Annotated in this window: 56 protein-coding genes, 1 pseudogene and 1 riboswitch (2 of these 58 cut by a window edge); of the genes and pseudogenes, 36 read left to right on the top strand and 21 right to left on the bottom strand. The window is 64.9% G+C overall.

Annotation, left to right across the window (positions count from 1 at the left end; translation table 11 throughout):
* Both LPJ38_RS10715 and LPJ38_RS10710 read left to right on the top strand, forming a co-directional pair.
* Positions 1-277, top strand: partial view of a putative zinc-binding metallopeptidase gene (locus LPJ38_RS10715; protein ID WP_145641443.1) — the 3' end only. The gene continues 752 nt to the left of window position 1, outside the view; only the last 277 of its 1,029 coding nucleotides appear in the window; its start codon lies off the left edge, out of view; its stop codon occupies positions 275-277.
* Positions 274-1,308 carry a D-alanine--D-alanine ligase family protein gene (locus tag LPJ38_RS10710; RefSeq protein WP_167520735.1) on the top strand — a complete coding sequence of 345 codons (1,035 nt, stop codon included), beginning with the start codon at positions 274-276 and terminating at the stop codon, positions 1,306-1,308. Before LPJ38_RS10715 ends, LPJ38_RS10710 begins: the two co-directional genes overlap by 4 nt.
* Before the next feature lie 146 nt (positions 1,309-1,454).
* Here the strand turns inward: LPJ38_RS10710 and LPJ38_RS10705 are convergent, their stop codons facing one another.
* Positions 1,455-2,042 (bottom strand): 6,7-dimethyl-8-ribityllumazine synthase, encoded by a 588-nt coding sequence (locus LPJ38_RS10705; protein ID WP_145641439.1) that lies wholly within the window; start codon positions 2,040-2,042, stop codon positions 1,455-1,457.
* 77 nt (positions 2,043-2,119) lie between these two features.
* A riboswitch (FMN riboswitch) is annotated at positions 2,120-2,278 on the bottom strand.
* A 453-nt stretch (positions 2,279-2,731) separates the two neighbouring features.
* On the opposite strand from LPJ38_RS10705, the gene LPJ38_RS10700 reads away from it, so the two are divergent.
* The 3 genes from LPJ38_RS10700 to LPJ38_RS10690 all read left to right on the top strand — a co-directional run bounded on the left by LPJ38_RS10700 (position 2,732) and on the right by LPJ38_RS10690 (position 5,726).
* Positions 2,732-3,232, top strand: a complete 501-nt coding sequence (locus tag LPJ38_RS10700; RefSeq protein WP_061846638.1) for a type III secretion system chaperone family protein — start codon at positions 2,732-2,734, stop codon at positions 3,230-3,232.
* 189 nt (positions 3,233-3,421) lie between these two features.
* Positions 3,422-4,249, top strand: coding sequence for a pyrroline-5-carboxylate reductase (gene proC, locus LPJ38_RS10695; RefSeq protein ID WP_231088605.1), 828 nt, complete (start codon positions 3,422-3,424; stop codon positions 4,247-4,249).
* A 67-nt stretch (positions 4,250-4,316) separates the two neighbouring features.
* Complete coding sequence (locus tag LPJ38_RS10690) at positions 4,317-5,726, top strand: NAD(P)H-dependent oxidoreductase (protein WP_145641434.1); 1,410 nt, start codon at positions 4,317-4,319, stop codon at positions 5,724-5,726.
* On the opposite strand, the gene LPJ38_RS10685 is transcribed toward LPJ38_RS10690, so the two are convergent.
* The 5 genes from LPJ38_RS10685 to LPJ38_RS10665 all read right to left on the bottom strand — a co-directional run bounded on the left by LPJ38_RS10685 (position 5,704) and on the right by LPJ38_RS10665 (position 9,946).
* The gene (locus tag LPJ38_RS10685; protein ID WP_145641432.1) at positions 5,704-6,096 is read right to left on the bottom strand and encodes a thioesterase family protein; all 393 of its coding nucleotides are present in this window, start codon (positions 6,094-6,096) and stop codon (positions 5,704-5,706) included. The genes LPJ38_RS10690 and LPJ38_RS10685 overlap by 23 nt on opposite strands.
* Before the next feature lie 133 nt (positions 6,097-6,229).
* On the bottom strand, positions 6,230-6,433 hold the full coding sequence (locus tag LPJ38_RS10680) for a tautomerase family protein (RefSeq protein WP_145641430.1): 204 nt from the start codon (positions 6,431-6,433) through the stop codon (positions 6,230-6,232).
* A 100-nt stretch (positions 6,434-6,533) separates the two neighbouring features.
* On the bottom strand, positions 6,534-8,054 hold the full coding sequence (gene hisS / locus LPJ38_RS10675) for a histidine--tRNA ligase (protein ID WP_145641427.1): 1,521 nt from the start codon (positions 8,052-8,054) through the stop codon (positions 6,534-6,536).
* Positions 8,055-8,209: 155 nt separating this feature from the next.
* The gene (locus LPJ38_RS10670) at positions 8,210-8,734 is read right to left on the bottom strand and encodes a YegJ family protein (protein WP_145641424.1); all 525 of its coding nucleotides are present in this window, start codon (positions 8,732-8,734) and stop codon (positions 8,210-8,212) included.
* Between the two features lie 129 nt (positions 8,735-8,863).
* The gene (locus LPJ38_RS10665) at positions 8,864-9,946 is read right to left on the bottom strand and encodes a branched-chain amino acid aminotransferase (RefSeq protein ID WP_145641422.1); all 1,083 of its coding nucleotides are present in this window, start codon (positions 9,944-9,946) and stop codon (positions 8,864-8,866) included.
* Positions 9,947-10,285: 339 nt separating this feature from the next.
* Between LPJ38_RS10665 and LPJ38_RS10660 the strand changes: the two genes are divergently transcribed.
* Genes LPJ38_RS10660 through LPJ38_RS10650 form a run of 3 tightly spaced genes read left to right on the top strand, consistent with a single transcriptional unit; the run spans position 10,286 to position 12,965 of the window.
* On the top strand, positions 10,286-10,828 hold the full coding sequence (locus LPJ38_RS10660) for a MarR family winged helix-turn-helix transcriptional regulator (RefSeq protein ID WP_208750630.1): 543 nt from the start codon (positions 10,286-10,288) through the stop codon (positions 10,826-10,828).
* Positions 10,825-11,556, top strand: a complete 732-nt coding sequence (locus LPJ38_RS10655) for a response regulator (protein WP_008544428.1) — start codon at positions 10,825-10,827, stop codon at positions 11,554-11,556. The genes LPJ38_RS10660 and LPJ38_RS10655 overlap by 4 nt, the downstream gene beginning before the upstream one ends.
* 20 nt (positions 11,557-11,576) lie before the next feature.
* Positions 11,577-12,965: an ATP-binding protein gene (locus LPJ38_RS10650; protein ID WP_145641417.1), complete on the top strand. Its 1,389-nt coding sequence runs from the start codon at positions 11,577-11,579 to the stop codon at positions 12,963-12,965.
* Between the two features lie 12 nt (positions 12,966-12,977).
* Here LPJ38_RS10650 and LPJ38_RS10645 read toward each other — a convergent pair whose 3' ends face one another.
* Entirely contained in the window at positions 12,978-13,508 is a 531-nt protein-coding gene (locus LPJ38_RS10645) for a DUF3617 domain-containing protein (protein WP_145641414.1), read from the bottom strand.
* 44 nt (positions 13,509-13,552) lie between these two features.
* Positions 13,553-13,852 carry a hypothetical protein gene (locus tag LPJ38_RS10640; RefSeq protein WP_060734888.1) on the bottom strand — a complete coding sequence of 100 codons (300 nt, stop codon included), beginning with the start codon at positions 13,850-13,852 and terminating at the stop codon, positions 13,553-13,555.
* A gap of 185 nt (positions 13,853-14,037) precedes the next feature.
* On the opposite strand from LPJ38_RS10640, the gene LPJ38_RS10635 reads away from it, so the two are divergent.
* The 4 genes from LPJ38_RS10635 (at position 14,038) to LPJ38_RS10620 (ending at position 16,821) form a co-directional block, all read left to right on the top strand.
* Positions 14,038-14,499, top strand: a complete 462-nt coding sequence (locus LPJ38_RS10635; RefSeq protein WP_167520734.1) for a hypothetical protein — start codon at positions 14,038-14,040, stop codon at positions 14,497-14,499.
* 105 nt (positions 14,500-14,604) lie between these two features.
* Positions 14,605-15,309: a ribonuclease T2 family protein gene (locus LPJ38_RS10630; protein ID WP_145641409.1), complete on the top strand. Its 705-nt coding sequence runs from the start codon at positions 14,605-14,607 to the stop codon at positions 15,307-15,309.
* 154 nt (positions 15,310-15,463) lie between these two features.
* Positions 15,464-16,324, top strand: coding sequence for a 23S rRNA (adenine(2030)-N(6))-methyltransferase RlmJ (locus tag LPJ38_RS10625; protein ID WP_145641406.1), 861 nt, complete (start codon positions 15,464-15,466; stop codon positions 16,322-16,324).
* 281 nt (positions 16,325-16,605) lie between these two features.
* Positions 16,606-16,821 carry a cold-shock protein gene (locus LPJ38_RS10620; RefSeq protein ID WP_008544396.1) on the top strand — a complete coding sequence of 72 codons (216 nt, stop codon included), beginning with the start codon at positions 16,606-16,608 and terminating at the stop codon, positions 16,819-16,821.
* 65 nt (positions 16,822-16,886) lie between these two features.
* Here the strand turns inward: LPJ38_RS10620 and LPJ38_RS10615 are convergent, their stop codons facing one another.
* Positions 16,887-17,507: an outer membrane protein gene (locus LPJ38_RS10615; protein ID WP_060734880.1), complete on the bottom strand. Its 621-nt coding sequence runs from the start codon at positions 17,505-17,507 to the stop codon at positions 16,887-16,889.
* A gap of 252 nt (positions 17,508-17,759) precedes the next feature.
* On the opposite strand from LPJ38_RS10615, the gene uvrC reads away from it, so the two are divergent.
* The 7 genes from uvrC (at position 17,760) to LPJ38_RS10580 (ending at position 24,029) form a co-directional block, all read left to right on the top strand.
* Positions 17,760-19,814 (top strand): excinuclease ABC subunit UvrC, encoded by a 2,055-nt coding sequence (uvrC, locus tag LPJ38_RS10610; RefSeq protein WP_145641404.1) that lies wholly within the window; start codon positions 17,760-17,762, stop codon positions 19,812-19,814.
* A gap of 97 nt (positions 19,815-19,911) precedes the next feature.
* Positions 19,912-20,529, top strand: coding sequence for a CDP-diacylglycerol--glycerol-3-phosphate 3-phosphatidyltransferase (gene pgsA / locus LPJ38_RS10605; protein WP_060734879.1), 618 nt, complete (start codon positions 19,912-19,914; stop codon positions 20,527-20,529).
* Positions 20,526-20,777, top strand: a complete 252-nt coding sequence (gene moaD / locus LPJ38_RS10600) for a molybdopterin converting factor subunit 1 (protein WP_145641401.1) — start codon at positions 20,526-20,528, stop codon at positions 20,775-20,777. Before pgsA ends, moaD begins: the two co-directional genes overlap by 4 nt.
* A 3-nt stretch (positions 20,778-20,780) precedes the next feature.
* On the top strand, positions 20,781-21,263 hold the full coding sequence (locus tag LPJ38_RS10595; RefSeq protein ID WP_145641399.1) for a molybdenum cofactor biosynthesis protein MoaE: 483 nt from the start codon (positions 20,781-20,783) through the stop codon (positions 21,261-21,263).
* Entirely contained in the window at positions 21,263-22,222 is a 960-nt protein-coding gene (prmB, locus tag LPJ38_RS10590; protein WP_145641396.1) for a 50S ribosomal protein L3 N(5)-glutamine methyltransferase, read from the top strand. Before LPJ38_RS10595 ends, prmB begins: the two co-directional genes overlap by 1 nt.
* Before the next feature lie 88 nt (positions 22,223-22,310).
* Complete coding sequence (locus LPJ38_RS10585) at positions 22,311-22,898, top strand: phage holin family protein (protein ID WP_145641394.1); 588 nt, start codon at positions 22,311-22,313, stop codon at positions 22,896-22,898.
* Positions 22,899-24,029, top strand: a complete 1,131-nt coding sequence (locus tag LPJ38_RS10580) for a YihY/virulence factor BrkB family protein (protein ID WP_145641391.1) — start codon at positions 22,899-22,901, stop codon at positions 24,027-24,029.
* A 43-nt stretch (positions 24,030-24,072) separates the two neighbouring features.
* On the opposite strand, the gene LPJ38_RS10575 is transcribed toward LPJ38_RS10580, so the two are convergent.
* A complete protein-coding gene (locus tag LPJ38_RS10575) occupies positions 24,073-24,912 on the bottom strand; it encodes a class I SAM-dependent methyltransferase (RefSeq protein ID WP_145641389.1) in 840 nt (279 codons plus the stop codon).
* 330 nt (positions 24,913-25,242) lie between these two features.
* Between LPJ38_RS10575 and LPJ38_RS10570 the strand changes: the two genes are divergently transcribed.
* Both LPJ38_RS10570 and LPJ38_RS10565 read left to right on the top strand, forming a co-directional pair.
* A complete protein-coding gene (locus LPJ38_RS10570) occupies positions 25,243-26,730 on the top strand; it encodes an EAL domain-containing protein (protein ID WP_145641386.1) in 1,488 nt (495 codons plus the stop codon).
* Positions 26,731-26,745: 15 nt separating this feature from the next.
* The gene (locus LPJ38_RS10565) at positions 26,746-27,600 is read left to right on the top strand and encodes a TIGR01459 family HAD-type hydrolase (RefSeq protein ID WP_145641383.1); all 855 of its coding nucleotides are present in this window, start codon (positions 26,746-26,748) and stop codon (positions 27,598-27,600) included.
* Positions 27,601-27,770: 170 nt separating this feature from the next.
* Here LPJ38_RS10565 and LPJ38_RS10560 read toward each other — a convergent pair whose 3' ends face one another.
* Entirely contained in the window at positions 27,771-28,166 is a 396-nt protein-coding gene (locus LPJ38_RS10560; RefSeq protein WP_008567674.1) for a response regulator, read from the bottom strand.
* 227 nt (positions 28,167-28,393) lie between these two features.
* Between LPJ38_RS10560 and LPJ38_RS10555 the strand changes: the two genes are divergently transcribed.
* The 7 genes from LPJ38_RS10555 to arfB all read left to right on the top strand — a co-directional run bounded on the left by LPJ38_RS10555 (position 28,394) and on the right by arfB (position 37,390).
* Positions 28,394-29,365, top strand: a complete 972-nt coding sequence (locus LPJ38_RS10555) for a bifunctional riboflavin kinase/FAD synthetase (protein WP_145641380.1) — start codon at positions 28,394-28,396, stop codon at positions 29,363-29,365.
* Positions 29,366-29,569: 204 nt separating this feature from the next.
* Positions 29,570-32,569, top strand: coding sequence for an isoleucine--tRNA ligase (gene ileS, locus LPJ38_RS10550; RefSeq protein ID WP_145641378.1), 3,000 nt, complete (start codon positions 29,570-29,572; stop codon positions 32,567-32,569).
* 7 nt (positions 32,570-32,576) lie between these two features.
* The gene (gene lspA / locus LPJ38_RS10545) at positions 32,577-33,071 is read left to right on the top strand and encodes a signal peptidase II (RefSeq protein WP_145641376.1); all 495 of its coding nucleotides are present in this window, start codon (positions 32,577-32,579) and stop codon (positions 33,069-33,071) included.
* A 93-nt stretch (positions 33,072-33,164) separates the two neighbouring features.
* Entirely contained in the window at positions 33,165-33,890 is a 726-nt protein-coding gene (locus tag LPJ38_RS10540) for a hypothetical protein (protein ID WP_145641373.1), read from the top strand.
* 202 nt (positions 33,891-34,092) lie between these two features.
* Entirely contained in the window at positions 34,093-35,484 is a 1,392-nt protein-coding gene (locus tag LPJ38_RS10535; RefSeq protein ID WP_404438559.1) for a M16 family metallopeptidase, read from the top strand.
* Entirely contained in the window at positions 35,481-36,848 is a 1,368-nt protein-coding gene (locus tag LPJ38_RS10530; protein ID WP_167520733.1) for a M16 family metallopeptidase, read from the top strand. The genes LPJ38_RS10535 and LPJ38_RS10530 overlap by 4 nt, the downstream gene beginning before the upstream one ends.
* Positions 36,849-36,973: 125 nt before the next feature.
* On the top strand, positions 36,974-37,390 hold the full coding sequence (gene arfB / locus LPJ38_RS10525; protein WP_061846616.1) for an alternative ribosome rescue aminoacyl-tRNA hydrolase ArfB: 417 nt from the start codon (positions 36,974-36,976) through the stop codon (positions 37,388-37,390).
* 61 nt (positions 37,391-37,451) lie between these two features.
* On the opposite strand, the gene LPJ38_RS10520 is transcribed toward arfB, so the two are convergent.
* The gene (locus LPJ38_RS10520) at positions 37,452-37,757 is read right to left on the bottom strand and encodes a hypothetical protein (RefSeq protein ID WP_145641366.1); all 306 of its coding nucleotides are present in this window, start codon (positions 37,755-37,757) and stop codon (positions 37,452-37,454) included.
* A 315-nt stretch (positions 37,758-38,072) separates the two neighbouring features.
* Here LPJ38_RS10520 and mutL point away from each other — a divergent pair, with 315 nt between their 5' ends.
* A complete protein-coding gene (gene mutL, locus LPJ38_RS10515) occupies positions 38,073-39,887 on the top strand; it encodes a DNA mismatch repair endonuclease MutL (RefSeq protein ID WP_145641363.1) in 1,815 nt (604 codons plus the stop codon).
* A gap of 78 nt (positions 39,888-39,965) precedes the next feature.
* Here the strand turns inward: mutL and rsmD are convergent, their stop codons facing one another.
* Both rsmD and LPJ38_RS10505 read right to left on the bottom strand, forming a co-directional pair.
* Complete coding sequence (gene rsmD / locus LPJ38_RS10510; protein ID WP_145641361.1) at positions 39,966-40,523, bottom strand: 16S rRNA (guanine(966)-N(2))-methyltransferase RsmD; 558 nt, start codon at positions 40,521-40,523, stop codon at positions 39,966-39,968.
* A gap of 1 nt (position 40,524) precedes the next feature.
* Positions 40,525-42,588: a pseudouridine synthase gene (locus LPJ38_RS10505; RefSeq protein WP_167520732.1), complete on the bottom strand. Its 2,064-nt coding sequence runs from the start codon at positions 42,586-42,588 to the stop codon at positions 40,525-40,527.
* Between the two features lie 121 nt (positions 42,589-42,709).
* On the opposite strand from LPJ38_RS10505, the gene LPJ38_RS10500 reads away from it, so the two are divergent.
* Positions 42,710-43,168, top strand: a complete 459-nt coding sequence (locus LPJ38_RS10500; protein ID WP_145641534.1) for a nucleoside deaminase — start codon at positions 42,710-42,712, stop codon at positions 43,166-43,168.
* On the opposite strand, the gene LPJ38_RS10495 is transcribed toward LPJ38_RS10500, so the two are convergent.
* Together LPJ38_RS10495 and purD are read right to left on the bottom strand one after the other, a co-directional pair.
* Entirely contained in the window at positions 43,165-44,070 is a 906-nt protein-coding gene (locus tag LPJ38_RS10495; protein ID WP_145641356.1) for an alpha/beta fold hydrolase, read from the bottom strand. The two genes, LPJ38_RS10500 and LPJ38_RS10495, sit on opposite strands and share 4 nt — an antisense overlap.
* A gap of 206 nt (positions 44,071-44,276) precedes the next feature.
* Positions 44,277-45,560, bottom strand: a complete 1,284-nt coding sequence (gene purD, locus LPJ38_RS10490) for a phosphoribosylamine--glycine ligase (protein WP_145641354.1) — start codon at positions 45,558-45,560, stop codon at positions 44,277-44,279.
* Between the two features lie 346 nt (positions 45,561-45,906).
* On the opposite strand from purD, the pseudogene LPJ38_RS38280 reads away from it, so the two are divergent.
* The 4 genes and pseudogenes from LPJ38_RS38280 (at position 45,907) to LPJ38_RS10475 (ending at position 48,548) form a co-directional block, all read left to right on the top strand.
* A pseudogene (locus LPJ38_RS38280) lies at positions 45,907-46,538 on the top strand (DUF5343 domain-containing protein).
* Positions 46,535-47,050 (top strand): hypothetical protein, encoded by a 516-nt coding sequence (locus tag LPJ38_RS10485; protein WP_208750629.1) that lies wholly within the window; start codon positions 46,535-46,537, stop codon positions 47,048-47,050. Before LPJ38_RS38280 ends, LPJ38_RS10485 begins: the two are co-directional and overlap by 4 nt.
* Before the next feature lie 118 nt (positions 47,051-47,168).
* Positions 47,169-47,705: an REP-associated tyrosine transposase gene (locus LPJ38_RS10480; RefSeq protein ID WP_145641350.1), complete on the top strand. Its 537-nt coding sequence runs from the start codon at positions 47,169-47,171 to the stop codon at positions 47,703-47,705.
* Positions 47,706-47,783: 78 nt separating this feature from the next.
* Complete coding sequence (locus LPJ38_RS10475; protein ID WP_145641347.1) at positions 47,784-48,548, top strand: IclR family transcriptional regulator; 765 nt, start codon at positions 47,784-47,786, stop codon at positions 48,546-48,548.
* A gap of 325 nt (positions 48,549-48,873) precedes the next feature.
* Here LPJ38_RS10475 and LPJ38_RS10470 read toward each other — a convergent pair whose 3' ends face one another.
* Together LPJ38_RS10470 and LPJ38_RS10465 are read right to left on the bottom strand one after the other, a co-directional pair.
* Entirely contained in the window at positions 48,874-49,062 is a 189-nt protein-coding gene (locus LPJ38_RS10470; RefSeq protein WP_145641345.1) for a hypothetical protein, read from the bottom strand.
* Between the two features lie 133 nt (positions 49,063-49,195).
* The gene (locus LPJ38_RS10465; RefSeq protein WP_145641344.1) at positions 49,196-49,777 is read right to left on the bottom strand and encodes a DUF1349 domain-containing protein; all 582 of its coding nucleotides are present in this window, start codon (positions 49,775-49,777) and stop codon (positions 49,196-49,198) included.
* Positions 49,778-50,097: 320 nt separating this feature from the next.
* Here LPJ38_RS10465 and LPJ38_RS10460 point away from each other — a divergent pair, with 320 nt between their 5' ends.
* A complete protein-coding gene (locus LPJ38_RS10460) occupies positions 50,098-50,922 on the top strand; it encodes an IS5 family transposase (protein WP_231088438.1) in 825 nt (274 codons plus the stop codon).
* Positions 50,923-51,123: 201 nt separating this feature from the next.
* On the opposite strand, the gene LPJ38_RS10455 is transcribed toward LPJ38_RS10460, so the two are convergent.
* The 3 genes from LPJ38_RS10455 to LPJ38_RS10445 form a co-directional block, all read right to left on the bottom strand.
* Complete coding sequence (locus tag LPJ38_RS10455; protein WP_145637817.1) at positions 51,124-51,882, bottom strand: SDR family NAD(P)-dependent oxidoreductase; 759 nt, start codon at positions 51,880-51,882, stop codon at positions 51,124-51,126.
* A complete protein-coding gene (locus LPJ38_RS10450) occupies positions 51,879-53,054 on the bottom strand; it encodes an ABC transporter substrate-binding protein (protein ID WP_145637847.1) in 1,176 nt (391 codons plus the stop codon). The genes LPJ38_RS10455 and LPJ38_RS10450 overlap by 4 nt, the downstream gene beginning before the upstream one ends.
* Before the next feature lie 150 nt (positions 53,055-53,204).
* A complete protein-coding gene (locus LPJ38_RS10445; RefSeq protein ID WP_208750567.1) occupies positions 53,205-54,008 on the bottom strand; it encodes an acetoacetate decarboxylase family protein in 804 nt (267 codons plus the stop codon).
* 170 nt (positions 54,009-54,178) lie between these two features.
* Between LPJ38_RS10445 and xseA the strand changes: the two genes are divergently transcribed.
* A protein-coding gene (xseA, locus tag LPJ38_RS10440) for an exodeoxyribonuclease VII large subunit (protein WP_145637815.1) crosses the window boundary here: on the top strand, positions 54,179-54,758 show its 5' end (the start). Its footprint extends 1,040 nt past the window's final position; only the first 580 of its 1,620 coding nucleotides appear in the window; it begins with the start codon at positions 54,179-54,181; the stop codon falls past the right edge of the window.

Below are 54,758 nucleotides of genomic sequence, written 5' to 3'. Positions count from 1 at the left end.
GTTTTCAGCCGATCCGCGGCACCATCGGTCAACGCCGGCCTCGACCCTGATCAGGCGGCACCGCGCCCAGATCAGGCAATTGGTCGCGCGCTGGACGGGTGAGAACCAGCTCACGCTTGATGCGGTGCTTGACGAGATGATCTCCCGCTGCCGCGATCTCGATTTGCGGGCCGTTGGCCCCGAACAGAAGCTCGTTCTCGATTTCATCGTCCTCGTGACCGCCAAGACGATGCACGCGCTGTTTGGCCCGTCTCGGCGCAAATGGATCGCGCTATGAGACGTCTCCGTATTCTGGTGCTGATGCATCCGGACTTCCTGCCGCCGGACTCGAGCGACGGATACACGCCGCAGGAGATCAACACGTGGAAAACGGAATACGACGTCGTGAGCACCCTGCGCGCCGCCGGCCACGAGGTTCGCGCCCTCGGCGCCCAGGACGAGATCAAGCCGGTGCGCGAGGCGATCGAGGAGTTCAAGCCGCACGTGGTGTTTACGTTGCTGGAGGAATTCCACAACAACGTCGCCTATGACCAGCACATCGCGAGCTATCTCGAATTGATGAAGGTCGCTTATACCGGCTGCAACCCGCGCGGCCTGATCCTGGCGCGCGGCAAGGATCTGTCGAAGACGCTTGTGCATCATCGCCGGATCGCGGCGCCGGCTTTCGCCGTCTTCCCGATGCGCCGCAAGGTAAAACGTCCGACGCGTCTTGCGCTGCCGCTGATCGTCAAGAGCCTGAACATGGACGGCTCGTTCGGCATCTCGCAGGCGTCGATCGTGGATACCGACGAGAAGCTTGCCGAACGCGTCGCGTTCATCCACGAGCGGGTCGAATCCGCGGCCATCGCCGAGCAGTTCATCGAGGGGCGAGAGCTCTATGTCGGCGTGCTCGGCAACAACCGGCTGCGTGTCCTGCCGGTTTGGGAACTGAAATTCGGCAGCATGGGCGGGCGCAGGTCTCGGCACATCGCCACGGAGAAAGCCAAGCACGACACCGATTATCAGGAGAAGGTCGGCATCGTCGACGGGCCGGCGAAGGATCTGGCGCCCGAAGTGACCGCACGCATCCAGCGCGCCGCGAAACGCATCTACCGGGCGCTCGGCCTCGACGGCTACGCGCGCATCGATTTCCGTCTCGCCGCCGATGGTACGCCGTATTTCATCGAGGCCAATCCTAACCCCGAGATCGCGAAGAGCCAGGAATTCGCCACGGCCGCCCAGCATGCCGGGCTCGAATACCCGGACCTCCTGCACCGTATCCTGACCCTCGGGATCAGCCGGGCGAAGGCAGGTGTATCGATGGGCTGACCACGGCCCGCTAGCGGCCGGAGATCTTGGTCGAGCCTATCATTCCGGGGCGACCCGTCAGCGCCGATCCCGGAATCCATGTTGCGGCCATCCGTGTCGATAAAGGAATCGGGCTCGCGCTGCGCGCGCCCCGGAATGACCAGTGCCTACCCCACGATCCCCGCCGCGACCTGGCCGCGCAGGCGTTCGAGGCCGAGCAATGTCTCGGCACAGGCGGCCGCGACTTCGACGCCCTTGATGGCGAAATGCCTGCGGAAGAAGTCGTAGTGCACCTCGGTCTCGTGGAATTGCTGCGGCGTCAGCACGGCTGAGAACACCGGCACCTCGGTGCGCAGCTGCACGTCCATCAGCGCCTTGATCACAGTGTCGGCGACGAATTCGTGGCGGTAGATGCCGCCGTCGACGACGAGGCCGGCCGCAACGATGGCGGTGTAGCGCCGCGTCTTGGCGAGGACCTGGGCGTGCAGCGGAATCTCGAACGAGCCCGGCACCTCGAACACGTCGACATGGGTGAGGTGCCGCGCTTCGGCCTCCCTCATGAAGGCGATGCGGGCCTCTTCGACCACGTCGCGGTGCCAGCAGGCCTGCACGAACGCCACCCGCTGCGGCTTTGCGAAGCGCGGGTGCTCGGTCGCAGGCCCTTTCGGAACCGGCGGTTGGCCGACTTCAGTTTCGGCTTGGGACGTTTCGGCTTGGGAAGTTTCAGCTTGGGGATCTTGCAACATCTGATTCATGGCTTTCCTCGGTTTAAGGACCAGAATCAGGGCACACGGAACGACAAACAGCCGCATCTTGCGATGCGTCTGTCACCGACCGTTCTCTTTCATCCGGACTTTGACCGTCGGCTTCGGAGTTGCACCGAATCTGCTGACCCTTCCCTTCGGGATCACCCTCGCGGAAGGCGCTCGCGGGCTTAGGCCTTTCGGCCCTTACCGCCGGTGGGGACTTTCACCCCGCCCTGAGAACATCGGCCGTTCGGGATGAACGGCCTGCCTGGAAATATGCCGCTCGCGCGCCACCGCGGCAAGCGGGTTCCGCATGGGCAAATCGCATGGTCCCATGCCATTGCAGCGGTACGGCCCCGCGGGACGGAATTTGAGGCTTGGCGCCCCTTCCGCGCGAATCCGATTCCGGTTTGTTCTCCTCCACGGGATTGCGGCCTCCTGCGTTAAGAATTGTGGCGGAGATGAGCTGTGGACGAACGAGTCCTGGCTTGTGGACGGACTCGGGACCCCGTTGCGCAGATTCCGCAAATCACATCACTTGATCCGCGACAGGCCCGCGCTGATCCAAGGGGATCGCAAGAGCGACACCGAGGAATCGCAGCAGCGCTTCCGAGGGGCTCGCTAGCGACGTTGAGGGAGTTCGCCGGGCCAGCCGCGTGCGTATCAAACACAACAAGAAGGCAAGAGGTCGAGACGGCATGTCCCTGCTCGAAGGCACTATCGATTCCAAAAGCCATCCGCTCGCGGTGGTCGAGGATATCGCTGCCAGCAACAACTGGCCGTTCGAACGCTCCGGCGAAGACGAACTCACGATTGTCTCGAAGGGACAATGGACCGACTACCAGCTCTCCTTCACCTGGATGGGCGAGATCGAGGCGCTGCATCTGGCCTGCGCCTTCGACATGAAGATTCCGCCGGCGCGGCGCGGCGAGGTGCAGCGGCTCGTCGCCGCCGTGAACGAGCAGCTGTGGGTCGGCCATTTCGATTTGTGGACCAACACCGGCATGGTCATGCACCGTCAGGCGCTGGTGCTGCCGGGCGGCCTCACCGCCTCGACCGCGCAGTGCGAAGCCATGCTCGCCGGCGCCATCCACGCCTGCGAGCGCTACTTCCCGGCGTTCCAGTTCGTGGTGTGGGCCGGCAAGACCACGACCGAGGCGATGGACGCCGCGATGTTCGATACGGTGGGAGAGGCGTAAAGCCTGCTCTTCGGCAAGTGTGGAGGTCCACTTCTCCTCCTCATCGTCGTCCCTGCGAACGCAGAACCCATACCGCGCGATGCCCCTCGTGGCACAACGCTTGTTGCTCCGCCTTCCATCCACTAGAACCGCCTGTGGTTATGGGTCCCTGCGTTCGCAGGGACGACACCTTTTGCTCGGGTGATCACAGTGGCAGACAACAACCTCCTCCAAGATATCACCGGCACCATCTTGCTTGCCGGCGCCGGCAAGATGGGCGGCGCGATGCTGACCGGCTGGCTGGCGGGCGGGCTCGATCCGCACCGCGTTGCGGTGATCGATCCGCAGGTCTCGCCCGAGATCACTGCGCTCGCGGCCAAGGGCGTTGCGCTCAATCCGGACGCGAAGGCGGCTGGTCCGGTCGAGACGCTGGTCGTCGCGGTGAAGCCGCAGATGTTCCGTGAGGCCGGCGCCAAGCTGAAGGCGTTCGTCTCGGACAAAACGTCGGTGGTCTCGATCATGGCGGGCACCACGATCGCATCGCTCGAAGAAGGGTGCGGCGGCGCCGTGGTGCGCGCGATGCCGAACACGCCGGCCGCGATCGGCCGCGGCATCACCGTTGCCGTCGCCGCACAGAATGTCAGCGCCGCACAGCGCGCGGTGGCCGATGCGCTGCTGCGCGCCACCGGCGCGGTGGAATGGGTCGAGGACGAAGGCCTGATGGACGCGGTGACCGCCGTGTCCGGCTCGGGCCCGGCCTATGTATTCCTGCTCGCCGAGGAGCTCGCCCGCGCCGGCCTCGAGGCGGGATTGCCCGAAGCACTGGCGACGAAGCTTGCGCGCGCGACGGTCGCCGGCTCCGGCGAGCTGCTGCACCAGTCCGACCTTCCCTCCGCCACGCTGCGCCAGAACGTCACCTCACCCGGCGGCACCACCGCGGCAGCGCTCGGCGTGCTGATGGGCGAGCCCGGCCTGCGCGAATTGATGATCCGCGCGATCGCGGCGGCGGCGACGCGCTCGAAGGAATTGGCGAAGTAGGCAGGCGCTTCGGCCTTCCCGGGCGGCCGGATGCCGATCCCGGCTGTTGACGGTAGGGAGAGCGATCGTGAACCTCTACGCGAAACTTCTCGAACGACAGGCCGAGGGTCGCCCCATCCGGATCGGGCTGATCGGGGCGGGCAAGTTCGGTGCGATGTACCTGCATCAGGTTCTGCGCACGCCGGGCGTCCATCTCGTCGGAATTGCGGACCTGTCCCTCTCGCGCGCCCGCGAAAACCTGGACCGCGTCGGCTGGCGCCCGGAGCAATTCGCAGCAAGCTCGCTCGAAGATGCGCTCAAGACCGGCACGACCTTCCTGACCGACGATTGGGAAGTGCTGGTGAGGTGCGAGGGCATCGAGGTGATCGCCGAATGCACCGGCAATCCCGTCGCGGGGGTCGAACATTGCCTTCGCGCCTTTGCTTCGGGCAAGGCCGTCATCAATGTGACCGTCGAGGCCGACGCCTTCTGCGGACCCATTCTGGCCCAAAGAGCCAGGCAGGCGGGCGTGATCTATAGCCTCGCCTATGGCGATCAGCCGGCGCTGGCCTGCGACCTCGTCGATTGGGCAAGGGCCTGCGGTTTCCCGGTCGTGGCGGCCGGCCGCGGCCACAAATGGCTGCCGCACTACCGGGAATCGACGCCCGAAACGGTCTGGGATCACTGGGGACTCACCGCCGAGCAGGCCGCGCGCGGCGGCATGAATCCAAAAATGTTCAACGCGTTCCTCGACGGCTCCAAGCCGGCGATCGAATCTGCCGCGATCGCGAACGCAACCGGGCTGGCTGCGCCTTCGCAAGGCCTCGCATTCCCGCCGGGTTCGGTCGACGACATCCCGACGCTGATGCGCCCCCGTTCCGAGGGCGGCATTTTGGAAGCCAAGGGCCAGGTCGAAGTCGTGTCCTGCTTGACGACCGAAGGCAAACCGATCCCCAACGACATCCGCAAGGGTGTCTGGGTCTGTTTCGAAGGCGACAGCGATTACATCCGCAACTGCTTCCAGGAATACAGCGTCGTCACCGATCCAAGCGGGCGTTACATGAGCTCCTACAAGAAGTGGCATCTCATAGGTCTGGAGCTCGGAATTTCGGTGGCCTCGATCGCTCTGCGTAAGGAGGCGACAGGGTTCGCGACGACGTTTAACGCCGATGTTGCCGCAACCGCCAAGAAGAACCTGCGCGAGGGAGATCTGCTCGACGGGGAAGGCGGCTACACTGTCTTCGGAAAGCTGACGCCGGCCAGCACCTCGCTTGCGAAGGGCTATCTCCCGCTCGGGCTTGCACACAATGTGCGATTGACCAGGGCGGTCGCCAAGGACTCCTGCATCACCTGGGCCGATGTGGCGATTGACGAGACGCTGCCTGCCGTACGTGTCCGCCGGGAGCAGGAAGCGTTCTATTCATCGCCGGGAGCGCGCAGGGTAGGTCAAGCGAAGTCGCGCCGAGCGGGTTGCGCTACGCCCCCAACCGCTTGTTGAACATCTCGACGTTGACGAGCCCGCGGGCGTGGCGGCCCTCGCCGAGCTTGCGCGTGCCCTCGAACGCTTCGACCTCGAAGCGGATGACGCGACGCTCGACCGCGACCACCTTCGCGGTGGTCCGCACCGTGGCTCCCACGAGCGCGGCTGCGAGATGGCGGATGTCGACCTCGGTGCCAACCGTGACCCAGCCCGGCTGGAGCGCAGAGCGGATCGCATCGCCCGACGTCATCTCCATCTCCAGGATCATCATCGGGGTCGCATAGACCATGGGCATGCCGGGCACGAAATGCCCGACCGTGCGCTCCGCCGGGACCACCAGCGTGCGCTCTGCGCTCATGCCGATCGTGATGAAGTCGCGTGCGTCCATGGATGCTTGCTCGTCATTCCGGGCGCGCAAAGCGCGAACCCGGAATCCAGAGATTGCCGATCGAGATTCCCCAATGCGCGGTTGCGCATTGTCGTTCAGCCCTGACGGGCTGCCCCGGAATGACGCTGACGCGTCACTTCTTAGCGGCCGCCGCGCGCTCAACGAACGTCTTGCCGCCCTTCATCTTGTGGCGGAGCGGGGCTTCGTTGATCTGGATGACGACGGCATCGGCGTCGACGCCGAGATTCGTCACCAGTGCCTGGGTGATGTCGCGCATCATGCCGGCCTTCTGCTCGTCGGTGCGGCCTTCGGCCATGCTGATGGTGATCTCAGGCATTTTTCTCTCCCTTGCGGCCGGACGCCGGCCATTGACGGTCGTCATCAAACAAGACGCGGATGCCCGGGACAAGCCCGGGCATGACGGCTTGGCGGAATGGCTATCCCCAATTTACGTCATGGCGCGCCAGGACCTCGCGCACCCTGGCGACGAGATCGGCTTCGCTGCACGAGAACTGCGCGGGACGGGTCTCGCGCCATTCCTGGTTGGAGGCGATCGCGGCGGCAGCCTTCGCACCCTCGATCAGGTCCTTGACCTGCACTTCGCCGCGCGTCTTCTCATCCGAACCCTGGATGATGACGCAAGGTGAGTTGCGTCGGTCGGCATATTTGAGCTGGTTGCCCATGTTCTTGGGGTTGCCGAGATAGAGCTCGGCGCGGATGCCGGCGCTACGCAGGGATGCGACCATCCTCTGATAGTCGGCGACGCGGTCGCGGTCGAACACGGTAACGACGACGGGTCCGAATTCGGGCCGCGTGTCGAGCTTGCCGAGCAGCGTCAGCGCGGCCTGGAGCCGGGACACGCCGATCGAGAAACCGGTCGCCGGCACCGGCTCGCCGCGGAAGCGCGAGACGAGGCCGTCATAGCGGCCGCCACCACCGACCGAGCCGAAGCGCACGGGGCGGCCCTTCTCGTCCTTGGTCTCGAGCAGCAGTTCGACCTCGTAGACGGGGCCGGTGTAATATTCGAGGCCGCGCACGACGGATGGATCGATCTTGATGCGGTCAGCGCCGTACCCCGACGCGGTGACCAGCTTTGCAATCTCTTCCAGCTCGCTGACGCCGGCCTGACCGACCGCGCTCTTGGCGAGGTAGGTTTCTGCGGCGGCAATGGCATCTTTCCAATCGTCGCGGGGCCTGGTGATGGCGAGAACGACATCGGCCTCAGCTTCGCTGAGATTGGCGCCTTTGGTGAAGTCGCCCTTGCCTTCTTCGCCGCCGTCCCATCGTCCCGGACCGAGCAGCTTGCGCACTTCGTCTGCGGAAAACTTGTCGAGCTTGTCGATCGCGCGCAGCACGATGAGCCTTCGTCCGGCGTTCTCGTCACCGCCGAGGCCGATGGCTTCCAGAACACCGTCGAGCACTTTTCGATTGTTCACCTTCACGACATAGGAGCCGCGCGCAATGCCGAGCGCCTCCATCGTGTCCGCGGCCATCATGCAGATCTCGGCGTCAGCTGCCGGCGTCGCCGAGCCCACCGTGTCGGCATCGAACTGCATGAACTGGCGGAAGCGGCCGGGGCCGGGCTTTTCGTTGCGGAAGACATAGCCGACGCGATAGCTGCGATAGGGCAGGACCAGACCATCAGTGCCGTAGCGCTCGCCGACATAGCGCGCGAGCGGCGCGGTCAGATCGTAGCGCAGGCTGATCCATTGCTCGTCGTCGTCCTGGAACGAGAACACGCCCTCGTTCGGACGATCCTGGTCCGGCAGGAACTTGCCGAGCGCGTCGGTGTATTCCATCGCCGGCGTTTCCACGGGCTCGAACCCGTAGAGCTCGTAGACGGCGCGGATCTTCTCGACCATCTCGCGCGTCGCCCGGATCGCGGCGGGATCGCGATCCTCCAGCCCGCGCGGCAGGCGCGCCTTCAGTTTCTGGGGTTTTTTGGATTTCTCGGCCATGCGGGCGTTTACCAGCCGGGGCGCAAGGCGGCAACCGGCCTATCCGCCGAACTCGTCATGGCCGGGCTTGGCCCGGCCATCCACGTACCGGGCCAACGGCAGCAAAGACGTGGAAGCCCGGGCATAGCGGAGTGTGCGACAAAGGGTTGAGCCGCCTACGGCTGCTCCATCCGCGCCCGGATGGCATCCGCATCCGCCTTCGGCAGTGACTTCAGGGTCGGCTTGATGGTTTCGCCGCCGACGATCTTGCCGTTGCGCGTGAACATCCAGTCCGAGATGTCAGCCTCGCCGAACGCGACTTTGTCCCCGGCCCGCTTGCCCGCCAGGTCGCGGGGCTCGTTGGCCAAGAGTCCGCTAAAAGTCCCATCGGGTTGCTTCTTCACGTCGCCAACCCAAATGTGCTCGCCGCCCTTGCGGGTCGAGAAGCGGACCTTCAGGGCGTGTCCGGCTTCCGACGGCTTTGGCGATCCATAAGAGCTCCAGAAGGTCGACAGCGTAGCGCGGCCCCGCTCGATCGCCGCATTCATCTCCGCATCGGCGGTCGGCACTGTCACGATCGGCGAGCGGTCTTGCGCGACAACCTCGTGCGTGGGGCCGATGGTCAGGATGCCAATGACGCAGACGCCGGTGATCGCGGCGAGAACGACCCATTTCATGGGTTGGGAGAGCTTTGCGGCCATGATCGCGATGTCCTGATGTCTGATGTGTCCAGACTTTGTCGCATGTCGGCAACGGCACGTTCAGTGCGCAAAAAACCACAAGCGATGCGCGTTTCCCCTTGGCGGAAGAGGGAAACGCGTTGCTCCCGATCAAAGCACCTTGCGGATCCAGTTGTGCGGATCGTTGGTGCGGCCGTACTGGATGTCGACAAGCTGCTTGCGCAGGCCCATGGCGACGGGGCCGGCGGCGCCGCCGCCGATCTCGAAATCGCCGCTGACCGAACGCACCTTGCCGATCGGCGAGATCACGGCCGCGGTGCCGCAGGCGAAAGCTTCCTTGAGCTTGCCGGAGGCGGCATCCTTGCGCCACTGGTCGAGCGTATACGGCTCCTCGCGCACGGTCTTTCCGGCATCGCGGGCGAGCGCGATGATGGAGTCGCGGGTGATGCCGGGCAGGATGGTGCCGAGCGGCGGCGTCGAGAGCGAGCCGTCATCGAACACGAAGAACACGTTCATGCCGCCGAGCTCCTCGATGTAGCGGCGCTCGACCGCGTCGAGGAAGACGACCTGGTCGCAGCCATGCTGGATCGCTTCGGCCTGCGCACGCAGGCTCGCGGCATAATTGCCGCCGCATTTGACGGCGCCGGTGCCGCCGATTGCGGCGCGCGTGTAGTTCTCCGAGACCCAGATCGAGACCGGCGCAGGCCCGCCCTTGAAATAGGAGCCCACCGGCGAGGCGATGACTGCGAAGATGTATTCGGAGGACGGCTTGACGCCGAGGAAGGTCTCGCTCGCGATCATGAAGGGACGCAGGTAGAGGCTGCCCTCGCCGCCCGGCATCCAGGCGCGGTCGATGCGCACGACCTGCTCCACCGCCTCGATGAAGACGTCTTCGGGGAGCTGGGCCATCGCCATGCGATCCGCCGAGTCCTTGAAGCGTCGTGCATTGGCGTCGGGGCGGAACAGGTTCACGCCGCCGTCGTCGCGCTTGTAGGCCTTGAGACCTTCGAAGATTTCCTGCGCGTAGTGCAGCACCGCGCCGGCCGGATCGAGCTGGAAGTTGGCGCGGGCCTCGATCTTCGCCTCGTACCAGCCGCCCTTGGCCTGGTTGTAGCGGACGATCGCCATGTGGTCGGTGAAGACCCGCCCGAAGCCGGGATCCACCAGCTTGGCGACGCGGTCCTTCTCCGGCGTCGGATTGGATGCGGGCTGGATGTCGAATGTCATGGTCATGTCCTTGGCTCCCGCTGCCGGTATCGGCGCTGTTCTGGCGCCGGCCCGCCCTGTTTCGGACCGGCTGGCTTCATTAGGTGTCTGGCCGGACAACCGCCAGCCTTGTTACGGCCGGTTTCCCGTGGCCAGCATGTCGCCGAGGACATGCTTTTGCGGAAGGCGGAAGTCCAGTATGTTTTGCCGAAATGCCGCTCGACAATCGCACGGTAGACCTGCTCCGGCCGTCGTCGCCTGTCCGGCTCCTTCCGCCGTCCCTGCTTCGACGCCGCCCGCCGCGAAACGATCTAAAATTTCGTGCGGGCTGATCGTTTTGTAACATTGAACCCAAGATACGTCAATATGCCTGACATAAATTTCGCAAGCTCCTCACAAGACGCCGCCGAGCCCCGGCCGGCCGCAGGCGATGGAGGCAATTTGCGCTGGGATATCATCGAGCTGCTGTTCTTCGCCTATCGCGATTTCGTCGGCGATCCCGACCAGGAGCTGGAGGCATTCGGCTTCGGCCGGGCCCATCATCGGGTCATGCACTTCGTCTACCGCTATCCCGGGCTCAAGGTCGCCGACCTCCTCGACGTTCTGCGCATCACCAAACAGTCGCTCGGCCGCGTGCTCAAGCAGCTCCTGGACGAGGGCTACATCGTGCAGAAGACCGGCGACAATGACCGCCGCCAGCGCCTGCTCTATGCGACGCCGAAGGGCGAGACGCTGGTGCAGAAGCTCGCCGGCCTCCAGACCACGCGGATCACCAAGGCGCTCGCTGAATTGGCGCCGCAGGATGCCGAGACCGTCAAGCGCTTCCTGCGCGCGATGATCGACCGCGACGATCCGGACAAGGTGCTCGAGACGATCTTCGCTTCCGTCAACAAGGACGCCAAGGAGTGAACGTGCCGCTCGCTGCCACTCTTGCCCGCCCGCCGGCACGTCCGGCCGACGACGCCCCGCACCTCTTGCTGGTCGATGACGACCGCCGCATCCGCGATCTGCTCTCGCGCTTCCTCGCCAGCGAAGGCTATCGCGTCTCGACCGCCGCCAGCGCCAGCGATGCGCGCGCCAAGCTGATGGGCTTGCACTTCGATCTCCTGATCCTCGACGTCATGATGCCCGGCGAGACCGGCTTCGACCTCGCCCGTTTCATTCGCACTTCGTCCTCGGTGCCGATCGTGATGCTGACGGCCCGGCACGAGGCGGAAGCGCGCATCGAGGGCCTTCAGATCGGCGCCGACGACTACGTCGCAAAACCGTTCGAGCCGCGCGAGCTCGCGCTGCGCATCAACAACATCCTCAAACGCGCCGCGCCGCCGCCGCAGGCGGCCACCGTGGACAAGATCGCGTTCGGCCCCTACGTCTACCATCTCGATCGCGGCGAGCTACGCCAGGGCGAGGAGGTCATTCACCTCACCGATCGCGAGCGCGAGATGCTGCGCATCCTGTCGGAGACGCCGGGCGAGACCGTGCCGCGCAGCGCGCTGACCGGCAACGGCAGCGTCAACGAGCGCGCTGTCGACGTGCAGATCAACCGCCTCCGGCGCAAGATCGAGACCGATCCCGCCAACCCCCTATTCCTCCAGGCAGTACGCGGCATCGGCTACCGGCTGGTGGCCTCGCCCTAAACCGCAATGAAGCGCGACCGATGAGCACGATCGATTCCGGCCTGACGCTTCTGAAGAGCGCCGCCGGCCGCGTCTCCGCCGCCAATGGCTGGATGGGCAATGCGTTCAAGGGCTGGATGCCGACCGGCCTCTATGCCCGCGCGCTGCTGATCATGATCGTGCCGATGGTGATCCTGCAATCGGTCGTCGCCTTCGTGTTCATGGAGCGGCACTGGAACACGGTCACCCGCCGCCTGTCGGCCGCTGTCGTGCAGGACATCGCCGCGTTGATCGACGTCTACAAGGGCTATCCGCAGGACAAAGACCGCGACCAGATCCGCCGCATCGCGCAGCAGCGGCTCGGCCTCGTCGTCGATTTTCTTCCCGCCGGCGACATGCCGCCGCCGGGACCGAAACCGTTCTTCTCGCTGCTCGACCAGACGCTGTCGGTGCAGCTCGGCCGCCAGATCGGCCGCTCATTCTGGATCGATACGGTCGGCCGCTCCAACCTGGTCGAGATCCGCATCCAGCTCGACGACGCCGTGATGCGCGTGTTCGCGCAGCGCAGCGCCGCCTACGCCTCGAACTCGGAGATCTTCCTCTTCTGGATGGTCGGCACGTCCTCGATCCTGCTGATCGTCGCCGTGCTGTTCCTGCGCAACCAGATCAAGCCGATCCTTCGGCTCGCGGATGCCGCCGAGAGTTTTGGCAAGGGCCGCGAGGCGCCGAACTTCCGCCCACGAGGCGCGCGCGAGGTGCGGCGCGCCTCGGTCGCGTTCCTCGAAATGAAATCGCGCATCGAGCGCACGATGGAGCAACGCACCGCGATGCTCGCCGGCGTCAGCCATGATCTGCGCACCATCCTGACCCGCTTCAAGCTCGAGCTGGCGCTGATCGGCGACAGCCCCGAGCTCGAGGGCATGCGCAAGGACGTCGACGAGATGTCGATGATGCTGGAGGACTACCTTGCCTTTGCCCGCGGCGATTCCGGCGAGCAGTCGCAGCCGACCGACATGGCGCAAGCTCTCGAAGAATTGCGCAGCGACGCCGAACGTCACGGCCATACCGCGACCGTGGCGTTCCACGGCTTGCCGGTGGTGACGGTGAAGCCGGCTTCGTTCAAGCGCTGCCTCGCCAACCTCGTCACCAACGCCGCGCGCTACGGCAAGGCCATCGCCATCACCGGCCAGCGCGATCACCGTTATCTCACCGTCACGGTCGACGACGACGGCCCGGGCATCCCGGCGCATTTGCGCGAGGAAGTGTTCAAGCCGTTCCTGCGGCTGGACAATGCCCGCAACCAGGACGAAGGCGGCACCGGCCTTGGCCTCGCGATCGCCCGCGACATCGCCCGCTCGCATGGCGGCGACATCACGCTCGGCGACAGCCCGATGGGTGGACTGAGGGCGAGTGTGCGGATTCCGGTGTAGGCGCCGTGGCCTTTATTTCGGCAGCAACGCCTTCAGCTTGTCCATGTCGCGCATGTTCATCTTGAAGCCGCCGGGCATCACGATGTCGCCGGGCTTCTGGTCCGGCTTGCAGGCCCCGAGCCATTTGGCCTGCAGCGTCATGGTGCTGTCGCGCCCCGCAGCACCGGCGACGCCGCCCTTGGCGTGCGAAGTGGTCTTCACCGTGTAGGCCGAATTGAAGTCGCCAGTGATCTCGGCATGCGAGGTCGTGTTGACGCCGGCGGCGCTGCACTCGGAATCGCTGACATAACCGGTCGCGGTCTTCTTGATCTCCTGCTTGGCGCAGATCTGCTTGGCCATCGGGGAGACGTTGTTGCTCATCTCCTTGTCGACGGTCTCGTCGGTGCAATGCTGCATGGTCATCTCGGGCATGGGCGAGCCTGATGTGACCAGTTTCATTTCCCAAAGGCCGGGCTTGCGCACGGGCAGATCGTCGGCGCTGGCGCTGCCTGCCGACAACACGAGACAAGCGGCCGAGCCGAGCAAAGCGAGTTTGCGCGTCATGGGGAAGCTCCCGGCTTGAGAGATTGTGGCGTTACGACGGCTCGTCAGTACAGCGTGCGGATCGGCCGTTCCGCGGCGCCATAGGGCACCCAGCGGCAGGAGAACGAGATGTAGCCGCCCTCATAGGCCTGCACGCCCAAGAATTTCACGACCTTGCCGTAGCGCGCGCAGTGATCGACCGCGACCTGCCGCGCATCGACCTGGGTCGCCATGGAATAAGCGATGATGCCGCCGGTATCGTTGCCCTTGAACGGCGGCACGTAATCGGCGCGCGCCGACTGGCTCGCCGTCAGACCCGAGACAACCAGGCTGGCGAGAAGACCCGCGGCCGCAATGATTCGCATTACCGTCACTCCAATTGGCTGGTCCGCAGTTTACGGTGCCGTGATCGCCATGAAAAGAACTGAAGGCCCGTCAGCGGGGGCGTTGCGGTCAACTCCTGGCGAAGTGTTGCCGCGCTGCACTTGACCTCACCCAACCTTCGCGGCACCGTCCGGCTTCCGCAAGACTTCAACCGTCCGGACTGACCATGCGCGCCCCCTCCCTGAAACCGCTCCGCTTTGCCGCTCTGCTCGGCCTCATGTTCGGGGCGCTGTCGCTCGGCGAGGCCAGGGCTGCCAATCCGCTGGAGCTGAATTTCTGGCTCAGCGGACCGCGCTACGACGGCGCCGTCGTCGATTGCGACCGGGCGCTCCCGACGATCGCCACCCAGTTCTGGGAGAAGGAAAGCACGTTCTGGAATTCCTCGCTGAAGATCACCGGCTTCTCTGCCGTCCGCGAGGTCGCGTTCCGCCCCTGGCAGTCAGACAACATTCCGCGCCGCTATTGCACCGGCGAGGCCATGCTCAACGACGGCAAGATGCGCAAGGTGCACTTCTCGATCATCGAGGATGGCGGTTTTGCCGGCTACGGCAATGGCGTCGAATGGTGCGTCGTCGGCGTCGACCGCAACTGGGCCTACAATCCGGCCTGCCGGGCCGCAAAGCCCTGATTTGGGTCGATCCAGCCGCTAAACGGCGGCTGTCACAATTTTGTTCTTGAAATGTTCCTATCGCCTGCTAGGCTTCCCCGCACAGTCTAGTTGAGGGGCGTTGCCATGTTTCATTCCAGATTGCATTCGTTCTCCCGCCTGGTGATCTCGCTGTCTTTGTCGCTGGTCGTTGCCGCGGGCCTCGCCGCGTTCGCCGGAGACGCAAGGGCCCAGGACAAGCGGCAGAACGCGCCGGGCGAGTTCGATTTCTATGTGCTGGCGCTGTCATGGTCGCCCTCCTTCTGCGAGGAAACTGCCGAGCGCGGCGGCCGCTCGCACATGCAGTGCGGCGGACGCCCTTACGCCTTCGTGGTGCACGGGCTGTGGCCGCAATATGAGAACGGCTTCCCCGAATATTGCCAGCGGCCAGCGCCGCGGCTGAACCGCAACATCGTCTCCTCTATGCTCGACCTGATGCCGGCGCCGGGCCTGATCTTCAACGAATGGGACAAGCACGGCACCTGCTCCGGGCTCGAGGGCCGCAGCTATTTCGAGACGATCCGCAAGGCCCGCGCCGCGATCAAGATTCCGGCTGAATATCTCGACTTGTCGCAAGCCAAGACGGTGGCGCCGGCGGAGGTCGAGGAGGCCTTCGTCAAGGCCAATCCCGGCCTGAGCAATGCCGCCGTCTCGGTCACCTGCAACCGGACACGGCTGTCCGAGGTCCGCATCTGCCTCAACAAGGACCTGCAATTCCGCGCCTGCGACGAACTCGAGCGCCGCGCCTGCCGCCGCGATCAGGTGACGATGCCGCCGATCCGCGGTGGGTAGTTTTGCACACCTAGCGCCGCACCGTCATGGCCGGGCTTGTCCCGGCCATCCACGTTTCACAACTCGGCGCGAAGGACGTGGATGCACGGGACAAGCCCGGGCATGACGAGTAGAAGATGCTGCGCATTCTCTTTTGTGAGCCGCAGATCTTCCCATGAACTACCGCCACGCCTTCCACGCCGGCAGCTTCACCGATGTCATCAAGCACATCGTGTTGGCGCGCATCCTCACTTATTTGCAGGACAAGCCGGCGGCGTTCCGCGTCATCGACACCCATGCCGGCGCCGGCCTCTACGACCTCGACAGCGACGAGGCGCGCCGCGGCGGCGAGTGGCTGACGGGCATTGCACGGCTGATGCAGGCGCGGCTGTCGAACGAGACCGCGGCGCTGACCAAGCCCTATCTCGGCATCGTCCGCGCCTTCAATCCCAAGGGCGAGCTCAGGGCTTATCCGGGCTCGCCGCTGATCGCGCGCGGCCTGCTCCGGCCGCAGGACCGTCTGGTCGCCTGCGAGCTCGAGCCCAAAGCTCGCAAGGCGCTGATCGACGTGCTGCGCCGCGACGAGCAGGCCCGCGTGGTCGACCTCGACGGCTGGATGGCGCTGCCGGCCTTCGTGCCGCCGAAGGAGCGGCGCGGCCTCGTACTGATCGACCCGCCGTTCGAGGCCAAGGACGAGTTCGAGCGGCTCGGCGAGGCCTTCGCGGCGGCCTTCGCGAAATGGCCGACCGGTATCTACGTAATCTGGTATCCCGCCAAGAACCGCCGCGCCACCGACACGCTGGTGCAAACCGTGGCGCGGCTCGCAGCCGCAGCAAAGCCACCCGGAAAATGCCTGCGCCTTGAATTCAGCGTCGCACCGCAGGCAGACAGCACCGCCCTCACCTCCACGGGCCTTCTGATCGTCAACCCGCCCTACACGCTGCACGGCGAGCTCAAGACGATCCTGCCCGAACTCGAAATGCCGCTCGGCCAGGGCGGCGCTGCCAGATTCCGATTGGAGGTGCCCAAGCCTTGAAGCGAAAGCCTTGAAGCCAAAGCCGTAACACTCCGGCATTCTTGGGAAAAATATGTAGGAGCGGTAGTCAATCTGCAGCGAACCGTATTATGCTGTTTCCGTGACTGGCTTTACGTTCCGCTTCCGCGAATGGTTGCGGCGGAGTGAAGGCCTAAGAAAGATCCGGCCGGACCGATGCGGTCCGCCCAAGGATGGCCAGCTCTCCCGGGCTTCGTAAGGCCCGGTCATGTCGCGACGTGAGTCTGCGTCGCGACGGAGGAGCAATGAGGGGGAGTTTCCCGATGGCCATGACGGGAACGGTCAAGTTTTTCAACGGCGAGCGCGGCTACGGTTTCATCAAGCCGGACGACGGTGGTCGTGACGTCTTCGTACATATTACAGCTGTTGAGCGGGCGGGACTGAAGGATCTTGCCGAAGGACAGCGCATTACATTCGAAGTCGAACCGGACAAGAAGGGCAAGGGACCCAAAGCGGTCAACCTGGTGATCCTGTCCTAGCCTGGCGCAAAAAATCCCGGCCGCGAGCGGCCGGGAGTCTGGTCCGGTATTTTCTTCTTCAGCTATCAGAAGCGATAGTTCACGCCTGCGCGGACGACGCTGGCGCTATAGCCGTTCGACACGCCCGTAATTGCGAACTGGCTGGTCGAGAGATCGAAGTAAAGATATTCGAGCTTTGCGCTCCAGTTCGACGTCAGGCCGACTTCCGCACCGGCACCGATGGTCCAGCCCACGGTGGTGTGCGACTCCGTCCAGCCGAAGGTCTGCGCACGCAGCTCGCCGAAGGCGAGGCCCGCGGTGCCGTAGAACAGCACGTTGTTGAAGGAATAGCCGGCGCGGCCGCGCAGAGTGCCGAACCACGGATTGGAGAACTTCCACGGCGCGAAGGTATCGTCGGCACCCGCGGCCTGGATGTCGCCCTCGACGCCGAACACGAACGGGCCGTTCTGGAAGTTGTAACCGGCCTGCACGCCGCCGACGAAGCCGGACGGCTTCACCGGACTGTTGCTGACGGACCCCCACTCGTAGCCGATGTTGCCGCCGAGATAAGGACCGGCCCAGCTATATGCGTTGAGCGGTTGATTGACGGTATAGGGCGCACGCTGCCCATAGAGATCGGCGGCCCCTGCCGAAGCTGTCCAGCCGGCTGCAACCAACGCGGCTGCGCCCACAACGAGCCTCTTCATCACACACTCCAACGCAACTGCCGTCCCCGCGATGCCCGCGCCGCGCCGCCGCGCGAGGCCAGACCGCATAGTTACGGAACCACCACTTTTTCGCGTAAGATTTATCGAGAGTTTTAAGTTAAAGGGCTGTTAAGCGGGGTTACCGCGCTGTTAACAGGCTTAAGCAAGCGTTACCGGGAACTGCGCCGCCATCCTGTGCGTGCGCCACGGCCGGAACTTCAAATCGGCACCCCCAGCGCCTAAATTCGCACTATGATTCACGATTCCCCTGACAATCCGGACGATGCAGGCGTGCGCAAGCCCGTGCGCGCCACGGCATCAGACGTCCCGGCCGATGCCCCCCCGGACTTCGACCCCGCCACCTCCGGCGACGACGAGGACGATGCGCGGCTGCCCGACATTCTGGAAGAGAGCGGCGCGGTCGGCGAGGGCCCGCTGGCGACCGGTCACGAGGCGATCGAGCGCGCGGTCAGGCTCGCGCCCACCTCGCCCGGCGTCTATCGCATGCTCAATGCGAATGCCGACGTGCTCTATGTCGGCAAGGCCAAGAACGTCAAAAAGCGGCTGTCCAACTACGCGCGCCAGAGTGCGCCGCAGCCGGCGCGCATCCTGCGCATGATCGCCGCCACGATGACCGTGGAGATCGTCTCGACCAACACCGAGACGGAAGCCCTGCTGCTGGAAGCCAATCTCATCAAGCAGCTGCGGCCGCGCTTCAACGTGCAGCTGCGCGACGACAAGTCGTTTCCCTACATCCTGATCACCGGCGACCATTGGGCGCCGCAGATCCTCAAGCACCGTGGCGCGCAGACCCGGCCCGGCCGCTATTTCGGCCCGTTCGCCTCGGCTGGCGCGGTGAACCGGACCATCACGGCACTTCAGCGCGCGTTCCTGATCCGCTCCTGCACCGATTCCTTCTTCGAGAGCCGCACCCGGCCGTGCCTGCTCCACCAGATCCGCCGCTGCGCCGGCCCCTGCACCCGCGAGATCGATTTCGGCGGCTATACGACGCTGGTACGCGAGGCGACCGACTTCCTGTCCGGCAAGAGCCATGCGGTGAAGCAGGAGCTGGCCGGCGAGATGGAGAAGGCTTCCGGCGAGCTCGAGTTCGAGCGTGCCGCGCTCTACCGCGACCGCCTCGCCGCGCTGTCGGCGATCCAATCGCAGCAGGGCATCAATCCGCGTACGGTCGAGGAAGCCGACGTGTTCGCCATCCACCAGGAGGGCGGCTTCTCCTGCGTCGAGGTGTTCTTCTTCCGCACGGGACAAAACTGGGGCAACCGCGCCTATTTTCCGCGGGCGGAGAAGACTTACACGCCGGAGGAAGTGCTGGGGTCCTTCCTCGCCCAGTTCTATGACGACAAGCCGCCGCCGAAGAACATCCTGCTCTCGCACGAGATCGAGGAATGCGAGCTGCTCGCCAATGCGCTCGCGATCAAGGCCGGCCACAAGGTCGAGGTCGCCGCGCCCAAGCGCGGCGAGAAGAAGGAGCTCGTTACGCACGCGCTGACCAATGCGCGCGAGGCGCTGGGCCGCAAGCTCGCCGACACCGCGACGCAGAGCCGCCTGCTGGAGGCCATCGCCGCGACGCTGAACCTGCCCCATGCGCCCAAGCGCATCGAGGTCTACGACAACAGCCACATCCAGGGCACCAACGCGGTCGGTGCCATGATCGTCGCCGGTCCCGACGGTTTCGTGAAGAACCAGTACCGCAAGTTCAACATCAGGTCGGAAGGGATTACGCCCGGCGACGACTTCGCCATGATGCGCGAGGTGCTGGAGCGCCGCTTCAAGCGCCTCATCAATCCGCCCGAGGAAGGCACGGCCAAGGCCAAGGACGACGATTTCCCGCAATGGCCCGACCTCGTCATCATCGACGGCGGCCGCGGCCAGCTCAACGCCGTGCGCGAGATCTTCGCCAATCTCGGGCTGACCCAGGTGTCGCTGATGTCAGTGGCCAAGGGCCCGGACCGGGATGCCGGCCGCGAGACCCTGTTCATGCCGGAGCGCGAGGCGATCAAGCTGGAGCCGCGCGATCCCGTGCTCTATTTCATCCAGCGGCTGCGCGACGAGGCCCACCGCTTCGTCATCGGCTCGCACCGCAAGCTGCGCAAGAAGGACATCCGCGAGGCCGGTTTGCAGGAGATTCCGGGCATCGGCCCGTCACGCAAACGTGCCTTGCTGCATCATTTCGGAACCCTGAAGGAGATCGAACGGGCCTCGATCGCCGATCTCGGCAAGGTTCCGGGGGTGAGCGCCGAGAGCGCGCGCAGGATTTTCGAATATTTTCATCCCCGGCCGGGATGAATTAAAGGGGGACCGCAGTCATATGATCGTCGTGTCCGCACCTCATTTGGGGCGCGGGACGGTTGACGTTCAGGCAGCAGCGGTATTGGTAGGACGGATGAACATCGCCACCACACGAGGGACGACCAGCCGCGCGATGTCCCTCCCCAACATCCTGACCTATGGCCGGATCGCCGCGATCCCGGTCGTGGTCGGATGCATCTATGCGCAGTCGATTCTGGATCAGCCGCTCTGGCTGCGCTGGGTGGCGGTGGCCATCTTCATCGGCGCCGCGGTGACCGATTACCTTGACGGCTATTATGCGCGGATCTGGAATCAGCAATCGGCGTTCGGCCGAATGCTCGACCCGATCGCCGACAAGCTGCTGGTCGCATCGTGCCTATTGATGCTGGCCGCGGACGGCATCATCCATGGCTGGTCGCTGTGGGCTGCCATTGTGATCCTGTGCCGCGAGATCCTGGTTTCGGGCCTGCGCGAATATCTCGCCGCACTCCGCGTCAGCGTGCCCGTGACCAAGCTCGCCAAGTGGAAGACCACGGTCCAGCTCGTCGCGATCGGCTTCCTGCTCGCCGGCCCGGCCGGCGATGAGGTCGTGCCGGTGGTCTCGATGATCGGGCTGGCGCTGCTGTGGGCTTCGGCGATCCTCACCATGTACACCGGCTACGACTATTTCCGCGCCGGCATCCATCACCTCATCAAGGAGGACGAGGGATGAAGGTGAAATATTTCGCCTGGGTGCGCGAGCGCGTCGGCAAGGCCGAGGAGACCATCGAGCCGCCCGCGAGCGTGCGCACCGTCGAGGAGCTGATCGCCTGGCTGTCCGGCCAGAGCGAGGCCTATGCCTACGCCTTCGAGAAGCCGAAAGTGATCCGCACCGCGATCGACCACGCCCATGTCAAGCCGGACACCGCGATCGCGGGCGCCCGCGAGATCGCATTCTTCCCGCCGATGACCGGCGGCTAGGCCATGACCTCCCCTGCCACCGCCTGCCCCGTCACCATCCGCATCCAAGAGGACGATTTCGACATCGCCCACGAGATCGCGATCCTGACCAGGAGCCGGACCGACATCGGCGCAGTCGTGAGCTTCTCCGGCATCTGCCGGGCCGACGAGGACAGCGCAAAAATTTCGGCGCTCACCCTCGAGCATTATCCCGGCATGGCGGAAGAAGAGATCGGGCGCCATGTCAGTGAAGCGACCGCGCGCTGGCCGCTGAACGGCGTCACCGTGATTCACCGCGTCGGCCGCTTCATGCCCGGACAGAACATCGTGCTGGTGCTGACCGCCTCGCAGCATCGCCAGGCCGCGTTCCAGGCCGCCGAGTTCCTGATGGATTACCTCAAGACCAGCGCGCCGTTCTGGAAGAAGGAAGAGAGCGAAGCCGGCACCGGCTGGGTCGAAGCCCAGACGCGCGACGACGAAGCCGCCGCACGCTGGACGAAATCCTGATGGCCAAAGCATCGAAAAAGACCGCGCGCGGGCGCGCGGCGCCAAAACCTGCCAAGGTCGGTCCGGGCGAGCTCCTCACGCTGCTCGATTTCGTCCGCTATGGGGTGAGCCGCTTCGTCGAAGCTGAGCTCGCCTTTGCCCATGGTACGACCGATCCGGTCGCCGAAGCTGCCTTCCTGGTGAGCGAGGCGCTGCATCTCAATCCCGAGCAGTTCGAGACTTTTGCCGGCGCGCGCGTTACGGTCGCCGAAGGCAAGTCCATTCTCGATCTCATCCATCAGCGCGTCACCACACGCAAACCGGCCGCCTATCTCGTCAACAAGATCTACATGCGCGGCCTGCCCTTCTATGTCGACGAGCGCGTCATCGTTCCGCGCTCCTTCATCGGCGAGCTCATGGACTCGCATTTCGGCGGTGAAGAAGGCGCCGGCGCGCTGATCGACGATCCCACGGGGGTCGAGCGCGTGCTCGATCTCTGCACGGGATCGGGATGCCTCGCCATTCTCGCCGCGCATCATTTCCCGAACGCCGCCGTCGATGCCGTCGACATCTCCAAGGGCGCGATCGAGGTCGCTACGCGAAATGTCGGCGACTACGGGCTCGAGCACCGGATCAGCCTGTACCGCGGCGACCTGTTCGCGCCGCTCGGCGACAACAGGTATGACCTGATCATCACCAATCCGCCCTACGTCGATGCCGAAGGCATGGCGGCGCTGCCGCCCGAATGCCGGGCCGAGCCTAAGCTCGCCTTCGACGGTGGCGCCGACGGCCTTGACGTGGTGCGCCGGATCCTGCGCGAGGCGCCCGATCACCTCACGCCCGGTGGCGGGCTGATCTGCGAGATCGGCCGCGGCCGTGACCTGGTCGACGAGGCCTTCCCGGAACTGCCGCTGCTCTGGCTGGACACGGAGGACTCCGAGGGCGAGGTGTTCTGGATCGCAGCCGCCGATCTCGGCTGATCGTCACGACAGGCGCGCTGCTTCGGAACAAGTCAAATATCGCCACGTTCATCTTCCGACGAATTTCTAGACGTCGGAGGATGACCGCATGCTCGCGCCATCGGGCGAATTGCTGCGCGCCGGCATGGCGCTCAAGCTCAACCATCTCAAGCGCGCCGCGCAATCCTACATGCGTGACCGCACCAGCCAGGCGACGGGACGGGCGACGTCCTACGCTATAGCGGCAGGCCTGTTCGCCGTGGCCGGACTGTTCGCGGTTGCGACCTTCTTCGTCGGCCTGATGGCGCTGTACCGCTGGGTGGCCATCACCTACGGGCAATTCTGGGGTTTTGGCGCCGTCGCCGCCGTGCTGCTGGTGCTGGCCGGAATCTGCGTTGGCGTCGCCATGGCCATGATGAAGCGGCCTACCAAGCCGATCGTGCCGCTTGCGAGCCGCATGCGCGTAGCGATCGCGAGCCCACGGATTCCGCGCGGAACGGTCAAGCAGGCGGTGAAGGAGGTCGCGACGACGATCCCCCTGGCCCCGTTTGCACCGGGCGAACGCGCCCACGGCAGACACGCCGGATCGATTCGCACCAACCGGCCCGTGCAGCTTGGCCTGATGCTCGCTGCGATTGGCCTTGCGGGGTTCACGGCGGCGCGCCGCAGGCGTCACGGTCAAAGATTGGACGCCTGAATGCTGGTGCGGCGCTCCGAACAGATCGACTCCTGGCTGCTGGTGGCGGCAACAGCCGTCTTCGTGCTGAGCGCGGAGCGCTACTTTCAGAACTCCGGCCTGGTCCCGCCTGGACCTCCTCAAGAAAATCGCAAAGGCGAGGCGAATTCACCGGAAACGCATCCGGCGGGCGCAGCCGTGGAGCCCGGCCGCGGCCGTCACGCGAAGAGTCCGTTCACGATCCCCTGGGCGGGCTGGAAGGATATTTTCTGGCGCACCTATCAGCGCATCGACGAGGATCGCCTGCTGGCGACCGCCGGCGGCGTCGTCTTCTTCGGCCTGCTCGCGATCTTCCCCGCCGTCACCGCGCTCGTCTCGTCCTATGCCCTGTTCGCCGATCCCTCGACGATCAGCTCAAATCTCCACACGCTTGCGACGATGCTGCCCGAGGGATCGTTCCAGATCGTCGAGGACCAGGTCGCGCGCGTGCTGTCGAACGCCAATACCACGCTCGGCATCACCTTCCTGTTCGGCCTTCTGCTGGCCATCTGGAGTGCCAATGCCGGCGTCAAGGCGATCTTCGACGCCCTCAACGTCGCCTATGAGGAGCGCGAGAAGCGCAGCTTCATCAAGCTCAACATGGTGTCGCTGGCCTTCACGGTCGGGGGCATCGTAGCGCTGCTGCTGATGGTAGGGGCCGTGGTCGCCTTCCCGCTCGCGCTCAATCATCTCGGCATGGCGCCCGAAAGCAAGCTGATCGTCGCGCTGGCGCGATGGCCGGTCCTGTTCCTCATCCTGCTCGTGGCGCTTGCAATCCTCTATCGCTTCGCACCCAGTCGCGATGCGCCGCGCTGGCAATGGCTGAGCCTCGGCGCCGTCACGGCCGCCATCCTCTGGATCGCCGGCTCGGCGCTCCTGTCCTGGTATCTCTCGGAATTCGCCAATTACAACGCGACCTATGGCTCGCTCGGCGCGGCGATCGGCCTGATGACCTGGATGTGGATGTCGGCCATCGTGATCATGTTCGGGGCCGAGCTGAACTCGGAGATCGAGCGGCAGACCCTGCGCGACACGACCACCGGGCAGCCGAAGCCGCTCGGCACCCGCCAGGCCGTCTCGGCCGATACGGTCGGCGCCGCCGCGCCGGCCTGAAGGACGGTCAGGCCGAGTTCGTCCGGCCTGACCGAGTGGCATCTCAGCGTTTGGTGATGATGGCTTCCAGATACTCGCTGTGCACGACGATCGTCCCGTCGTCGGCATGGTTGAACTCGCCGAGCAGCGCCAGGAGATCGCGCTTCAGCGCCGCCTGGCCAATCTCGTCGAGGGCGGCAAACGCCTTCAGCGTCGGACCGTAGAACGTCTTGAAAACGTCGAGCCAGTGGTCCGGCGAGCGATAGCGGAACACGAACATGCGCTGCTCGGCCGTGATCTCCGAAGCCTTGTTTCCGAACATCTCGTCAAGCCGCGCCTTGGTGCCCCACAGAGCCGGTGACTTTACCCCGGCCGGCGGCGGCAGATGCTTGCCGATTGTCTTGAACAGCTGACCGATGAAACCCTGGAGCGTCCAGTTGGCGAGGCCGATCTTGCCGCCGGACCTGCAGACGCGCGCGAGCTCGGACGCCGCCTTGTCCTGATCCGGCGTGAACATCACGCCGAAGGTCGAGAGCACGACATCGTAGCTGGCGTCGGTAAACGGCAGCGCTTCGGCATCCGCCTCGCGGAACTCGACCGTGAGATGTTCGGCCGCTGCGCGCTCGCGCCCCCGCGCCAGCAGTGCCGGCACGAAGTCGGTCGACGTGACGTCACACCAGCGCCGGGCGGCGGCCAGCGTCGCATTGCCGTTGCCGGCGGCGACGTCCAGCACCTTGCTGCCGGCGCGGATGTCAACGGCCTCACAGAGCTGCTCGCCGACGATCTGCAAGGTGGTTCCGACCACGGCATAGTCGCCCGACGACCAGGCGCCGTGCTGGCGCTGCTTGACGGCGGTGAGGTCGGGCTGGGGAACGGTCGGCTTGAGTGCGGCGGCTGTCGACATGGGTCATCTCCTGGGGTTGGAAACGCAGGAACGATACGGCGCAGGCGGCTCGCTGGCCTTGAGAGCGGCGTTATTTTACGCTGAGAGCACCTTGATTTCCGACCGGAGCCAGGGGCGCGTGACGTTTCAGGTCGAGGATTTCCATACTCGACCCGTTCGCGGCGAATGCGCCCACGCGGGCACCCTTGTCGCGCTCGAGGCCCGCTATCCCCTCGAATCAACAATGATGGTAAGGTCATGGGGCTTGGGGGAACATGAGACATGACGGGTCGGACGGCGGCCCGTGTTTTCCCGGGTGAGACAGTCAGATCTTGAGGCGTAACGCGCGGCATGATTCGCATTTCGACGATCTTCATCGCCATCTGCATGGTTCTGGTCGCGGCCTCGCTCGGGCTGGTGCTCTATTCGGTCGCCGGCATCAGCGGAACCGAATCCGCGATCGTGGCGCTGACGGCGCTGACCTTCCTGATCCTCTACAATGCAGTTTCTATGCGGCTGCGCGATCGCAGTGACGTCGGCGGCCAGATCGCCGACCTCTCGCGCGGTACCGCCGACCTCGCCCGCCAGGTGGCCGAGTTCGGCCGCCGGCTGGCTGCGATCGAGGGACGCATCGCCTCGTCCAATTCGACCAACTCCGACCGCATCCAGTCGGTGGTCGGCGAGATCAACGAGCTCGGCGGACTGGTCAAGCAGCTCGCCACCACCGTGTCGGCACATGAGGACCTACTGGCTGGCAGCGCGCCGGCCCCAACCCCGGCCTCGGCCCAGCAGGAGCCGGCGGCGTCGCTCGACCTGATCGCGACGATCGACGAACGGCCCGCTGCGCCGGCACCACTGCCCGCGGCGCCCCCGCCTGCAGCGCCTCCGCCTGCCGTGGCGCAGTCGCGGCCCGCGCCGGCTGTTCCGCCCCAGATGGTCAACGGACGCAACCAGACTCAATTGCTGGCGGCGCTTCGCAACGCGATCGACGAGAACCGCATCGACATCTTCCTCCAGCCGATGGTGACGCTGCCGCAGCGCAAGGTGCGGTTCTACGAGGCCGTGACACGGCTGCGCGACGAACGTGACCAGCTCATCGCGGCCGAGGAGTTCATCAGCATCGCGGAGGCCTCCGGGCTGATCGGGCGCATCGACAACATGGTGATGCTGCGCTGTGTGCAGGTGCTGCGGCGCCTGATGGTGCGCAACAAGGACGTCGGCGTGTTCTGCAACGTCGCGGCCTCCACGCTCGGCAACTCCACCACCTTCGCGCAATGTCTCGACTTCCTCGAAGCCAACCGTGCGCTGGCGCCCTCGTTGGTGCTGGAGTTCAAGCAATCGACCTTCCGCAACCTCGGCCCGGCCGAGTCCGAGAACCTCGCCGCGCTCGCGCAGCGCGGCTTCCGCTTCTCGATCGACCATGTCACTGATCTGCGCATCGAACCGCGCGAGCTCGCCGACCGCGGCGTGCGCTTCATCAAGGTGCCGGCCACGCTGCTGCTCGATCCGAGGCAGGCCTCGGCCTCGGACATCCATCCGTCGGATCTCTCCGACCTGCTCGGCCGCTTCGGCATCGACCTGATCGCCGAGCGGATCGAAGGCGAGCGTGCGGTGATCGATCTGCTCGATTATGACGTGCGATTCGGCCAGGGGTTCCTGTTCGCACCACCCCGGCCATTGCGGCCCGAAGGGGCATCTGCTACCGGCGGGGCCTCGCCGAACCAGGCGCAGGACATCCAGGGATCCAATGGCTCCGCCACACCCAGCTCAGGCGCGACCTCTTCGGCGCCTCCGCCGCAGCGCATCACCGGCAACGCAGCGCTTGCGCGCCGCATCTGATCGGCCGCACGCATCATGACCACACTGCACTTTGCGCAAAGCCTGCGCGAGCTCGTGGGCGGGGTCGATGTCGTGCTCAGCGACATCTGGGGCGTCGTCCATAACGGGCTCGAATCCTTCCCCGAGGCCTGCGAGGCACTGCATACCTATCGCAGCCACGGCGGTACGGTGATCCTGATCACCAACGCGCCGCGTCCGGCCGACTCCGTGCAGCGGCAATTGCGCAAGCTCGGCGTCGCCGACGAGACCTATGATGCGATCGTCTCGTCCGGCGACCTGACCCGGCTCTATGTTGCCGAGCATCCCGGCCGCAAGATGTTCTGGCTCGGGCCCGAGCGCGACAACTCGATCTACCGCGGCCTCGATGCGAAGACCGCGCCGCTGGAGGACGCCGATTACATCGTCTGCACCGGCCTCTACGACGACGAGACCGAGACGGCGGAAGATTACCGCGGCATGATGCTCAAGGCGCGCGAGCGCAAGCTGACGCTGGTTTGCGCCAACCCCGACATCGTGGTTGAACGCGGCGACCGGCTGATCTATTGCGCCGGCGCCATCGCGGAGCTCTATCGCGAGCTCGGCGGCGAGGTGATCTTCTACGGCAAGCCGCACCGGCCGATCTATGAGCGCGCGATGGCGCTCGCCGGGGAACGCCAGGGCCACACGATCGACCGGAAGAAGGTGCTGGCGATCGGCGATTCCGTCCGCACCGACTTAACCGGCGCGCGCGAATTCGGCATCGACTGCCTGTTCGTCACCCGCGGCATCCATGCCGAGGAGTTCGAGGGCCTCGACCAGTTGGACCCGAATTCGGTGATGGAATTGTTCGGCCATCCGCCGAAGGCGCTGATGCGCGAATTGAAGTGGTGACGGTGGCCGCTTGAAGGACGTCGGCTCAGGCGAAGCTCTAAGCTCCAGACATCGTCATGGCCGGGCTTGACCCGGCCATCCACATCCTTCTGCTGTCCAAGAACGTAGATGCCCGGGACAAGCCCGGGCATGACGATCTCGACAGATAATTGTCTAGGTTCAGGCAGCGCTTACGCGCTCGCCATGTCCGGGAAGACCGCTTCGATCTTGGTCTTCAGCGTCGCCGCGTTGAACGGCTTGACGATGTAATTGTTCACGCCGGCCTTCTTGGCCGCGATCACGTTCTCGGTCTTGGATTCGGCCGTGATCATGATGAAGGGCGTGGTGGCGAGGTTCGGATCCGCGCGCACTTCGCGCAAGAGGTCGTACCCCGTCATCGGCTCCATGTTCCAGTCGGAGATCACGAGCCCGTACTTCTTGCCGCGCATCTTGTTCAGCGCTGCCGAACCGTCGCTGGCATCATCGATGTTCTCGAAGCCAAGCTGCTTCAGCAGATTCCTGATGATACGGATCATGGTGCTGTAGTCATCCACCACAAGAACCGGCATCGACAAATCAACCGCCATCTCGACTCCCCCAACGCAAACCCAGGAACATTACGATCGGACCTGCCCAGGCCGGAGCCCGGCAGTTCCACGCTCAAGGACTAACACCAAGGCGTTAAACAGCGCGTTAACTGCGGGCGCCCCCAAGGGCTGAATCGCATTCGAGGCAGGCCCACCCTCCCGCTTGACTTCATCCGGCCGGTCGCGCCACGGTCCCGGCCGGTCCTGCCGCTTCGAGAATTCCCCTGATGGCTCCGCATTTTACCGTAATCCGCGACACCACGCCGGACTCCGCCATTCCAAGGGGCGCCGTGGTCGCCATGGGCAATTTCGACGGCGTTCATCTCGGCCATCGCGCCGTGATCGCAGCCGCCCTGGACATGGGCCGGGCGCATGGCCGTCCTGCCCTGGCCCTGACCTTCGAGCCCCATCCGCGGCGTTTTTTCAGCCCCAACACCCCGCAATTTCGCCTGACGGACGAGACCGCCAAGCTGCGGCTTCTGGCCGGCACCGGGCTTGCCGGCGCCGTGGTCATGACCTTCGACAAGGCGCGCGCCGGCACCTCTGCGCAAGATTTCATTCACCATGACCTGATCGGCCGCCTTGGCGTCAGCGGCATCGCCGTCGGCTACGACTTCCATTTCGGCAAGGGCCGGGTCGGCTCGCCGAGCCTTCTGGTCAACGAGGCCCCGCGGCTCGGCATCGAGGTCGACGTGCAGGCGCATGTCGATATCGACGAGCGGCCGGTCTCCTCCAGCGCGATCCGGATCGCGCTGGCCGAAGGCCAGCTCGATGAAGCCACCACCATGCTGGGTGCCCCTTGGTTCATCACCGGCGAGGTGATCCATGGCGAGAAGCGCGGCCGAGATCTCGGCTATCCCACCGCCAATATCCGTCTGGACGCCAATTGCGGCCTGAAGCACGGCATCTACGCCGTGCGGGTCGGCCGCGGCGCCGAACGGCTCGACGGCGTGGCGAGCTTCGGCCGCCGCCCGACTTTCGACAATGGCGCGCCGCTGCTCGAAATCTTCCTGTTCGACTTCAAGGGCGATCTTTACGGCCAGGCACTCGACTGCGCCTTCATCGGCTTCATCCGCGAAGAGCTGAAATTCGACAGCCTCGAGGCCCTGATCCGCCAGATGGACGACGATTCCGCCCGCGCCCGCGCCATGCTGGCGGCCGCCCCGGGTGCATTTCCGCGGCTCGGGACCATCGACTGAGCCTCAAACCGGCCCCTCCGACCTTTGCGCTTCCCCTGGCCCCCTGCTATGGAGTGCCCATGTTTGCGCGGCGCATCATAGGGATTAGCGGCCCGGCTTCCGCCTGAGCCCAAAGCTCGGCGCAAGACCGGGATTGTGTCGTTTCACCCCGCGATTTCCCAATCGCCATCCGTTTTTCCGCGCCCTTCCGAGCCAGTCAGCCTCATGTCCGAAAAGCCGCAAAAGTCCGACACCAAAGACTATTCGAAAACCCTGTTCCTGCCGCAAACCGAATTCCCGATGCGCGCTGGCCTGCCGCAGCGCGAGCCGGAGCTCTTGAAATACTGGAACGACATCGGCCTCTACGACAAGCTGCGCCAGGAAGCCCGGGGCCGCGCCAAATTCGTGCTGCATGACGGCCCGCCCTACGCCAACGGCAACATCCATATCGGGCACGCGCTGAACAAGATCCTCAAGGACGTGGTGACCAAGAGCCAGCAGATGCTCGGCTTCGATTCCAATTACGTGCCCGGCTGGGACTGCCACGGCCTGCCGATCGAATGGAAGATCGAGGAGGAGAACTACCGCTCCAAGGGCAAGCAGAAGCCCGACTTCCGCGATTCCGCCGCGATGGTGGCGTTCCGCAAGGAGTGCCGCGCCTATGCGACGCACTGGATCAACGTGCAGCGCGAGGAGTTCAAGCGGCTCGGCATCATCGGCGACTGGGATCATCCCTATCAGACCATGACGTACCCGGCCGAGGCGCAGATCGCGCGCGAGCTGATGAAATTCGCGGCCAACGGTACGCTCTATCGCGGCTCCAAGCCGGTGATGTGGAGCGTGGTCGAGAAGACCGCGCTGGCGGAGGCCGAGGTCGAGTACGAGGACCACACCTCCGATACGGTGTGGGTGAAATTCCCGATCACCTCGCCGGCGCATGGCGCGCTCGCCAATGCATCCGTGATGATCTGGACCACCACGCCCTGGACGCTGCCCGGCAACCGCGCCATCTCCTTCTCGCCCAAGATCGCCTACGGCCTCTACAAGGTGACGAATGCGCCCGCGGACAATTGGACGAAGGCCGGCGACCTGCTGATCCTGGCCGACGCGCTCGCCGCGGAGGTGTTCAAGCAGGCGCGCGTCACGGCCTATGAGAAGGTGCGCGACATCCCCGGCGACACGCTGGATGCGGTCGAATGCGCCCATCCGCTGAAGGGATTGGCCGGCGGCTACGACTTCATCGTGCCGCTGCTGGCTGGCGACCACGTCACCGACGACACCGGCACCGGCTTCGTGCACACCGCACCCGGCCACGGCCGCGAGGACTTCGATGTCTGGATGGCGAGTGCCCGTGAGCTCGACGGACGCGGCATCAACACCACGATCCCCTACACCGTCGACGAGAACGGCGCCTACACCGCACAGGCTCCCGGCTTCACCGGAAAGCGCGTGCTCAACGACAAGGGCGAGAAGGGTGACGCCAACGAGGCCGTCATCAAGGCGCTCGCCGAAAGAGGAATGCTGCTCGCGCGTGGCCGGCTGAAGCACCAGTATCCGCATTCCTGGCGCTCGAAGAAGCCGGTGATCTTCCGCAACACGCCGCAATGGTTCATCGCGATGGACAAGGACATCAGCGACAACGGCCATGCCAGGAAGGGCGACACGCTGCGCGCCCGCGCGCTGCACGCGATCTCGGTGACGCAATGGGTGCCGCCGGCGGGAGAGAACCGCATCAACGGCATGATCGCCAACCGTCCGGACTGGGTGATCTCGCGTCAGCGCGCCTGGGGCGTGCCGATCGCCGTATTCGTGCGCGAGAAGGGCGACGGCTCGGCCGAGATCCTGCAGGACGAGATCGTCAACCAGCGCATCACCGAGGCCTTCATGGAGGAAGGCGCCGACGCCTGGTACATGGAGGGCGCCCGCGAGCGCTTCCTCGGCTCCCGCGCGAGCGAAGACTGGAAGAAGGTCGACGACATCTGCGACGTCTGGTTCGATTCCGGCTCCACGCACGCCTTCGTGCTCGAGGACCGGCAGAACTTCCCGCAGCTCGGCAACATCGTCCGCAAGATCGACGGTGGCAACGACACCGTGATGTATCTCGAGGGCAGCGACCAGCATCGCGGCTGGTTCCATTCCTCGCTGCTGGAAAGCGCGGGCACGCGCGGCCGCGCGCCCTACGATGTCGTGCTGACTCACGGCTTCACGCTGGACGAGAACGGCCGCAAGATGTCGAAGTCGCTCGGCAACACCGTCGAGCCGCAGAAGGTGATCAAGGATTCGGGGGCGGACATCCTCCGCCTGTGGGTCTGCGCCACCGACTATGCCGACGACCAGCGCATCGGCCCAGAGATCCTCAAGAACACCATCGAGACCTATCGCAAGCTGCGCAACTCGATCCGCTGGATGCTCGGCACGCTGCATCACTTCAGGGCGAGCGAGAAAATCGCCTATGCCGAGATGCCCGAGCTCGAGCGCTTGATGCTGCACGAGCTGGCCGGCCATGCCGAGACCATTCGCCAGGCCTATGCCGCCTTCGACTACAAGACCGTGGTCGCGAGCCTCTCGGCCTTCATGAATTCCGAGCTGTCGGCGTTCTATTTCGACATCCGCAAGGACACGCTTTACTGCGATCCGCCGTCCTCGGTGGCGCGCAAAGCGGCGCTTACCACGATCGAGATCCTGTGCGATGCGCTCCTGAAATGGCTCGCGCCGATCCTGAGCTTCACGACTGACGAAGCGTGGCGGATGTTCCGGCCCAATGCGGAGCCCTCGGTGCATCTGACGCTGTTTCCCGAGGGCCTCGAGAATCTGCGCGACGACAAGCTCGCGGGAAAGTGGGAGACGATCCGCAACGTCCGCCGTGTCGTCACCGGCGCGCTCGAAGTTGAGCGCGCCGCCAAGAACATCGGCTCCTCGCTGGAGGCCTCGCCGGTGATCTATGTCGCCGACCGGGACATGTTGATGACGCTATTCGACGTCGATCTCGCCGAGGTCTGCATCACCTCGAATTACGAGGTGCGCGAGGGCGATGCGCCGGCCGGCGCCTTCCGTCTCGACGCCGTGCCGGGTGTGGCGGTCGTCGTCGAGAAGGCCGTCGGCACGAAGTGCGCCCGCTCCTGGAAGATTTCGCCGATGGTCGGCGAAGATTCCGAATACCCCGATGTCACCCCGCGCGACGCGCAGGCACTGCGTGAATGGAAGGCGTTGGGGATGGGAGTCTGATCCCGGCATGACCCCGCTCCGCGCCGGCATTCTCGCTGCCCTGATCACGCTCGTGCTCGATCAGGCTTCGAAGCTCTGGCTGCTGAACGTGTTCGAGCTCGCCCGCCGCGGCGTGGTCAAGGTCACGCCGTTCTTCGATCTGGTGCTGGCCTGGAACATCGGCATCAGCTTCGGCTGGCTCCAGAACGACAGCCAGGCGGCGCAGCTCGCGCTGATGGCCGTCAAAGGTATCGCGGTGGTCGCGCTCGCGGTCTGGATGGCCCGCTCGCACACCCTCCTGGCCACGATCGCGCTCGGCCTGATCATCGGCGGCGCCATCGGCAACGGCATCGACCGTCTGGCCTATGGCGCGGTGGTCGATTTCGCCCTATTCCACATCGATATCGGCGGAAAGATCTACAATTGGTACGTATTTAACCTAGCCGACGTGGCCATCGTTGCTGGGGTGGCGGCGCTATTGTATGATTCCTTCCTGGGGGTACCCGCCGCAAAAGCGCCCTGATCCCGGTCGATACGACCGGCTGGTGGAACCCGCTTTTGCAGGGGCCAGCCGTATGCGAGCGACAATCTGCCACAATATGGAACAGGTACAGTAATGCGCAGCGCGAAGACCAGCGGTTCGATGGTGCGAGACCCCCAGTCGGGGTTCTGGCGGGCATTGAAATTGTCCGCTGTCGTGCTCGGCATCGGCCTCGTCATGTCGGCCGGCGCGGCCCGCGCCGGTGACGACGAGGATGAGGATGACGGGATGACCTTCGAAGAGAAGATCATCGACAATCTGATGTCCGGCATCGGCGCCAAGAGCATGGAGAAGAAGGGGATCGAGTACCGAGAGCGCTCGCCGCTCGTCGTGCCGCCCAAGCTGGACCTGCCGCCTCCCGCGACCCAGGCCAAGGCCGCACCGAACTGGCCCAAGGACCCCGAGGAAAAGCGCCGCAAGGAAGCGATTGCCGCGCGCAAGAAGGCGACCAAGGAGACGGAAAACTGGCAGGTCGCCCGGCCGCTGACGCCCGCAGAAATGAAGGCCGGCGAGGTCGCGGCAGCGCCCCGCACCAGCAACGATCCGATTCAGCCGGGTACCAACGGCAACCCGTCGCTCAGCCCGGCGGAGCTCGGTTTCTCCGGTGGTCTCTGGAACATGATGAAGGGCGGCAACAGCACCGAAGAGAAGAAATTCACCAGCGAGCCGCCGCGCCAATCGCTGGTTGAGCCTCCGCCCGGCTATCAGACGCCGTCGCCGAACTACGCCTATGGCGCCGGGCCGGACAAAACGCGGCGGACCTATTTCGACATCATGTCGGGCAAGGACAAGGAACAATAGCGTTCCCGTCGCGCTGCGACATCCTGACAGAATCGAACCTCGTCCCGGCGGCTCGCGCACGCCGGACGCGGTCCTTAAATTGCTTATCAGTAACTTGCCTAGGCGTTGAGTTCTCTGCTTCGTGACGCGAAGCCTCAGCCGCACGGTGTACCATGCCGTGCTTCCGAGCCGGACATCCGGAACTCGGCCTCTCATAAGGATGATGATGTCCTCATACCGATCGGCTGCCTGCCTCCTTGCCGCGCTTTCAACCAGTGTCCTGACGGCTGGCGCGTCCCTCGCCCAGACCACGGTGACGTCGCCTCCGCCCGCCAGCTTCACGCTCAGCAACGGCATGCAGGTCGTGGTGATCCCGGATCGCCGCACGCCCGTTGTCACGGAGATGATCTGGTACAAGGTCGGCTCGGCCGACGAGACGCCGGGGAAATCCGGGCTCGCGCACTTTCTCGAGCACCTGATGTTCAAGGGCACCTCGAAGCATCCGGCCGGCGAATTCTCCCAGACCGTGCTGCGTGTCGGCGGCAATGAGAATGCCTCGACCTCGGTCGACTACACCAACTACTTCCAGCGTGTTCCGAAAGAGCAGCTGCCGACCATGATGGAGTTCGAGGCCGACCGCATGACCGGCCTGGTCCTCAAGGACGAGAACGTGCTGCCCGAACGCGATGTCGTGCTCGAAGAGTACAACATGCGCGTCGCCAATAATCCGGACGCGCGGCTCAACGAGCAGATCATGGCCGCGCTCTATCTCAACCATCCCTATGGCCGGCCGGTGATCGGCTGGCACCAGGAGATCGAGAAGCTCGACCGAGAGGACGCGCTCGCCTTCTATCGCCGCTTCTACGCACCGAACAACGCGATCCTGGTGATCGCCGGCGACGTCGACGCCGCAGAAGTCCGTCCGCTGGTCGAGCGCAATTTCGGCTCCATCCCGGCCCAGCCTGCCATTCCCGCACGCCGCGTGCGTCCGCAGGAGCCGGAGCCGGCCGCGCCGCGCACCGTCACGCTGGCCGACCCGCGCGTCGAGCAGCCGAGCATGCGGCGCTATTATCTCGTGCCCTCCGCAACCACGGCTGCGGCCGGCGAGAGCGCGGCCCTCGACGTGCTCGCGCAACTGATAGGCAGCGGCAGCAACTCCTATCTCTACCGCGCCCTCGTCGTCGACAAGCCGCTCGCGGTCTCCGCCAACGCCAGCTATTCCAGCATCTCGCTCGATCCGACGCAGTTCGCGATCTCGGCCGCGCCGAAGCCTGGCGTCAGCTTCGCCGAGGTCGAGCAGGCGGTCGACGGCGTCATCGCCAATGTCGCGCAGAACCCGATCCGCGCCGAGGATCTGGAGCGGGTCAAGACCCAGCTCATCGCGGAAGCGATCTACGCCCAGGACAATCAGGCCGTGCTGGCCCGCTGGTACGGCGGCGCACTGACCACGGGCCTGTCGATCGAGGACATCAGGAGCTGGCCCGACCGCATCCGCGCGGTCACGGCCGAGCAGGTCCGCGCGGCTGCGCAGAAATGGCTTCAGAAGAAGCGCTCGGTGACAGGCTATCTGATCAAGGACACTGCGGCTGCCAAGCCCGAGGAGAAGCGTTCGTGACCTATCCTTTTCTCCGACGCATTGCATTCTCCCTTGCCACCGGCGCAACGCTTGCGCTCGCCGCGGTCTCGCCGTCGCAGGCAGCCGCAAAGATCCAGCGCCTGGTCTCGCCCGGGGGCATCGAAGCCTGGTTCGTGCAGGACGCAACGGTGCCGCTGATCGCCATGGAATATTCTTTTACCGGCGGCTCGGCCCAGGACCCCAAGGACAAATCGGGCGTCGCCAACCTGGTCGGTGACCTCCTCGACGAAGGCTCCGGCGATCTCGACTCCAAGACGTTCCACGAGCGGCTCGACCGCCGCGCCATCGAGCTCTCCTTCAACGCCACCCGCGACACCTTCCGCGGCAGCCTGCGCATGCTGCGCGACAACAAGGACGAGGCGTTCGATCTGCTCAGGAGCGCGCTGACCTCGCCGCATTTCGATACGGCCGACGTCGAACGTATCCGCTCGCAGGTCATCTCGGGCCTGCGCCGCGAGACCACCAACCCGACATCGCTGGCGAGCCGCAAATTCCTGGAAGTTGCCTTCGGCAGCCATCCTTACGGCCGGCAGACCAACGGCAATCTCGACAGCGTGCCGACCATCACCGTCTCCGACATGAAGGATTACGTCCGCCGCGTGCTCGCCAGGGACGGCCTGAAGGTCGCGGTCGTCGGCGACGTCGATCCCGCGACGCTCGGCAAGCTGCTCGACCACACCTTCGGCAGCCTGCCCGCCAAGGCCGACCTCACGCCGGTCCCGGATGTCGAGGCCGCCAAGCCGCCGCAGCGCGCCTTCGTGACCCTTGACGTGCCGCAGACCGTGATCACCTTCGGCGGGCCCGGGGTGAAGCGCAGCGATCCCAACTTCATGGCTTACTACGTGGTCAACCACATCCTCGGCGGGGGCGGATTTTCCTCACGACTCTATCGGGAGGTCCGCGAGAAGCGCGGGCTGGCCTATTCCGTGTATGAATCGCTGCTGTGGATGGAGCACTCTGCGCTCTTCATCGGCAACACCGGCACGCGCGCCGACCGCGCCGGCGACACCATCGACGCCATCGAGAAGGAAGTCCGCCGCATCGCCGAGGAGGGTCCGACACAGAAGGAGCTCGACGAGGCCAAGTCCTACCTCAAGGGCTCGCAGATGCTGGCGCTCGACACCTCCTCCAAGCTGGCGCAGGCGCTGCTGCAATACCAGCAAGACAAGCTGCCGATCGACTACATCGAGAAGCGCAATGCCATCATCGATGCCGTGACGCTCGATGACGCCAAGGCCGCCGCCAAGCGGCTGTGGGGCCAGGGCCTCCTGACGGTCGTCGTCGGCCGAGCCCCGCAGGCCGCCGCTCAGCCGGCGGCAGCACCGGTGACGAAGTCGAACTGACCGACTGGCTCAGGTCCGGTACGTCTCCTGAAATGGCCGGGCTCGCCCGGCCATTTGCGTTCCAGCTCCACCATTGCCGAACCTGGACGTCCGCGATATGTCCGGACATCACGAATGGTGCCATCATGCTGCGGATATCCCGCGATCTCGTCATCGACGAGGACGACATCGAGATTGGTTTTGTCCGCGCCTCCGGGCCCGGCGGGCAGAACGTCAACAAGGTCGCGACCTCTGCGCAACTGCGCTTCGACACGCGCAAACTGACCCTGCCGGAGGATGCCGCCATCCGGCTCGCCCGCATCGCGGGTCAGCGTATGACCAAGGACGGCGTGATCGTGATCCACGCCCAGCGCTTCCGCACTCAGGAGCGCAACCGGCAGGATGCCATCGACCGGCTGGTCGAGATGCTGCGCGAAGCCATGGTGCGTCCCATTCCGCGGCGCGCGACGCGGCCGACCTTTGCGTCCAAGCAGCGGCGGCTCGAAGGCAAAAAGCGGCGTAGCGACGTCAAAGCCGGCCGCGGCAGCCGCTTCGACGATTAGCACACGCAGCCAAAAGAACTCCGGCCGCAGAGCGACCGGAGTTCTGCCATTCCACTTGAGACTAGTAGCGCTTGGACGGGGCAGCACCGCCCGTCGTGGCATCGTCGGCAGTCCCCTTGTGCGCAGCGCTACCCGTGGTGCCCGTGCCCCTGGTGCCCTTGGTCGACTTCATGCCGGCCTTTTCGCCCGCCGCACCCGGCTGAGCATTCATCTCCTCATCGCCGCTTCCCATCGTGCTGCCTTGCATGGGTTTGCCTTGCACGGTGCCGCCCGGCTTGGCGGTGGGAGGCGCGCTTTGCGCGAGAACCGGCGTCGCAATGAGGGCCGACAGAGCGCATGCGATCATCGAGGTCTTCACCAACTTCATCCATTTCTCCTGGATTGTTCGCGATGAATGGCCCGGCGGCTCCCGCGCCGCTCGTCTGCACCGGACCATTGCATCGCGTAAAGAAGCGAGCGGCGCGACCATCATGCAATGCGCTTCGTGTGGTGATCGTTTAGGGATTTGACGGCGGTTTCGCGGAATTGCGCTCCGCATATAAGGCAATCGGTGCACGCGTGCTGCATCCGCGTGGACCGATCAAACGCTGAAGATTCCCACATTTGGTATGTGGGAAGATCGACCTTCCCCATGCATTTGTTGTCAAGCAGCATTAGATTGAGCTATTCGCCGAGGGAACCCATGCCCGTCCGCCAGCTTCCAGAGCAAGTCGTCAACCGCATCGCGGCCGGCGAGGTGGTCGAACGCCCGGCGAGCGTGGTCAAGGAGCTCGTCGAGAACGCGATCGATGCCGGCGCGAGCCGGATCGACGTCTTCACCGACGGCGGCGGGCGACGGCGGATCGGCATCACCGATGATGGCGGCGGCATGACCGCGAAGGATCTCGCCCTCGCGGTCGAGCGCCACGCCACCTCCAAGCTCGACGACGAGGATCTGCTCCAGATTCGCACGCTCGGCTTCCGTGGCGAGGCACTGCCCTCGATCGGCTCGGTCGCGCGTCTGTCCATCACCACGCGGCATGCGAGCGAGCCGCATGCCTGGGCGCTGTCCGTCGAAGGCGGCGAGAAGTCCGACATCATGCCGGCGGCGCTGGCGCATGGCACCCGCGTCGAGGTCGGCGACCTCTTCTACGCGACGCCGGCGCGGCTGAAATTCTTGAAGACCGACCGCACCGAGGCGGAAGCGATCCGCGAGGTGGTGCGGCGGCTGGCGATGGCGCGGCCCGACATCGCATTTACGCTGGCGGGCGAGGAGCGCGCGCCGGTGACCTGGGCTGCGGCGCTGCCCGGCGCCGCCGGCCGCCTGACGCGGCTCGGCGATATCCTCGGCGCGGAGTTCCGCAGCCACGCCATCGAGGTCCATGCCGAGCGCGAAGGCGTCGTCGTCGCCGGCTATGCCGCGGCGCCAGCGCTGACCAAGGCCAACGCGCTCGGGCAATATCTCTTCGTCAACGGCCGGCCGGTGCGCGACAAGCTGATCCTGGGGGCGGTGCGTGCCGCCTATTCCGACTATCTGCCGCGCGACCGCCATCCGGTGCTGGCGCTGTTCGTCACGCTCGACCCGCGCGAGGTCGATGCCAATGTGCATCCCGCCAAGACCGAGGTGCGCTTCCGCAATGCGGGCCTCGTGCGCGCGCTGATCGTGCACGGATTGAAGGAATCCCTCGCGCGTGAGGGCCGTCGCACGGCTGCCAATAGCGGCGAGAGCGCCTTGTCCGCGTTCCGGCCCGCCTTCACATCACAGCGTCCGGCAAGCTGGGACTGGCGCGCCTCGCCTTCCGCCCCGGTCGCGCCGATGCCGTCATTCGAAGGCTCCGCCGCGCCGTCTTTCGCCGAGCGCACGCAGGCCGCCTTCGATGTCGGTGCGCCCAGCGCGGACGTGCGGATCGAGACGCAGCCCGTCGGCGATCTCGTCGACCGCCCGCTCGGCGCCGCGCGCACGCAGATCCACGAGACTTATATCGTCTCGCAGACCCGCGACGGCCTCATCATCGTCGACCAGCATGCCGCGCATGAGCGCATCGTCTATGAGCGGCTCAAGGCCTCGCTTGCCGCCAACGGCGTGCAACGGCAGATCCTGCTGATCCCGGAGATCGTCGAGATGGATGAGGCGACGGTCGAGCGCCTGCTCGAGCGCAGCGAGGAGCTGACGTCCTTCGGCCTCGCCATCGAATCCTTCGGCCCCGGCGCGGTCGCGGTACGCGAGACGCCTTCGCTGCTCGGCAAGACCAACGCCGGCGGGCTGCTGCGCGATCTCTCCGAGCACATGGCCGAATGGGACGAGGCGCTGCCGCTCGAACGCCGGCTGATGCATATCGCGGCGACCATGGCCTGCCACGGCTCGGTGCGCGCGGGGCGCCGGTTGCGGCCAGAAGAGATGAACGCCCTGCTCCGCGAGATGGAGGACACGCCGAACTCCGGCCAGTGCAATCACGGCCGGCCGACCTATGTCGAGCTGAAGCTGAGCGACGTGCAGAAGCTGTTCGGGCGGAGGTGATTCGATGCCGTAGGGCGGGTTAGCGCAGCGTAACCCGCCTCTTCTGCATCCACAGCGACGATAGCGGATTACGCTGCGCTAATCCGCCCTACGCAGAAACACGAACTCCGTGTCGTCATAAGCCCGCCGCTCCAGCTCCTCATATCCGTCCGGCGTCGCGAACTGCTCGGCCTTGGCCTCCTCCACCACCAGCAGCGCGCCCGGCGTCAGCCAGCCACCGTCACGCAGGCTCGCCAGCGCCTTCTCCGCAAAGCCCTTGCCGTAGGGTGGATCGAGGAACACCAGTGAGAACGGCTCGACGGGATGCGCGGGGCCGAGGTCGGTCGCATCGCGGCGATAGACTTTTGTGACGCCGCCAAGGCCGAGCGACTCGACATTGTTGCGCAGCAACGCCCGCGCTTCCGCGCCATTGTCGACGAACAGCGTGAACTTCGCGCCGCGAGACGACGCCTCGATGCCGAGCGCGCCGGTGCCGGCGAAGAGATCGAGCACGCGCGCATCCACAATCGGATCGTCATAGGCGTGCACGAGGATGTTGAACACGGCCTCGCGCAGCCGGTCCGCCGTCGGGCGGATGTCGCGCGAGGACGGTGAGGCGAGATTGCGCCCCTTCAAGCGACCGCCGACGACGCGCAAGTCAGTCCTCCCGCGGCGTCAGATCGCGCTTGCCGTGATAGCCGCGCTTGGGACGGCGCGGCGGGCCGTAGCCATTCGCTTCCATCTCATTGCGCTCGCGCGCCTCTTCGCTGCCGGTGCGCTGCACCAGCACGCGGCGGCCCTTGCGGTCGTTGATGACCGCGCGCTTCATCGGCTTCTTCGGTGCATCGTCCCCGCCCCCGGCGGATTTCGCCGGCACGTCGAACTCCGCACCCGACTTCTCGATCACCTTGTCGCCGAGCTGCTCGCGCAGCACGCGCGAGCGGATCTCGTCGACCTGGCCTTCAGGAATCTCGCCGAGCTGGAATGGGCCGTACGACACCCGGATCAGCCGGTTCACCTCGAGCCCGAGATGAGCGCAGACGTTGCGCACCTCGCGGTTCTTGCCCTCGCGGATCGCGAACACCAGCCAGACATTGGCGCCCTGGTCGCGCTCCAGCGTCGCTTCGATCGGGCCGTATTTGACGCCCTCGATCTCGATGCCGTCCTTGAGCGCGTCGAGCTGCGCCTGCGTGACGTCGCCATGGGCGCGGACACGGTAGCGCCGCAGCCAGCCGGTGTCGGGCAGCTCGAGCGTGCGGGCCAGGCCCCCGTCGTTGGTGAGCAGCAGCAGGCCTTCGGTGTTGAAGTCGAGCCGGCCGACGCTGATCAGGCGCGGCAGGCCTTCGGGCAGATTGTCGAACACGGTCGGACGCCCCTCGGGGTCGTCATGCGTGGTCATCAGCCCGCGCGGCTTGTGATAGAGGAACAGCCGCGTGCGCTCGCGCGGCGGCAACGGCTTGCCGTCGACCATGACGACGTCGTTTGCGGTGACGTCGAGCGCCGGCGAATTGATGACCCGGCCGTTGACCGTGACGCGGCCTTGCGTGACCATCTCCTCGGCATCGCGCCGCGAGGCCAGCCCCGCGCGCGCCAGCGCCTTGGCAATGCGCTCGCCAGCCTTCTTCGGCTTCGGTGCGTCTTCGCGGCGCGGCCGACCCTCGAAGTCACGATCGCGCTCACGATAGGCGCCGCGGCCGCCGAAGGCGGGGCGCCTTTCGAAGATCCGGCTCTCATCCTCGTTGTCGCGGCGCGGACGGTCGCCGAAGCGACCCTCGCTACGCGGATGCTCGTGCCAATCGGAGCGGCGCTCGGAGCGCTCACGTGGACGACTGAATTTCGGGCGATCACCGCCGCGCCCACCGCGCTCACCGTCGCCGTCGCGACGAGGCCGATCGAACTTGGGACGATCCTCCCGCGGACGATCGAATTTCGATCGCTCGCGGAACGGGCGGTCGCCAGATGCGCGATCGTCGCGTGACCGCGAGAAACGCGGACGGTCCTCGCCGCCTTCGCGCTTCTGCCAGGGCTTGTCTTCGCCACGGTCACGGCCGCCGAAATCCTTGCGTGGACCCTTACCAAAATCCTTGCGGGGACGATCCCCATGCGGGCGGTCGTCGCGCTTCTGCCACGGCTTGGAATCGCCGCGCTCGCCACGATCGCGCGGGCGCTCGCCGCGATCCCCGCCTCGCGAAAACTTCCGCTCGCCGTCGAACTTGCGCTCGGGGCGATCGCCGCGCGGCGCATAGGGCCGCTTGTCGCCGAACTTCCGCTCACCGGTCCGGCCGGCCGGACGGGCATCGTCGCGATCCCGGCTGCGCGGCGGACGGTCGTCGCGGTTATGGGAGGGACGATCACCGCGCGGCTTGAACGGCCGCTTCTCGCCATCGCGCGAAGCGCGATCGGAGAACGGACGGTCGCCGCGCGGCTTGAAGCTGCGCTCGCCGCGGCCTTCGCCACCGCGCCCTTCACCACCGCGGTCGTCGCGCTTGAAGCGCGGACGGTCGCTGAAATCGCGGCGCGGGGCATCGCCCTCCTCGCGGCGGCGGAACGGGCGGCTGTCACGGTCGCCGCGGGGCGGGCGGGCGTCGCTCCTGCCCTCAGGGCCGCGCTTGGCGAATTTCTTCTCGGGGCCGCGGGGCTTGCCGGACCGGCCCTTGGGCGGCCCCTTGGGAGGGCCTCGCCGGCCGCGGGAATCGTTGTCTTTGTCGCTGTCGCGAGGCATGAATGATCTCACTTAACGGGGTCGTGCGATGAGCATTGCGCGCGCTCGCTGCGAGCCGCATGCTCAGGCAAAATCGGTATCCACTCTTGCTGAAGGCGGAGCTAGTAGCAGGTTTCTGGCGATGATACGAGGCATGAAAGCCCCTTCTTTCATGGATTTGGCGCTTGATGCGGCCGAAAATGCCGGAAAATCGGGCGAAGTTCCGATCGGATGCGTGGTCGTGCGCGATCAGGAGGTCATCGCCACCGGGGCCAACCGGACGCTCACCGACCGTGACCCGACCGCCCATGCCGAGATCATCGCGCTGCGCGAGGCGGCGAAGAAGCTCGGCAGCGAGCGCCTTCCGGATTGCGACCTCTACGTGACGCTGGAGCCCTGCACCATGTGTGCGGGCGCCATCTCCTTTGCAAGGGTGAGGCGCCTCTATTACGGCGCGGCCGACCTCAAGGGCGGTGCGGTCGAGTCAGGCGTGCGGTTCTTCGCCTCCCCGACCTGCCATCACGCGCCCGACGTCTATTCCGGCGTCGGCGAGAGCGAGGCGGCGCGGCTGCTGCGGGAGTTTTTTCGCGAGCGGCGCTAGTCTGCCGCGAAGAACTCGCGCAACGCCCGCGCGGTATCGTCCGGATTCTCCTCGGTGAGAAAGTGCCCGGAGTCCACGGGCATGCCGATGACGTTGGTGGCCCATTGCGTCCAGGTGTCGAGCGGGGTCGAGGCGGCCTGGGCGATGCCGGCATTTCCCCACAGCGCCAGCATCGGAATGGTGATCTTCTTGCCGGCCTCGAAATCGGCCTTATCGAGGTCGTAATCGAAATAGGCGCCGGCGCGGTAGTCCTCGCACATCGCATGGATCCGGGCGGGATCGCGGAACGGGGCGAGGTAGTGCTCCAGCGCGCGCGCGTCGATGGCGTCCAGCGTCTTCGACTTGGTCTGGCTCGCCATCTTGAAGCGCAGGAAGAACTCGCCATTGCCAGAGATCAGCGTCTCCGGTAGCGGATAGGGCTGCGCCAGGAAGGTCCAGTGATAGATCTTCAGCGCATAGGCGCGGTTCATCCGCTCCCAGTAATCATAGGTCGGCAGGATATCGAGCACGGCGAGCTTCGACAGCCGGCCGGGATGATCGAGCGCCAAGCGATAGGCGACGCGGCCGCCGCGGTCGTGGCCGGCGAGCGCGAAATGCACGTGGCCGAGCCGTTCCATCACCTCGACCATGGCCTTGGCCATGGCGCGCTTGCTGTAGGGGATGTGCAGCGCATCGCTGGCGGGCATGTCGGACCAGCCATAGCCCGGCAGGTCGGCGATGATCAGCGTGAAGGCGTCGGCGAGCTCAGGCGCCACCTGGTGCCACATCACGTGGGTCTCGGAGAAGCCGTGCAGCAGCAGCAGCGGCGGGCCCTTCCCCCCGACGCGGGCGAAGATGCGGCCGAAGGAAGTGTCGACCCATTCAGCGGCAAATCCCGGATAGAGGTCGGCGAGGTCGGACATCTTTTTGCATCCTTGTCTGGTCAGGCGAGGGCCGCCTCGACACAACGATGGTCGAAAACAACCCCATGCACAGTAGCGGTATAATCGGCGGGGCGGCTAACCCCAACGACCGATTGCATATTCTGGAATGTGGATGTGGCGGTGCGGTGACACAATGCCTCGAGATTCCGGGTCCGCGCGTCTGTCGCGCCGTCCGGATCGGCAGCCTATTTCCTGGCCTTCTCCGCCTCCACGGCCTGCCAGCCGATGTCGCGGCGGCAGAATCCGTCCGGCCAGTCGATGCGGTCGACGGCCTGATAGGCACGGCTTTGCGCCTCGGTCACGGTCTTGCCGAGCGCGCAGACGTTGAGCACGCGGCCGCCATTGGCGAGAATTGCACCATCTTTCTCGACGGTGCCGGCGTGGAAGATCTCGGCGGTGTCGACCTTGGCAGCCTCCTCCAGGCCAGAGATCCGCGTCCCCTTCTGATAGTCGCCGGGATAGCCCTTGGCGGCCATCACCACGGTGAGCGCGGATTCCGGATGCCAGCGCAGATCGAAATGCTTCAACTCCCCGTCGCAGGCGGCGAGGAACGCCGGCACGATGTCCGACATCATGCGCAGCATCAGCACCTGGCACTCGGGATCGCCGAAGCGGACGTTGAACTCGAACAGCTTTGGGCCCTGCGTCGTCAGCATGATCCCGGCATAGAGCACGCCGCGGAATGGCGTGCCGCGCTGCTTCATGCCAGCTACCGTCGGCAGGATGATCTTGGCCATGATCGCGTCGTGGATGGCAGGCGTGACCAGCGGCGTCGGCGAATAGGCACCCATGCCGCCGGTGTTCGGGCCGACATCGTGGTCGAACACGCGCTTGTGGTCCTGGGCCGAGGCCAGCGGGATCGCGGTCTCGCCGTCGCAGAGCGCGAAGAAGCTGATCTCCCGGCCCGGCAGAAACTCCTCGATCACGACCTCAGCGCCGGCCTCGCCGAAGGCGCCCTCGAACATCATGGCGATGGCATCCTCGGCCTCGCGCACGGTCTTGGCGACGACCACGCCTTTGCCGGCGGCGAGGCCATCGGCCTTGACCACGATCGGCGCGCCCTGGCTCTGCACATAGGCGCGGGCGTCATTGGCGTTGGTGAAGCGCTTGTAGGCGCCGGTCGGGATGCCGAACTCGGTGCAGAGCGCCTTGGTAAAGCCCTTGGAGCTTTCGAGCTGCGCCGCCACCCTGCTCGGCCCGAACGCCTTGATGCCGGCGGCGGTGAGATCATCGACGATGCCCGCCGCCAGCGGCGTCTCCGGCCCGACCACCACGAGCTCGACCGCGTTCGCCTTGCAGAACTCGATCACCGCTTCATGGTCGGCGACATCGAGCGCGACGCATTCCGCCTCCTTCGCGATGCCGGCATTGCCGGGCGCGCACCAGAATTTGGTCACCAGGGGAGAGGCCGCGATCTTCCACGCCAGGGCATGTTCGCGGCCGCCGGAACCGAGCAGGAGAATGTGCATCGAAGGCTCAGGATGGGGTTTTTGCTGGTGCGGAGGTCGCACGAATCGGGGTGGGGCTCAAGGGGAATGGCCCGAACTCGCTGTCATTCCCAACCGCGGCGCCGCTTCTTGGGGCTTTGGCAGTGAGCGGTGACGCGACTGCGCTCGCCGGACCGATCGAACAACAAACCCTGGGGGTTGCGTTTGATCTACGTGGCGCCGCGTGGAACGGCGGCTTGAAATAGCGTAGCCGCATAATCCCGAGTTGAGCGCTAAACTATGTGAATAGGGAGAATAACTCGCGTTTCCGCTTGCGACTCACGCATTAGTTGCAGCCTCCTCAAGCATTATCGAGGAGGAAAGTCTTTTGCCCACTTATCCGTACACGCCCGTCACGGGCAAATTGAAGGGTTTGCTTCAGAAAGTTCGTACAACTGGCATTCCACCGAAGCTAACTACGGCTCACCTCAAGACGCTCGGATATACCTCGAGCAACGATCCCAGCATGATCAACGTCTTGGCTTGGTCGATAGCTCGACTATTCCGACGTCACTGTGGAGCGAATATCGCGGCCAAAATCATCGAGCAGTTCTGGGGAAGGCCATAAAGCAGGGTTACTCTGAATTATTCGCACTCTATCCTGACGCAAACAGCCAATCCCCGGCAGTCTTGACTCATGTCTTCAGCACCAGTTCCACGGGCGGAGAACAAGTCATCAGGCAGACCGTGCAGACCTTCAAGAGCCTAGTCGAAGAGGCCGATTTTTTACCGACCGACGCAAACGATCTGAACGTCCTATCGACCGGTCCATTACATACGCCAGCCGCGCCGTCGATGGCGCCCGTTTCTCCATCCGCTAACGGCGGGTCTCCTCCGCACCCGGCGGTACACATCGATATCCAAATCCACATTTCCCCGGAATCATCTGCGGAGCAGATTGACAAGATTTTCGAGAGTATGGCGAAACACCTGTACGGTTCTAAGTCTGAGCAAGCATGACTTCAGCGAGGAATGTGTTCGCGGCAGCGCAAGCGATCAACGCCGACGTAGAGCGAGAGTTGGGGCCACCTGAGGAAGGTCTGGCTCCCAATTCACACCAGGTCATCATGAAGTCGCTGACCAGCAATACCAGGACCTATATCTTAGCGATCGCGCAACAGATCAACGGCGCTTACGAGAAGGGCTGGTACGATGCTTGCGCAGTGATGATCCGTCGCCTGATCGAAACGCTCATCATCGAGACCTTCGAAAAGCATCGAGTTGCCCACAAGATCAAAGGGCCGAGTGGTGACTACCTTTTTCTAAGAGACCTTATAGCTGCAACGTTGCAAGAGACTGCCTGGAACCCTAGCCGAAATCTCAAATCGGCGCTTCCGAAGTTAAAAGATGTGGGCGACAAGTCATCACACAATCGATTTTTTGTGGCTAAGAGAGGCGACATTCAACCATTGATCGGCGACATTCGAAGCGTTGTTCAGGAGCTTTTGTATCAAAGCGGACTAAAGCAATAATTCTCGCGATTAATTTGTGCTAACGGGGTCGGAAGGGCGATGAGTAAATGCAGTAGCCCGTAGGATGGGTTGAGCCATTGCGAAACCCATCGCACTTGTTTCGTGATAGTATCACGCCATGACCGCGTACCGCCGCAACTTCGTTCCGGGTGGGTGCTTCTTCTTCACCGTCAATCTGGCGGAGCGGAGGCTGGCTTTGCTGACGGATCATATCGAGGTGTTGCGCCGGGCGTTTCGCGAAACGCACCAGCGCCATCCATTCACGATCGATGCCATCTTGGTGCTACCTGACCACCTTCATACGGTGTGGACGTTACCTGAAGGTGATGCTGATTTTGCAATGCGCTGGCAGTCGATCAAATCCACCTTCTCGCGCGCTCTGGCGCGCAATGAGAGGATATCCCCAAGCCGGTCGGCCAAAGGTGAACGGGGCATTTGGCAACGCAGATATTGGGAGCATACCATTCGCGACGACGACGATTTCGCGCGGCATGTCGACTATGTTCATATCAATCCGGTCAAGCACGGGCTCGTCAACCGGGTACGTGACTGGGCGCCCTCCTCGTTTCATCGCCACGTCGAGCTTGGCAATTACCCAGTCGATTGGGCCGGCGATCAGTCGGATGACAGCCGCGATTACGGTGAGCGGGGATAGAGCAGCGATGGGTTTCGCAAGGGCTCAACCCATCCTACGAGCTGTGCTCACGGGCGCTGATCCAAAAAGGCCCAAGGAATGACTGAGAAGCTGCAGCCGGGCGCGCCCGCCCTGGAAAAGGGGCTGGACCTTCTGGAGGCGCTGGCGGGCGCTGCACGCGGCCTGAGCCAGAAGCAGCTCGCCGAACGTGTCGGTCGCTCTGTCAGCGAGATCTTCCGGATGCTGGTGGCGCTGGAGCGCCGTGGCTATGTCGCGCGCGACCCCGCGACCGGCGAATACACGCTGACGCTGAAACTGTTCCGGATTGCCTCGCAATTCCCACCAACCGAGCGCCTTCTGAAGGCGGCGCTGCCGGTGATGGAGCAGCTCGCCTCCCGCGTACAATTGTCCTGTCACCTGACGGTGCTGCATGGCGAGCAGTTCATGGTGATTGCCCGGATCGAGCCGGAATGGCTGATGGGCTGGTCGGTCAAGGTCGGCGCGGTGTTTCCACTCACCCAGCAATACGCTTCTGCGAAGGTGCTGGCGGCCTTCCAGCTCGAAGGCCGGCGCGAAGAGCTTGCGCAGGTCATCGCGACCAACGATCGGATCAGCACCAAGAAGGCGCTTGCGGCGCTCGACCGCATTTCGTCGGAAGGTGGAAACTTCTCCAATGATGACGGCTATACGCGCATCCTCGCCTATAGCTGCCCGATCATCGAGGCCTCCGGCCGCGCGGTGGCCGCAATGACCGTGCCGCTGGTGCGGCAGGATCAGATTCCCGCCGCTGAGGCCAGCACCATCGCCGCCGAGCTGCGCAGCGCGGCCAGGATCGTCTCCGAGAAGATCGGCGGCGTTTCCTGAACCGTGATGAGATCAGGTTTGATTGCTGCAACGTGGATGCGCTGCCTCTCCCAGAAGCGCAGGGCAATCGCATGGGAGCGATCCCGTCTGTGGCCATCCTTCGAGACGCCCGCCTCCGGCGGGCCCTCAGGATGAGGACGGAGTGTATGGCAGCAGTTTGAGCGGGCACGATGCCACTTAGCCTCATCCTGAGGAGACCGCGAAGCGGTCGTCTCGAAGGAGGAGGCGCGCGCTCAGGTCTTCAACCAGCCGCAATCGCTTTAGCCGAAGCCAACCCGGTCAAGCGCGATGCGCGAGCAGATCGACCGGTCGTGCTCGGCTGCTTTCAACCTTTTTGTTTGTCTTCCGCGCTTTTTCCATCGGAGCTTTTCGAGCGTTCTTCGAAACGATCGGCCCCCTTGGCCAGATCGTGCCCCATCTCGCTCTCGTTCTTCGCTTCGTCCTTGGACGTTGCTTCTCGCAAGCCTTCGGCGGCCTGCTCCCCCGCCTTCGATGATTTTCGTTTGTCATCCATTGGTGGCTCCTTCCTGATAAAGACGCCTCCCAGGAAGCTCGCTGGTGATCCCGGAGTGGACGTACCAACGTTCCAATCAGATGGCCCGGACATGGTTCCTGCTCCCGGACGTCAGCGTCGTTGGCCAGTGCTCTCACCCGAGATCATGAAGCTCCTTGCCAAGCGGCGGCGTCAGCCGGAAATCGGAAAAAGCGACTTCCAATCCGGACCGCTCCGGCGTGCAGGCCATGGGTCCAACAAGATAGGAGGAGCTCTGGGCGAATGGCGCAAGCCGCATAAGAGGCCATATCTGTCCATCGCTGGATGCCTGCAAACGAAGGACGCCATGCGCAATCGTGACGCGCAGTCGAAAGTCACTGGGGTCGTGCTCATAAGGGGCTGTTGCCCAGTCGGATTGCCCGGCCGTCAGCACGCTGGACAGCATGGCACGCCCGTCCGAAAACTCTATTCCAGCCTTTAGCCAACGCCGTTCATCTATTCGCACCATCAGGCCCGCTTGATCGTAGAGCGCCTTGAAATGACTTCGGACACGAAGTTCGGCGGTGAATGCATCTCCCGCCTGAAAAGCGAGGAAGTGTCCGCTATCGCGGATAAAGCCGTAATGAGTTTCGCGCCAAAAATCGGTGCCCTGGTCTGTTTCCAGCCCGAGGTAGTTGTCCTTTTCGGACCACTTTCTCGGCTCGTTCAACCAGACGCCGCCAGACTTACCAAACATTCCTCATGCTCCATTTGAATGCCAGTGCACCTCCTGAGCAAACCCGTCTGTCGGCCCTCAGGTCCGCCTTGGGTCACAAGCAGTAATGCCTGGCCGATCATGAGATTTCCGCCCGTCGCTCCGGAGGCAGGGCAATCGCATATGGCTCTCTGCGTGAGCTGAGCGCACGCCTCGTCCTTCGAGACGACCGCGGAGCCTGTCATCGGGCCGCGCTTTGCGCGGACCCGGTGGCGGTCTCCTCAGAGCCTGACCGAAAAAGGTGAGCGGCTTTAGCGGGCTTGTGCTTCCTTCGGATTTGCAAAGATTCGAGGGAGGACACCATGCCGTGGACCAAAGCCGCTCGTATCAAGTATCAGCGCAGTGGGCTGCGTTACGCAAGCGATCTGACCGATGCCGAGTGGGCGCTGATCGCCCGGAAGATGCCGCCGCGACAGCGATTGGGCCGGCCGCGGAAGGTCCATCTGCGCGATATTGTGCAGGCGATCTTCTATGTTCTGTCGAGCGGCTGCCAATGGCGCGCCTTGCCGAAGGGGTTCCCGCCTTACTCGACGGTGCAGGGCTATTTTTACGCCTGGCGCGACACGGGTAGATGGCAGGAGATCGTCGAAGGTTTGGTTCGGAAGGAGCGCCGGAGATCAGGGCGAAAGTCCACACCGACAGCTGCCGTCATCGATAGCCAGACCGCCTCGACGACGGAGGCCGGCGGGCCACGCGGGTTCGACGCCGGCAAGCGCCTCCAGGGGCGCAAGCGCCATATCGTGACCGACACCAACGGCCTCTTGCTGGCGGCATATGTTCATCCCGCCAACATCCAGGACGTCCATGGCGCCGTTCCCCTGTTGGAGGACTTGCGAGGCCGCTTCCCAAGGCTCAAGCATGTCTTTGCCGACCGGATCTATCGCGGCAAACAGCTCGTCAACGCACTCTCAGACTGCGGACCGTGGACGATCGAGATCGTCGAGCGACCGCACGGGGTCAAAGGCTTCCAGCTCCTGCCCAGGCGCTGGGTCGTCGAACGTACCTTTGCATGGTTCGGCAGATGCCGGCGTCTCTCCAAAGACTTTGAAGGGTCTGCCGCCACCGAGCTTGCCTGGCTGCTCGTCGCCCATCTGAGGCTTCTAACTCGCCGCTTGGCCCAGCCTTGAAGCCGTCTACGCTTTTTGAGTCAGGCTCTCAGGATGAGGCTCAGCGGCATCTGAGCCCGCTGGTACTCGCCCAAAGCATTCGGTCCTCATCCTGAGGGCCCGCCAACGGCGGCCGTCTCGAAGGATGGCTACAGGCGGGATCCCTTCCACATGCGATCGCCCTGCCTCCCGGAGGCGGACATGCTCTGATGCGTACAGACCCTAGGCCAGCGTCATTCCGCCGTCCACGACCCAGGCTGCGCCATTCACGTGAGCAGCCTCGTCGGATGCGAGGAAGGCAACGATGTTCGCGACGTCCTGCGGCCGCCCGTGGGCACTCGCAGCGTTGCGGCGCAATGCGATGGCGCTGTTGCGCGCCTGGCCTTCCAACTCCCGGATCATGCGCGACTCCACGGGTCCGGGCAGAACGGCGTTGACCCTGATCTTCGACCCGGCCACATCGAGCGCCGCCGTACGCGTCAGGCCGAGCACGGCGTGCTTGGAGGCGACGTAGCCGGCGAGCCCTGCACGCCCGCGGATCGCAGACGTCGATGCGGTGTTGATGATCGCGCCTGTCCCACGCTGCATCATGCGTGCGAGCACGTGCTTGAGGCCGAGAAACACCCCCTTCACGTTCACCTGCAGCAGCTGGTCGAATGTCTCGTCCGGGTATTCGTGAAGGGGCGCGACCACACCCTCGATGCCGGCGTTGTTGGCGAAGATGCCGATCGGCCCCAGGCTCGCTTCGGTCGCCTCGACGAAGGCGATGGTATCGCGGGCGACCGAGACGTCGGCGGGAATCGCGAGGGCCCTCGCCCCGGCCTGCTCGACCAGCAGCGCGGTCGCATTGGCAGCCGCTTCGTCGCGGTCGACGATCGCGACCGCAGCGCTCATCCGCGCCAGCCTCAGCGCAATGGCGCGCCCGATATCGCCCCCGCCGCCGGTGACGAGCGCGACCGGCGGCCGGTCACTGCCGGTCACGACTTCAGGAATTCGCAGCCGCCATCGGCAAGGGGCCGCCAGGCCTCTGATGGAGCGATGGTCTTGACCCGCTTGTAATAGTCCCAGGGATATTTGGAATCCGCGGGGGTCTTCACCTCGAACAGATACATGTTGTGCAGCTTGCGACCGTCGGCGCGCACGCTGCCCTTGCCGAACAGGGGATCATCCGTCGGCAGCTTCTTCATCTGCTCGACCACGGCCTTGCCGTCGCTGGAGCCGCCGAGCGCATCGACGGCCTTGAGATAGTGCAGCGTCGTGGCGTAGGCGCCCGCATGCAGCGCGGTCGGATAGCGGTTGTTGTTGCGCGGCGCGAAGCGCTTGGTCCAGGCGCGCGTGTCGTCGTTCAGATCCCAGTAGAAGGATTCGGTGAACTGCAGCCCCTGCGCGATCTTGAGGCCCAGCGAATGCACGTCGCTGAGATACAGCACCGTCGCGACCACGCGCTGGCCGCCTTGCGGAATGCCGAACTCGACCGCCTGCTTGATGGAATTGATGGTGTCGCCGCCGGCATTGATCAGGGCGATGATCTCCGCCTTCGACGACTGGGCCTGCAGCAGGAAGGAGGAGAAGTCCTGCGTGTTGATCGGCGTGCGCACGCCGCCGAGAACCTTGCCGCCGGCTTTCTGCACGACAGTCTTGATGTCGCCTTCCATGGCATGGCCGAAGGCGTAGTCCGCTGTCAGCAGGAACCAGCTCTTGCCGCCGCTCTCGACGACAGCGCGCGCGACACCCGAGGAGAGCGCGTAGGTATCGTAGGTCCAGTGCACGAGGTTCGGCGAGCACGCCTTGCCAGTCAGGTCCGAGGACGAGGCGCCCGAAACCAGCAGCGTCTTGTTGTTCTGCTGCACGATGTTGCGGACCGCGAGCGCGACGGCCGAGTTCGGCGCGTCGACGATCACGTCGACGCCCGGGCGGTCGATCCATTCGCGCGCGATGTTGGCGCCCACATCGGCCTTGTTCATGTGGTCGCCGCTGATGATCTCGATCGGCCGGGTCATCTTGGGCCTTGAGGCCTGGAAATCCTCCACCGCCATTTTGGCCCCGAGCACCGAGCCTGGACCTGTGACATCGGCATAGAGGCTGGACATGTCCGTCAACACGCCGATCCGCAGCGGCTTCGTCTCCTGCGCCCGCGCACCGAGCCCCGTCATGCCCAGCGCCAATCCGCCGGCGCCGGCCAGCAGCCCGCGGCGGCTCACCCGATATCGTCCAGCCATGCTCAATCCTCCCTTGCCCTTGTGCGTGTTTCTTCCCGGTGGTCGCCGCCCGCACGTACATCGCGTGCAGGCTGTTTTTCTTGCTTAGGGAGTGAGCCGCTCGATGAGCCTGCGGTCCTCGACCTCGAATCCGCCGCCATAGACCTCCGACACCATGAAATGCGCGCCCAGGATTTCCGGCTGAAGTTCAGCAATCGGATCGTAGGCGCTGGCGTGCAGCGTCATCGCGGCACGGCCCGGTATCGGCTTGGAGTATTTCAACGGCGTGCGGCGATAGGCGATGTCCGCATAGGCCACGCCGAGCCGCTCGGGATGCGGCAAGCGGCGCACATGGATCTCGCCGGCCGGCAGCTCGTCGCCATCGACGATGCGGACGACGGGTGCGGACGCATCCGGCGTGAAGGTGAAATCGGCCAGTGGAATTCCGCGGCGTCGGACCCAGCCGGTGATCGAGCCGTCCGGATGCTCGTCGAAGGCGTAATGCGCGTCCTTCTTGGTGTAGCCGAACACCTCGCGTCCGGCACAGATCCCCATGGGATCGCTGCAATACATGAAAATATGCGTTTCGGTGAACAGCCCCTTGTGGCGTACGGGCACGGAGATCATCAGGTCGAACATCTCGCCCGCATGCACGGCGAGGGAATGGCCCGGCGACCGCATGAAGCGGAAGGCGACGCGGTCGCTCGCGATCTCGAAAGGCGTGTCGGAGAGCAGGATCGCGACCTTGCCCGGCGCGACGCGCGTCATGATCTCGACGGTCCGCAAGGTGCAGCCCCACTCCACCGGATACGCCGGCGAATAGGGCGGATTGACCCCGCTGTTCGGCTTGAGCCGATAGGGCCCGAACATGCGTCCGCGCGGGTCGTCGGGGTCGGTGACGATTGTCATCAGGAGCCGCTTCCTCGTTTTTATTTATGATTTTTGAATTTCATATATAAAAGAACGGGGGAGTCAAGCGGCGGCGCCGCGCGGTTCCGCGACTCCACGGAATCGATTGGCGCTGCGCCGCGAAAATCCTTAACGTCCGGCTCGACCCCAAAACGCCGAATCGTTTGCCGATGCCGCCTGCGGAACAATTGCTCAACGCGCCCGAATTCACCGTTTCCGAGCTCTCGCTGTCCTTGAAACGGACGGTCGAGGATGCCTATGGCCATGTCCGGGTCCGCGGCGAGATTTCCGGCTTTCGCGGGGCGCATTCCTCGGGCCATTGCTATTTCGCGCTCAAGGACGAGAGCGCCAAGATCGAGGCGGTGATCTGGAAGGGCGTGCACACCCGCATGCGCTTCAAGCCCCAGGAGGGGCTCGAGGTCATCGCCACCGGCAAGCTGACGACCTATCCGGGCTCCTCGAAATACCAGATCGTGATCGAGGCGCTGGAGCCGGCCGGCATCGGCGCGCTGATGGCGCTGATGGAGGAGCGCAAGAAGAAGCTCGCCGCCGAAGGCCTGTTCGACGAGGCGCGCAAGCAGCTCCTGCCCTGGCTGCCGGAGGTGATCGGCGTCGTGACCTCGCCGACCGGCGCGGTGATCCGCGACATCCTGCATCGGCTGGAGGACCGCTTTCCCCGCCGCGTGCTGGTCTGGCCGGTCAAGGTGCAGGGCGAAGGCTCGGCCGAGCAGGTCGCGGCTGCGATCCGCG

The organism is Bradyrhizobium daqingense (assembly GCF_021044685.1).
In the GTDB taxonomy this organism is placed as follows: Bacteria; Pseudomonadota; Alphaproteobacteria; order Rhizobiales; family Xanthobacteraceae; genus Bradyrhizobium; species Bradyrhizobium daqingense.
Note: the sequence above shows the minus strand (reverse complement) of the source record. Positions and strands in the feature narration are given on the sequence as shown.

Excerpts from the sequence above, each read along its gene's own strand:
- LPJ38_RS10710 (WP_167520735.1), top strand. The coding sequence starts at position 274 with ATGAGACGTCTCCGTATTCTGGTGCTGATGCATCCGGACTTCCTGCCG.
- LPJ38_RS10705 (WP_145641439.1), bottom strand. The coding sequence starts at position 2,042 with ATGAATCAGATGTTGCAAGATCCCCAAGCTGAAACTTCCCAAGCCGAA.
- LPJ38_RS10700 (WP_061846638.1), top strand. The coding sequence starts at position 2,732 with ATGTCCCTGCTCGAAGGCACTATCGATTCCAAAAGCCATCCGCTCGCG.
- LPJ38_RS10685 (WP_145641432.1), bottom strand. The coding sequence starts at position 6,096 with ATGGACGCACGCGACTTCATCACGATCGGCATGAGCGCAGAGCGCACG.
- LPJ38_RS10680 (WP_145641430.1), bottom strand. The coding sequence starts at position 6,433 with ATGCCTGAGATCACCATCAGCATGGCCGAAGGCCGCACCGACGAGCAG.
- hisS (WP_145641427.1), bottom strand. The coding sequence starts at position 8,054 with ATGGCCGAGAAATCCAAAAAACCCCAGAAACTGAAGGCGCGCCTGCCG.
- LPJ38_RS10670 (WP_145641424.1), bottom strand. The coding sequence starts at position 8,734 with ATGGCCGCAAAGCTCTCCCAACCCATGAAATGGGTCGTTCTCGCCGCG.
- LPJ38_RS10665 (WP_145641422.1), bottom strand. The coding sequence starts at position 9,946 with ATGACCATGACATTCGACATCCAGCCCGCATCCAATCCGACGCCGGAG.
- LPJ38_RS10660 (WP_208750630.1), top strand. The coding sequence starts at position 10,286 with ATGCCTGACATAAATTTCGCAAGCTCCTCACAAGACGCCGCCGAGCCC.
- LPJ38_RS10650 (WP_145641417.1), top strand. The coding sequence starts at position 11,577 with ATGAGCACGATCGATTCCGGCCTGACGCTTCTGAAGAGCGCCGCCGGC.
- LPJ38_RS10645 (WP_145641414.1), bottom strand. The coding sequence starts at position 13,508 with ATGACGCGCAAACTCGCTTTGCTCGGCTCGGCCGCTTGTCTCGTGTTG.
- LPJ38_RS10640 (WP_060734888.1), bottom strand. The coding sequence starts at position 13,852 with ATGCGAATCATTGCGGCCGCGGGTCTTCTCGCCAGCCTGGTTGTCTCG.
- LPJ38_RS10635 (WP_167520734.1), top strand. The coding sequence starts at position 14,038 with ATGCGCGCCCCCTCCCTGAAACCGCTCCGCTTTGCCGCTCTGCTCGGC.
- LPJ38_RS10630 (WP_145641409.1), top strand. The coding sequence starts at position 14,605 with ATGTTTCATTCCAGATTGCATTCGTTCTCCCGCCTGGTGATCTCGCTG.
- LPJ38_RS10625 (WP_145641406.1), top strand. The coding sequence starts at position 15,464 with ATGAACTACCGCCACGCCTTCCACGCCGGCAGCTTCACCGATGTCATC.
- LPJ38_RS10620 (WP_008544396.1), top strand. The coding sequence starts at position 16,606 with ATGGCCATGACGGGAACGGTCAAGTTTTTCAACGGCGAGCGCGGCTAC.
- LPJ38_RS10615 (WP_060734880.1), bottom strand. The coding sequence starts at position 17,507 with ATGAAGAGGCTCGTTGTGGGCGCAGCCGCGTTGGTTGCAGCCGGCTGG.
- uvrC (WP_145641404.1), top strand. The coding sequence starts at position 17,760 with ATGATTCACGATTCCCCTGACAATCCGGACGATGCAGGCGTGCGCAAG.
- pgsA (WP_060734879.1), top strand. The coding sequence starts at position 19,912 with ATGAACATCGCCACCACACGAGGGACGACCAGCCGCGCGATGTCCCTC.
- moaD (WP_145641401.1), top strand. The coding sequence starts at position 20,526 with ATGAAGGTGAAATATTTCGCCTGGGTGCGCGAGCGCGTCGGCAAGGCC.
- LPJ38_RS10595 (WP_145641399.1), top strand. The coding sequence starts at position 20,781 with ATGACCTCCCCTGCCACCGCCTGCCCCGTCACCATCCGCATCCAAGAG.
- prmB (WP_145641396.1), top strand. The coding sequence starts at position 21,263 with ATGGCCAAAGCATCGAAAAAGACCGCGCGCGGGCGCGCGGCGCCAAAA.
- LPJ38_RS10585 (WP_145641394.1), top strand. The coding sequence starts at position 22,311 with ATGCTCGCGCCATCGGGCGAATTGCTGCGCGCCGGCATGGCGCTCAAG.
- LPJ38_RS10580 (WP_145641391.1), top strand. The coding sequence starts at position 22,899 with ATGCTGGTGCGGCGCTCCGAACAGATCGACTCCTGGCTGCTGGTGGCG.
- LPJ38_RS10575 (WP_145641389.1), bottom strand. The coding sequence starts at position 24,912 with ATGTCGACAGCCGCCGCACTCAAGCCGACCGTTCCCCAGCCCGACCTC.
- LPJ38_RS10570 (WP_145641386.1), top strand. The coding sequence starts at position 25,243 with ATGATTCGCATTTCGACGATCTTCATCGCCATCTGCATGGTTCTGGTC.
- LPJ38_RS10565 (WP_145641383.1), top strand. The coding sequence starts at position 26,746 with ATGACCACACTGCACTTTGCGCAAAGCCTGCGCGAGCTCGTGGGCGGG.
- LPJ38_RS10560 (WP_008567674.1), bottom strand. The coding sequence starts at position 28,166 with ATGGCGGTTGATTTGTCGATGCCGGTTCTTGTGGTGGATGACTACAGC.
- LPJ38_RS10555 (WP_145641380.1), top strand. The coding sequence starts at position 28,394 with ATGGCTCCGCATTTTACCGTAATCCGCGACACCACGCCGGACTCCGCC.
- ileS (WP_145641378.1), top strand. The coding sequence starts at position 29,570 with ATGTCCGAAAAGCCGCAAAAGTCCGACACCAAAGACTATTCGAAAACC.
- lspA (WP_145641376.1), top strand. The coding sequence starts at position 32,577 with ATGACCCCGCTCCGCGCCGGCATTCTCGCTGCCCTGATCACGCTCGTG.
- LPJ38_RS10540 (WP_145641373.1), top strand. The coding sequence starts at position 33,165 with ATGCGCAGCGCGAAGACCAGCGGTTCGATGGTGCGAGACCCCCAGTCG.
- LPJ38_RS10535 (WP_404438559.1), top strand. The coding sequence starts at position 34,093 with ATGATGTCCTCATACCGATCGGCTGCCTGCCTCCTTGCCGCGCTTTCA.
- arfB (WP_061846616.1), top strand. The coding sequence starts at position 36,974 with ATGCTGCGGATATCCCGCGATCTCGTCATCGACGAGGACGACATCGAG.
- LPJ38_RS10520 (WP_145641366.1), bottom strand. The coding sequence starts at position 37,757 with ATGAAGTTGGTGAAGACCTCGATGATCGCATGCGCTCTGTCGGCCCTC.
- mutL (WP_145641363.1), top strand. The coding sequence starts at position 38,073 with ATGCCCGTCCGCCAGCTTCCAGAGCAAGTCGTCAACCGCATCGCGGCC.
- LPJ38_RS10505 (WP_167520732.1), bottom strand. The coding sequence starts at position 42,588 with ATGCCTCGCGACAGCGACAAAGACAACGATTCCCGCGGCCGGCGAGGC.
- LPJ38_RS10500 (WP_145641534.1), top strand. The coding sequence starts at position 42,710 with ATGATACGAGGCATGAAAGCCCCTTCTTTCATGGATTTGGCGCTTGAT.
- LPJ38_RS10495 (WP_145641356.1), bottom strand. The coding sequence starts at position 44,070 with ATGTCCGACCTCGCCGACCTCTATCCGGGATTTGCCGCTGAATGGGTC.
- purD (WP_145641354.1), bottom strand. The coding sequence starts at position 45,560 with ATGCACATTCTCCTGCTCGGTTCCGGCGGCCGCGAACATGCCCTGGCG.
- LPJ38_RS10485 (WP_208750629.1), top strand. The coding sequence starts at position 46,535 with ATGACTTCAGCGAGGAATGTGTTCGCGGCAGCGCAAGCGATCAACGCC.
- LPJ38_RS10480 (WP_145641350.1), top strand. The coding sequence starts at position 47,169 with ATGACCGCGTACCGCCGCAACTTCGTTCCGGGTGGGTGCTTCTTCTTC.
- LPJ38_RS10475 (WP_145641347.1), top strand. The coding sequence starts at position 47,784 with ATGACTGAGAAGCTGCAGCCGGGCGCGCCCGCCCTGGAAAAGGGGCTG.
- LPJ38_RS10470 (WP_145641345.1), bottom strand. The coding sequence starts at position 49,062 with ATGGATGACAAACGAAAATCATCGAAGGCGGGGGAGCAGGCCGCCGAA.
- LPJ38_RS10465 (WP_145641344.1), bottom strand. The coding sequence starts at position 49,777 with ATGTTTGGTAAGTCTGGCGGCGTCTGGTTGAACGAGCCGAGAAAGTGG.
- LPJ38_RS10460 (WP_231088438.1), top strand. The coding sequence starts at position 50,098 with ATGCCGTGGACCAAAGCCGCTCGTATCAAGTATCAGCGCAGTGGGCTG.
- LPJ38_RS10450 (WP_145637847.1), bottom strand. The coding sequence starts at position 53,054 with ATGACGGGGCTCGGTGCGCGGGCGCAGGAGACGAAGCCGCTGCGGATC.
- LPJ38_RS10445 (WP_208750567.1), bottom strand. The coding sequence starts at position 54,008 with ATGACAATCGTCACCGACCCCGACGACCCGCGCGGACGCATGTTCGGG.